The sequence below is a fragment of the Micromonospora sp. ATA51 genome (assembly GCF_016802855.1).
Classification (GTDB): Bacteria; Actinomycetota; Actinomycetes; order Mycobacteriales; family Micromonosporaceae; genus Micromonospora; species Micromonospora sicca.
Map to the genome: position 1 here is coordinate 1 of NZ_JAEVHJ010000014.1, position 46,333 is coordinate 46,333.

Below are 46,333 nucleotides of genomic sequence, written 5' to 3' on the forward strand. Positions count from 1 at the left end.
CCGGGCCGTGGCCGCCGCCCGGGCCGCCTTCCCCGGCTGGGCGGCCACCGCCCCCGCCGAGCGGGCCGCCCACCTGGACCGGCTGCACACCGCCCTGGCCGCGCGCGCCGACGAGATCGCCCGGACCGTCGCCTGGGAGCTGGGCACCCCGCTCAAGCTCGCCGCCCGGGTGCAGACCGGCCTGCCGCTGACCGTGCTGCGCGGCATGGTCGACCTGGCCGCCCGGCCGGCCCCCGAGGAGACCGTCGGGAACTCCCTGGTGGTCCGCGAACCGGTCGGCGTGGTCGGCGCGATCACCCCGTGGAACTACCCGCTGCACCAGGTCGTCGCCAAGGTCGCCCCCGCCCTGGCCGCCGGCTGCACGGTGGTGCTCAAACCCAGCGAGCTGACCCCGCTGACGGCGTACCTGCTCTTCGACGCGGTCACCGAGGCCGGACTCCCGCCCGGGGTGGTCAACCTGGTCCCGGGCACCGGCCCGGTGGCGGGTGAGGCCCTCGCCGCCCACCCGGACGTGGACCTGGTCTCGTTCACCGGCTCCACCGCCACCGGCCGCCGGATCGCCCACCTGGCCGCCGACCGGATCGCCCGGGTCGCCCTGGAGCTCGGCGGCAAGTCGGCCAACCTGATCCTCGCCGACGCCGACCTGGCCACCGCCGTGAAGGTCGGGGTCGGCAACGCCTTCCTCAACTCCGGGCAGACCTGCACCGCCTGGACCCGGATGCTGGTCCACCGCGACCGGTACAACGAGGCGCTCGACCTGATCGCGGCGGCCGCCGGGGCGTACCGGCCGGGGGACCCGTTCGACCCGGCGACCCGGCTGGGCCCGCTGGTCTCCGCCGCCCAGGCCGAGCGGGTCCGCGGGCACGTCGACCGGGCCCTGGCCGACGGGGCGCGGCTGCTCGCCGGCGGCCCGGACGCCCCGCTCCCGCCCCGCGGCCACTTCGTCGCCCCCACCGTCTTCGCCGACGTGCACCCGGACAGCGCGCTCGCCCAGGAGGAGGTCTTCGGCCCGGTCCTCGCCGTCATCCCGTTCGCCGACACCGACGAGGCGGTGGCCATCGCCAACAACTCCCGGTACGGGCTGGCCGGCGCGGTCTGGTCCGCGGACGAGGAGGCGGCCCTCGCGGTCGCCCGGCTGCTGCGGACCGGCCAGGTCGACGTGAACGGCGGCGCGTTCAACCCGCTCGCCCCCTTCGGCGGCTACCAGCAGTCCGGCCTCGGCCGGGAGTTGGGCGCGTACGGCGTCGACGAGTTCCGCGAGATCAAGGCGATCCAGCGATGAGGGCGCTGGTCGCCCGCGGCCCCGGCGCGCCGCTGCGCGTCGAGGAGGTACGCCTCCCCGCGCCCGGCCCCGGCGAGCTGCGCGTCCGGATCCGGGCCGCCGGCATCTGCCACTCCGACCTGTCCATGGTGAACGGCACGCTGGCGCCCGCGTACCCGCTGGTGCTCGGGCACGAGGCGGCCGGCGTGGTCGCCGAGGCCGGCCCCGGCACCCGGCTGCCGGTCGGCACCCCGGTGGTGCTCAACTGGGCGCCCGCCTGCCGGGACTGCTGGTTCTGCCGGCACGGCGAGCCGTGGCTCTGCGCCGCAAACACGGCGCCCGCGACGGCCCGCGGCGAGACCGCGGACGGCGACCGGCTGCACGTCACCCTCGGGCTCGGCGCCTCGCCGAGGAGGTGGTGGTGCCGGAGCACGCCGCCGTCGCAGTCCCCGCCGGGCTTCCGCCCGAGCAGGCCGCGCTGCTCGGCTGCGCGGTGCTCACCGGCACCGGCGCGGTCCGCAACACCGCCCGGGTGGCCGCCGGCGAGTCGGTCGCGGTGATCGGCCTCGGCGGGGTCGGGCTCGCCGCGCTCACCGCCGCCCGGGCCGCGGGCGCGACGCCGATCCTCGCGGTGGACGTCGCCGAGGCCAAGCGCGAGCTGGCCCTGGCCGCCGGCGCCACCGACTTCCTCCGCTCCGACGACCAGCTGTCGAAGGAGGTACGCGCGCGCACCGAGGGCCGGGGCGTCGACCACGCCTTCGAGTGCGTCGGCCGGTCCGCCACCATCCGGGCGGCCTGGCGGATCACCCGGCGCGGGGGAGCGGTAACCGTGGTCGGCATGGGCGCGAAGGACGACCTGGTCAGCCTCGCCGCCCTGGACATCTTCCACTCCGCGCGCACGCTGCGCTCCTCGGTGTACGGCTCCTCCGACCCGGACCGGGAGGTGCCCGAGCTGGCCCGGTCGCTCGGCGACGGCACGCTGGACCTGCGCCCGCTGGTCAGCGGCACCATCGGACTGGACGAGGCGCCGGCCGCGTTCGACCGGCTGGCCCGCGGCGAGGGAGCCCGCTGGATGGTCACCTTCCCGGACTGACGCCGTCCTCGGGCCGACGCTCGATCAGCGTGGCGCAGCCGTCGAGGAGCCGGCGCAGGCCGAACTCGAAGACGGTCTCCAGGTCGAGCTCCACGTCGCCCTCGGCGGTCAGCGCCGCCATGGTCGAGAAGCCGCCGGCGGCGATCATCTGCCGGAGGGTGGCCTCCTGGCGGTCCACCCACTGGTCGTCGGTGAGGCCGGTGTCCTGCTCGGCCTGCGCCCTCATCTCCAGGTTGGTGGCGATGCCTCGGACGTACGCGATCAGGGTGATCGCGACGTGCCAGCGCAGCTGCCGGTCCAGGCCCAGGCCGGAGGTGGCCCGCAACGCCCACTCGGTGTGCGCCATGCCGTGCGGCATCATCTGCGGGCGGGCGATCGAGATGACGTGCGGCAGCCAGCGGTGCCGCCGGTAGGTCGCCCACTGCGCCCGGGCGAGCAGCTCCAGTCGGGCGCGCCACCCGGCCGGCTGCACCGCCGGCAGCGGCGCGTCGGCCAGCGCCACGTCGGCCATCGTGAGGATCAGCTCGTCCCGGCCGCGCACGTGCCGGTACAGGGACATGGTGGCGACGTCCAGGTCGGCGGCGATCTGCCGCATGGAGACCGCCGGCAGGCCGCCCGCATCGGCGAGCGCGATCGCGGAACGGACCACCCGCTCCCGGCTCAGCTCCGGCTCCGCCCGCTCGGCGGCGCGTCGCGTCCCGTGCGTCTCGGTGCGGCCGGGAGCGACGACGGTGCCCGCCCCTGGTCGGGTCAGGACCAGCCCCTCGGCGCGCAGCAGGGCGAGGACCTTGGTGGCGGTGGCGATCGCGACCCCGTGCTCGCGGGTGATCCGCCGGGCGGAGGGCACCGGATCCCCGGGCCGCAGCTCCCCGAGGTCGATCCGGCGGCGGATCTCCGCGGCGATCCGCCGGTACGGCGGCTCCGACCCGGGCGCTGTGCGGGGCATGGCGACACCTCCGCGCGGAACGTACTAGTACGACCGGCGGCGGAACCCGCCTGCCGGGGGCAGCGTACTAGTTCGCGGCGAGCGCGGCACCGCGGCGGAACCTACCGTTCACCGCGCGGAGGCACCCCCTCCGACCGGGTCCGGCGCCGCCGGGCCGACGGTGTACGCACGATCGTTGGGAGCGCCACGGTGGACGACCGGACCGTGCTCATCTCCGGGGCCGGCATCGCCGGCCCCGCCCTCGCCTACTGGCTGCGCCAGTACGGCTTCCACCCGACGGTGGTGGAGCGCTCCGCCGGCCCGCGTCCCGGTGGGCAGGCCGTCGACGTCCGGGGGACCGCCCGCGAGGTGGTCGACCGGATGGGGCTGACCGCGCGGGTCCGCGCCGAGTGCGTCGCGGAGCGCGGAATGGCCTACGTGGACGCCCGCGGCGAGGTGACCTGCCGGATGCCGGTGCACGCCTTCGACGGCGAGGGCATCGTCGCGGAGATCGAGATCGAGCGGGGCGACCTGGCCCGGCTGCTGTACTCCGAGACCCGCGACGGGGTGGAGTACCTCTTCGACGACTCGATCGAGTCGCTGACCGAGACCGGCGACGGGGTGCGGGTCACCTTCGAACGCTCCGCCCCGCGCACCGTCGGCCTGGTGGTGGGGGCCGACGGGGTGCACTCCCGGACCCGGTCGCTGGCCTTCGGGCCGGAGTCGGCGTACGTCCGGCCGCTCGGGGCGTACCTGGCCTACTTCGGCACGCCGTACCCGGACGACGACGGCTGGTTCCTCATGCACAACGCCCCGGGCGGCCGGGTGGTCGGCACCCGCCCGACCCGGCACGGCCGGACCAGCGCGCTGTTCAGCTTCGTCTCCCCGCCGCTGGAGCTGGACCGGCGGGACGTCGCCGCCCAGCAGCGCCTCCTCGCCGAGCGCTTCGCCGACGTCGGCTGGCGTACCCGGGAACTGCTCGCCGTCATGGCCGACGCCCCCGACTTCTACTTCGACCTGTACGGGCAGGTGCGGACGGACCGGTGGAGCCGGGGCCGGGTGGCGCTGCTCGGCGACGCCGCCTGGTGCCCGTCCCCGCTGACCGGGCAGGGCACCAGCCTCTCCCTGGTCGGCGCGTACGTGCTGGCCGGCGAACTGGCCGCCGCCGGTGGCGATCACCCGGTCGCGTACCGGCGGTACGAGGAGGTGCTGCGGGCGCACGTCCAGCGGGGCCAGGAGCTGCCCGGCGGCGGGATCTCCGGTTTCCTGCCGGCCAGCCGGGCGGCCATCCGGCTGCGGGACGCGTCGATGCGGGCGATGACCTCCCGCCCGCTGCGCCGGCTCGCCACCCGGCTCTTCTTCAGCCAGGCCGAGGGTCTGGCCCTGCCGGAGTACGCCGCGACCGGGTGACCCGCGCTCCGGCCCGGGACCTCCGCGACCGGCGCGCAGTCAGGTGGCCGGGCCACATGGGAGCGCTCGCCCGGCCCGCCCACTCGCCACCGTCAATCCGCCGCGACCGGCCGTGGGGTGACGGACATGTCCGCCGACCCCGCCTCGACCGGCGGGAAAGTGTGGGGGACCGACATGGCTGGACTCGGCCGGTGCACCGTAGGTTTCCTCCACGCGACGGCCCTGTGACCACGGTCACCGACCCGGTCGTCGCCGGACACCTGCGGAGGATGTGGCGATGGCCGGGCAAGCGCTCCTGTCGGCCCGCGGGCTGACCCGCGACTTCCGGGGCTTCCGGGCGGTCGACGGCGTCGACCTGGACGTGGCGCCGGAGACCGTGCACGCCCTGGTGGGCCCGAACGGCGCCGGCAAGACCACGCTGTTCAACCTGCTCACCGGGTTCCTGCCGCCGACCGCCGGGCGGATCGAGCTGGCCGGCCGGGACGTCACCGGCCTACCGCCGGAGCGGGTCGCCCGGCTCGGCGTGGCCCGCTCGTTCCAGATCACCAGCCTCTTCCCGCAGCTCGGCGCCCGCGAGCACGTCGAGCTGGCGTTGCAGTCGTCGAGCGGGCTGGGCTGGCGGTTCTGGCGCTCGGCGAAGCTGATGGACCGCTACCGGGAACGCGCCGACGAACTGCTGGCCATGGTCGGCCTCGACGAACTGGCCGAGGCCCCCGCCGAGGCGCTCGCCTACGGGCGCAAGCGCGCCCTGGAGCTGGCCATCGCCCTCGCCCTGGACCCGAAGGTGCTGCTGCTCGACGAGCCCACCGCCGGGATGGGACTGGAGGACGTCGACCGCACCGTCGACCTGATCGCGAAGGTCCGCAAGGGCCGCACCGTGGTGATGGTCGAGCACAACATGAGCGTCGTCGGCCGGCTCGCCGACACCGTCACCGTCCTGCAGGCCGGCAAGGTCCTGGTCGAGGGCCCCTACGAGCAGGTCCGCGCCGACGAGCGGGTCATCACCGCCTACCTGGGAGCCGCTGATGCTGCGCATTGAGAACCTCTCCGCGTTCTACGGCGAGGCGCAGGTGCTGCGGGAGGTGAGCCTGGACGTCGCCGTCGGCGAGGTGGTCACCCTGGTCGGCCGCAACGGCGCCGGCAAGTCCACCCTGCTGCGCTGCGTGATGGGACTGCACCCCGGCCAGCGCGGCACGGTCACCCTGGACGGCCGGGACGTGACGCGGCTGCCGGCGTACAAGCGGGCGCGGCTGGGGCTCGGTTGGGTCCCCGACGACCGCGGCGCGTACGCCACCCTCACGGTCACCGAGAACCTGACGCTGCCGCCCCGGGTCGGCCCCGACCCGTGGCCCCTCGAGCGGGTCTACGAGGCGTTCCCCGCCCTGTACACCCGGCGCGACTCGGCGGCCACCATGCTCTCCGGCGGCGAGCAGCAGATGCTCGCCCTGGCCCGGGTGCTGCGGATGGGCGCCCGGCTGCTGCTCTGCGACGAGCCCACCGAGGGGCTCTCCCCACTGCTCGTGCAGCAGGTCGGCGACCTGCTGCGGGAGGCCAAGCAGCACGGGGTGACCGTGCTGCTGGTCGAACAGAACCTGCACTTCGCCACCGGCGTCGCCGACCGGCACTACCTGCTGGCCGAGGGACGCATCGCGGAGGCGATGGACAACTCCGAGGTCCGCTCGCGGGAGCGCGAGCTGCTGGCGTACCTCGGGATCTGAATCTTGACGGCTGACCCGCGCGGACCGCGCGGTACGAAAGGGATGGACATGCGTAGGAGCGTGGGTGTGGCCGCCGCCTCGGCGGCGGTGGTGCTGGTCGCCGGCTGCGGCGGCGGTGGGCCGGCCTCGGGCGGCGACGAGAAGCTGACCGGTGACAAGATCGTGCTGGGGGTCCTCAACGACCAGTCCGGGGCCTACTCGGAGCTGTCCGGCAAGAACTCGGTCAAGGCCGTGGAGATGGCCATCGCCGACTTCAAGGCCAAGTACGGCGACAAGGCGATCACCAAGGACATCACCGTGGAGACCGCCGACCACCAGAACAAGCCGGACGTGGCCAACAGCAAGGCCGCCGAGATGTACGACCGCAAGGGTGTCGACCTCATCCTCGACGTGCCGACCTCCTCGGCCGCCCTCAAGGTCGCCGACGTGGCGAAGGAGAAGAAGAAGCTCTACTTCAACATCGGCGCGGCGACCACCGACCTGACCGGCAAGAGCTGCAACAAGTACACGTTCCACTACGCGTACGACACGTACATGCTGGCCAACGGCACCGGGAAGACGACCACCGAGCAGGTCGGCAAGAACTGGTACATCCTCTACCCGAACTACGCCTTCGGTCAGGACATGGAGAAGAGCTTCTCCGCGGCGATCGCCCAGGCCGGCGGTCAGGTGGTCGGCAAGGACGGCGCGCCGTTCCCGAACACCACCGGGGACTACTCGTCGTTCCTGCTCAAGGCGCCCACCCTCAACCCGAAGCCGCAGGTGCTCGGCACCATGCAGGCCGGCGCCGAGCTGGTCAACGTGGTCAAGCAGTACAACGAGTTCAAGCTCCGGGACAAGGGCATCGGGCTGGCCGTGGGCCTGATGTTCATCACCGACATCCACTCGCTGACCCCGGCGGCGCTGGCCGGCACCACCTACACCGACGCCTGGTACTGGAACTTCGATCAGCAGAACCGGGCGTTCGCCGACCGGTTCCAGTCCGCGACCGGGACCCGGCCCTCGTTCGCCCACGCGGCCAACTACTCCGCGGCGATGCAGTACCTGGAGGCCGTGCAGGCCGCCGGCACCGACGACGCGGACACCGTGGTCAAGGGGCTGGAGGGCAAGGAGGTCAACGACGTCTTCCTGCGCAACGGCAAGATCCGCGCCGAGGACCACCGGGTCATCCACGACGCGTACCTGGCCCAGGTGAAGCCGCAGGCCGAGGTCACCGAGCCGTGGGACTACGTGAAGGTCCTCAAGACCATCCCGCGCCGAGGCGTTCCGCGCCCCGTCGGCCGACTGCAAGATGTGACGGGACGATGTCCGGTTTTGCGCAGAACACATTCAACGGGCTGGTGAGCGGGGCGTTCTACGCCCTGCTCGCCCTCGGGCTCGCGGTCATCTTCGGCATGCTCCGGGTGGTGAACTTCGCCCACGGCGCCTTCTACATGCTCGGCGCGTTCGGGGCGTACGTCCTGCTCACCGAGGCGGGCGTGCCGTTCTGGGCGGCCCTGGTGATCATGCCGCTGGCGCTCGCCGTGCTGGGCATGGCGCTGGAGCGGGCGGTGATCCACCGGCTGACCCGGCTCGACCCGCTCTACAACTTCCTGCTCACCTTCGGCCTGACGCTGATCCTCCAGGACCTGGTGAAGTCCCGGTACGGCATCCAGTCCAGCCCGTACGCCACGCCGGCCGCGCTGAGCGGCTCGGTGAACTTCGGGCTCTTCGACTTCCCGACGTACCGGGTCTTCATCCTCGGCTTCACCGTGCTGCTCTGCGTCGCGGTGTGGTGGGTGCTGGGGCGGACCCGGATCGGCATGGTGGTCCGGGCGGCCACCGAGCGGCCCGAGCTGACCCGCGCCTTCGGCATCGACGTGGGGCGGTGGGTCACCCCGGTCTTCGGCTTCGGCATCGGCCTGGCCGGGCTGGCCGGCGTGCTCGCCGCCCCGATGCGGGCGGTGAACCCGCTGATGGGCGCCGACCTGATCATCGTGGTCTTCGCGGTGGTGGTGATCGGCGGCCTCGGCTCGATCTTCGGCTCGGTCGCCGCCGGCTTCGGCATCGGCCTGGTCCAGGCCTGGGGCGAGGCGTACCTGTCGGAGTTCCCGATCGTGTCCCAGACCGTCGTCTTCGTGGTGATGGCCGTGGTGCTGCTCTGGCGCCCGGCCGGCCTGTTCGGCCGTGAGGAGGCACCGGCATGACCAGCGCCGTCGACACCCCCGCCGACGCGGCCCGCCCGGCGGCGCCGTCCGGGCTGCTCACCGTCGCCAGAGCCCCCGGCTGGGTCCGCTACGCGCTGCTCGCCGTGGGCCTGGTGGTGGCGCTCTGGCTGCCCAACGGGCTCTACCCGGCGGTGGCGGTGGACATCCTCTGCTGGGCGCTCTTCGCCGTCTCGGTGGACCTGCTGCTCGGCTTCACCGGGCTGATGTCCTTCGGGCACGCCGCGTTCTGGGGCACCTCCGCGTACGTGACCGGGCTGTTGGCGATCCACGCCGGCCTGCCCTTCCCGGCGGCGGTGCTGGCCGGCGCGCTCGCCGCGGCGCTGCTCGCGGTGCCGATCGGCTACCTCGCGGTCAAGCGCACCGGGATCTACTTCGCGATGGTCACCCTGGCCTTCGCGCAACTGGTCTACTACGTGGCCAACGAGTGGCGCTCGGTCACCCGGGGCGAGAACGGCCTCCAGGGCGTGCCCCGGGAGTTCTTCGGGACGGACCTGAGCGACGACTACTACTTCTACTACGCGATCCTGCCGATCGTGCTGCTCGGGCTGGCCGCCGTCTGGCGGATCGTGCACTCGCCGTTCGGCCGGGTGCTGGTCGGCATCCGCGACAACCCGGCGCGCGCCCGGGCGCTCGGCTACCCGGTGCACCGGTACAAGCTGACCGCCTTCGTCCTCTCCGGCTTCATCGCCGGGCTGGGCGGCGGGCTCTTCGCCGTCAGCCACCGCTTCGTCTCCCTCGACGTGCTGCACTGGACCACCTCCGGCAAGGCGGTGATCGTGGTGGTGCTCGGTGGCATCGGCACCCTGTGGGGCGGGGTGCTCGGCGCGGCGGTCGTGGTCCGGCTGGAGGACTGGCTGTCCTTCTCCGGATTCGAGGCCATCGGCCTGGTCACCGGCGGCATCTTCGTCCTCGTCGTGCTGCTGTTCCGGCGCGGCATCTGGGGGACGATCGCCGACCTGGCGCGGCGCTGGGGATCCGCCCGGCGCAGGACTGGGGGCTAAGCGTCCAAGCGGTGGGGCTGGGGGGCGACGTGCCCGGCTCCGGGCGGTCCGGCCTGATCCCTGCGCCGGTCACGGTCGTCCCCAGCCCCGCCGTGGTCACCGTCCGCCGTGCGTCCCGGTCGCCGGGCACCATGGTCACGGGAGTCGGGCAACCCCCTCAGCAACGCGCATGACGATCAGCGATCGGCCAGCTACTGTAAGCTACCAAGCGCCCGGGGGGTCGTTACGTACCGGGACGCCAACCCGGCTAGGATTCGGCCCACTATGGTCACCCAGCACATCCGCCGGTTCGCCGCCGGGGTGGCGGCCGATCATGCCGCTCGCCCGCGGACCGTCGTGCCGAACTGGCTCCTCATCCCCGGACTGGCCGTGCTGGCCGTCTCGCTCGCGGCGTATGTCGCCTTCGTGCGCGACCACCCGTTCCGCGGGACGGATTTCAACATGTACCTCGGGGCCGCCCACGCGTTCCTGGATGGGCAGCCCGTCTATCAGCTCGGGTACACCACGCTGAACCTTCCCTACACCTATCCGCCGGTCACCCTGCCGTTCGTGGTCCCGCTGGCCTGGTTCGACGATCGGGCCGCGCTCAACCTCATGAACGCGGTGGGTGTCGTGGGGATGCTCGCGGCGGTGTGGTTCACCACCAAGATGCTCGGGTACGAGGGCACCCGCGGCCGTCTCGGTCTCGTCGCCGCCGTCGGCGCGGTGCTGTTGTGGACCGAGCCGCTGCAGCGCAACCTCGACCTCGGTCAGATCAACATCTTCGTCATGCTGCTGGTCGTGGCGGACCTCGCGATCCCCGACCGGAGCCGGTTCAAGGGCGTACTCATCGGCGCCGCGACCGCGACCAAGCTGCTGCCCGGCCTCTTCGTGGTCTACCTGTTGCTCACGCGGCGGATCCGGGCCGCCATCGTCGCGGCGGGCACCTTCGTCGGGCTCACGCTGCTGGGCGCGATCATCCAGCCGGGCGGTTCGTACGACTACTGGCTGACCGGGCGGGCGTTCGACTCGCACCGGGTGCTGATGACATCCGGCCCGCGTTACGGCGGCAACCAGTCCCTGCAGGGCTTCACCGCGCGTCTGCTTGAGACGGACCAGCAGAATACGATCTGGTGGATGCTGTCCGTGGTCGTCGTCCTGGTCGCCGGCCTCGCCCTCGCGACCGCGCTTCAGCGGCACGGGGAGGAGGCCATGGCCATGATCGTCGTCGGCTTCACCATGCTTCTCATCTCGCCGGTGAGCTGGTCGCACTACTGGCTCTGGATCGGCCCGATGGCGATCGTGCTCGTCGACGTCGTGCGCCGCTCGCACGGCGCGGCACGCGTGCTCGCCGCCGTCGTCGCGGTCGCGCGATCCTGCCCTTCCTCATGTGGCCGGGTCCCTATCGCGGCGAAATCCTCCCGAGGGGTCTGATCTGGAAGGCCGGCCAGCTGGACGGGTTCGCCCAGCGGTTCGCGGTTGATCCCTACGTGCCGACGGTACTGGTGCTCTTCGCGCTCGCCGCGCTGTGGCTGTACCGGCGTCCCGCGCGGAACAGACGGTCGTGCCGACCGCCGGCATCGCCGGCCCATGATCATTTTCTCCGGCCGCAGCGGCTCGGAACCGCCACGAAGACCAGGAGACGTCGATGACGCAGGCGATGGACGAGCGCGCGGTCGCAGCGCCGACGACCGAGCCGACGCCGCCGAGCCAACGCGCCGGCCTGCCCCGGCAGACCGTCGCGGAGACGCCGGCCGCCGAGAGCGCGCCTGTCGGGCGGCCGCCGCGCCTGCTGGTCCTCGACGGACTGCGCCTCGGCGCGGCACTCATGGTCGTCGGGTACCACCTCGTCGGTGACAAGATCGGCGTCTGGCAGCCCTCCGCTGCGACCGCTTTCGGCCCGCTGCACTCCGTCGCCAAGTACGGCTTCCTCGGCGTGCAGTTGTTCTTCGTGATCAGCGGCTTCGTCATCTGTATGAGCGCCTGGGGCCGCTCCCTCGGTGACTTCTTCGTCTCCCGCGTCGTGCGGCTCTACCCCGCCTACTGGTTCGCGGTCCTGGTGGCGACCGGCGTGCTCGTGGCCGTGCCGAGGGGCGTCGACCTCAAGGTCCGAGATGTGCTGGGCAACCTGACGATGATGCAGGAGTTCCTCGGCATCCGGCACCTCGACCTGTCGTACTGGACGCTCACCGTCGAGATGACCTTCTACATCCTCTTCGCCGTCATCGTGACGCGTGGCCTGACCTACCGCGGCGTGGTCGCCTTCTGCGCCATCTGGACCGTCGCCTCACTGATCGTGCCGAAGTTCGGCAACCAAGGGTTCACCAACGTCGTGGCGGCCGGCTACTCCAGCTACTTCATCGCGGGCATCGCCCTCTACCTCACCTACCGTTTCGGTCCGAACCTGCTGCTGTGGTCGATCGTCGGCCTCTCCTGGCTGATCGCGATCACGCGGCTGCCCAGCCTCGCCCAGGCCCGCGACGTCTCGTTCGTGCCGACGGCCGTCATCGTGACGGGCTTCTTCCTCGTGATGGCGGCGGTCGCCCTCAATCTCTTCTCCTGGGTGAGGTGGCGCTGGGTCGCGACAGCCGGAGCGCTGACCTACCCGCTCTACCTCATCCACCAGACGGTCGGGCTCGCCGTCATCGAGCGGCTCCAGGCCCATCTGTCGCCGTGGCTGCTGATCACCGCTCTGGTCGCGTCCCTGCTCGTCGCCGCGTGGCTGATCCACCGATTCGTCGAGCGGCCCGCTTCCCGCTGGATGAAGCGTCAGCTCAGCGACTCGCTGCGCCAGTTGCGGACGACCCGCTGACGCTGCGGGCGTCCGATCCCTGGGCCGACCGGCCCTGTCGCCTGGCTCGCGGCGACGGCGGACGCCACTCGCGGGCGTCCCTCCAGTCGAGTAGGAGCGCGAGGAAGGGCTGAGCCTTCCCTCCGTCGACGCGCTGCGCCTGGGCCGAGGGGCCTGGCCGCCGTGACCGGCGCCGGAATCAAGCCGGACCGCCGGGAGCCGGGCACGGCTGGCCGCATCTACTGACGGACCGCCGCAACCGGACAAGGGCGGCCATGTGGGACGACGCCGCAGCGCCGGTGGAGCGGCGGGCCGAGGTCCGCCACTCCAAACCGAGCACCGTGAGCTGGCGCACAAACGATACGAACCGGTTCCGTATCGAAACTCTCTCGCCTACGCTCAGGCATCGTTACGAGTCTGCCCCGTATCGTATTTCGACGCGGGTGAGCCGGGGGGAAAACGGACATGGAGCCGCACGAGAACACCGGACATCCGAGGAGGTGGGCGATCCTCGGGGTGCTGGTGATCAGCCTCCTCGTGGTTGTCCTCGACAACACCATCCTCAACGTCGCGCTGCGCACCCTCGCCGACCCGGTGCACGGCCTCGGGGCCAGCCAGGGCGAGCTGGAATGGGCCATCAACTCCTACACGCTGGTCTTCGCCGGCCTGCTCTTCAGCTTCGGGGTGCTCGGCGACCGCGCCGGCCGCCGGCGCTTCCTCATGATCGGCCTGCTTCTCTTCGGCCTCGCCTCGCTGCTCTCGGCGTACGCGCAGAGCCCGGCGCAGCTGATCGGCGCCCGCGCCCTGATGGGGGTCGGCGGTGCGGCCATCATGCCGGTCACCCTCTCGATCATCTCCAACGTCTTCGACCCGCGCGAGCGTGGCCGGGCCATCGGCGTCTGGGCCGGCGCGGTCGGCCTCGCCGTGGCGATCGGCCCGATCCTCGGCGGTGCCCTGCTGGAGCACTACTGGTGGGGCTCGGTCTTCCTGATCAACGTGCCGGTGGTGGCGATCGGCGTGGTGCTGGTCGGCGTCCTGGTGCCCGAGTCGCGCGACCCGAACCCGGGCCGGGTCGACCTGCTCGGCGTGCTGCTCTCGGTGGTCGGCCTGGTCGCGCTCACCTACGGCATCATCGACGGCGGCGAGCACGGCTTCGACCGGCCGCTGGTCTGGGCCTCGATCGTCGGCGGCCTGGCCGTGCTGGGCTGGTTCATCTCCCACGAGCTGCGCAGCGACCACCCCTCGCTGGACGTCCGGCTGTTCCGGGTGCCCCGCTTCGCCGCCCCGGTGGCGCTGGTCGGGCTGGTCTTCTTCGCCGCCATGGGCGTGATGTTCTTCAACGCCTTCTACCTGCAGCTGGTGCGGGGCTACAGCCCGCTCGAGACCGGCCTGCTCTTCCTGCCCTTCGCCGCCGCGCAGCTGTTCTTCGCGCCGCGCAGCGCGGCGATGGTCCGCCGCTTCGGCGGCCGGGCGGTCGCCGTGGTCGGTCTCGTGCTGACCGCGGTGGCGCTCGGCGCGTTCGTCCTCGTCGACGAGGTCACGCCGATCTGGGTGGTCCTGGTGCTGACCTTCGTCCAGGGCACCGGCATGGCGAACATCATGCCGCCGGCGACCGAGTCGATCATGTCGGCGCTGCCCCGGGAGAAGGCCGGCGTCGGCTCGGCGGTCAGCAACACCGTCCGGCAGGTCGCCGGCGCACTGGGGGTCGCGGTGCTCGGCTCGGTGCTCTCCGCGGTCTACCGGGAGGACATCGCCTCGGCGCTCGCCGGCCTGCCGCCCCGGCCCGAGACGCCGCCGACGAGTCCATCTCCGGCGCGTACGCGGCGGCGGCCCAGCTCGGGCGGCGGCGCCCAAGCTGATCGCGGCGGCCAACGACTCGTTCGTCGCGGCGATGCACTGGGCGGCCGGGCTCTCCGCGGTGGTGGCCGCGCTGGGCATCCTGATCGCGGTGCGCTGGATGCCGGCTCGCCCTGCGGCCGGCCCGACCGAGGCTCGACCGGCCGTCGAGCCCGAGTTGGCCGGGACCGCCTAGGTTGGGCGACAATGTCTGACATGACTTCCACCGCCGATGCTCCGCGGTCGCCCGGGCGACCGCGGAGCAGCCGCGCGGACGAAGCCATCATCGAGGCCACCCTCGACCTGCTCGCCGAGGGCAGCAGCATCGAGACACTCTCCATCGAGGCGATCGCCGCCCGCGCCGGGGTCGGCAAGGCCACCATCTACCGGCGCTGGCCCGGCAAGGACGCCCTGCTGCTCGACGCGCTGCGCCGGCTCAAGGGCATCATGCCGAAGCCGGCCGGCGACTCCGTCCGGGACGACCTGGTGGTGCTCGTCGGCGCGGTCGGGCACAACATCGACCCCCGGGCCGCCAAGATCATGCCCTGCCTGATACCCGAGGTGAACCGCAGCCCGGACCACTTCCAGCTCTACCAGAACATCATCCAACCCCGGCGGAAGCTGATGCGCGAGGTGCTCCGGCGCGGCGTCGCCAGCGGCGAACTGCGGGCCGACCTCGACATCGAGCTGACGATGGCGCTGCTCACCGGGCCGATGCTGATCCAGCGGATGCTGCGCTGGCACCCCGAGCTGGACGACCGGATCCTGCCCGAGCGCATCGTGGACAACGTCCTCGACGGCATCCGCACCCGCTGACGGGGTGCGCTCGGTCAATTCCCCTCGCCGGCCCCGGCGATCAGGGGCACGAGCCGGGTGAGCGCGGGGAAGCCCGGGCACCGATCCTCCGGCTCGATCGCGGTGGCGGCGGCGAACGCCCAGGCCAGCGCCGTCTCCCTCGACGTGCCGTCGAGATGCGGCACCAGCTCGGCGAGCAGCGCCGCCCGCGCGCCCGGGTCACGTAGGGTCCCTGCTGTCGCCAGTGCCTCCTGGGCCACCTCCGCCGTCTCGGACGGGGACAGGTACGCGACGAGCCGGGCGAGGCCCCGCGCCCGTGACGCGGGCTCCTGGATCTGCCGGATCTCCTCGTACGCACGCCCCCGCCGGGCGGCGTCCAGGTGCGGCGCCAGCTCGTGCACCGCGTCCACCAGATGCTGGGGCTCGTAGCTCAGCGCCAGCTCCAGGGCCTGCCCCCGGCGGTCCGCGTCCACGAAGGGCGCCAGCGTCGCCAGTGCCTGCTGCGGGTACTCCCGCTCCTCCCGCAGCGCCACCTCCCACAGCCCGGCGAGCTGCTCGGTGGTGAGGTGGGGCGCCAGGACGCGCAGGTGCGACGCCCAGGGGCCCCCTGGGCGCTCGGTCAGCGCCTCGGCCGCAGCCGACACCGCCGATGTACGGACCTCGTCGGGCAGGTAAGGGACCAACGAGGCCAGCGCCGCGGCCCGGGCGCCGTGGTCCGCGATCGCTCTGGCGGCCGCGGCGGCAGTGGGCAGCAAGGTGGACGGCAGCAGCGGGATCAGCAGGCTCAGCGAGTGGGCGCGGCTGTGCCCGTCGCGAACGGCCGCGACGGCGGCCAGTGCGTCGCCGAGTTGGTCCGGCTCGAGCAGCGGAAACAGGTCCTTCCAGGCCAGGTAGGAGTGGCCGTCCCCGGTCGCTTCGCCCGCGGCGGTCAGTGCGGCCGACACGGCCTGACGCCGACGCGCCGCTGGGAGGGAGCGGGCGACACCGGCCAGCGCCCGGGCCCGGAAACCGGGTTCGATGATGCCGGCCGCGGCGTCGGTGGCGACCGCGAGCTGCGCCTCGTCCAGGTGTGGCGCGATCGCGGTGAGCAGCACCGCCCGCGAGTTGCCGTCCGCAACCTGGATGATCTTGTTCAGTGCGGCTGTCCGCTGCTCGGGGAGGTAATGCTCGGCGAGCCAGCAGAGTTCCGGGCCCGAACCGTCGCCGAGCCGGCTGGTGACGATGTCGTAGAGCGTCGCTCGCTGGGCCGCGTCGAGCCACGGCGCCAACTTCATCAGCGATGAGGCGCCCGTCGCCGGGTGCAGCCGGCTCGCCGCGGCCAGGGCGAACCGAGCCGACGCGGACCGTCGCGCTTCCGGCAACCGGGGTAGCAGCGCGACCAGCGTGAGCATCTGCTGGGACGCGCGGTCCATCGTCGGCACCACCGTAAGCGCCCGTTGCGCCTGCACCTCGCTGAGCCGCGGTGCCAGGCGCACGATGAGGTTCGTCTGCCGGTGCCGGTCCGACAGGTTCAGCGCGACCCGGAGCGCCTTCTCGACCTGCTCGTCGTCCAGCCGCCCGGTCAGCTCCTCCAAACCGGGTACCCCGGGCAGGGCGAGTAGCACGGCGAGAACGTCGGCGACCGTGGGCGCGGGCTGTCTGGCCGGCGGCAGCGGGACCGGATCCACCTCGCGCAGCAGCTTGTCCAGCTCCGCCAGGGCGTCGAGGAAGTCCCGCAGCCCGTCGCTGTCGTTGTACTCGTCGAAGACGTCGGGCTCGTCCGCCAGCCGGCACACCCGGCTGGCCGCCGCCACGAGCCGCCGGAAAAGCTCCTGCTCGGGTTCGGTCACGGATGCCGATCATGCCCGATGGCCAGCTGGCGCACCGTCCCTGCGCGGCGGCCGCCAGGTCAGCCGGCGGGCGTACGCAGGCGGTGCAGGCGCAGCGCCAACTGCACCTCGAGGGCCCGCTCCGGCTTCTGCCAGTCCGCGCCGAGCAGCTGCCCGACCCGCTCCAACCGTTGGGTCACCGTGTTGACGTGCACGTGCAGCAGCTCCGCCGCCCGGGCCAGGCTGCCGCCCACCCCGAAGTACGCCTCCAGGGTCTTCACCAGCGCGGTGCCCCGCCGGGCGTCGTAGTCCACCACCGGCCCCACCGTCGTGGTGAGGAACCGGGCCACGTCCCGGTCGCCGGAGTCGCCGACCGCGCCGAGCAACAGCCCGACGAAGCCCAGCTCCGCCGTGCTCGCTCCCTGCCCGGAGCGGCCCAGCGCGCCCAGCGCGGTGAGGCAGCGCTCCGCCTCGGCGAAGGTGGTGGCCAGCGACGTCGGACCGGCCGACGGCCCGCTGGCGCCGGCGGTCACCGGGCGACCGGTCACCCGGGACAGGTCCCGGGCCACCGCCCGGGCGCTGCCCCCGGCGTCCCGCCCGGGCAGCATCAGCACCACCCGGCCGTCCCGCGCCGCCGCCAGCCCACCCCGGGTCGAGGCGTACGTGGTGGCCCAGGAGAGCACCCGCTGCCGGGCGGAGCCGGTCGCGGCGATCGCGTCGTCGCCAACGGCGACCAGCACGTGCGGGGCGTCCAGGTCCACCCCGAGCCGGCGGGCCCGGCTGCGCAGCGCGTCGGCGTCGCGCAGCGGCCGGGCGATCAGGTCGTCGAGCAGCTCACCCCGGACCCGCCCCTCCGCCTCGGCGACGGTCCGGCGGAACAGCAGCAGCAGCGCGGTGACCAGCGCGGCGCGCTCCAGGATCCGCTGGTCCGCGTCGACCAGCTCGCCGTCGGGGCGCAGCACCAGCGCGCCCAGGTTCTCCGCGCCGGCCACCACCGCGGCGTACCAGAGCGGGCCGCGGCGCACGCTGCGCCCCTCGGTACGCGACGCGGCCACCGCCTCCACCATGTCGGCGCGGTCCGGCTCGGCGATCTGCCCGACCCGGGCGAGCTGACGGCCCTCGGCGTCCAGCGCCAGCAGCGCCCCGCCGAGCACGTCGGTCACCGCGGCCGCCACGTCCTCCACCCCGCCGCCCCGCAGCACCAGCGCGGTCATCCGGTCGTGGGCCGCCGCGGCCCGCTCCACCGAGCTGCTGTGCGCCCGGATGGTGCTGTTCGCCGCGGACAGCTCCGCCAACGCCGAGCGGGTCTCCGCGAGCAGCCGGGCGGTGTCGATCGCCACCGCCGCGTGGGCGGCGAGCGACACCAGCAGCGACACCTCCTCGCGGGCGAACGGTCGGGCCGACCGGTTCGCCGCGTACAGCACGCCGATCACACTGGAGCCCAGCCGCAGCGGCACGCCGAGGATGGCCACCAGGCCCTCCTCGCCGACCCCGCCGTCGATCTCCCCGGTGTGCTTGAACCGTTCGTCCTCCTGATAGTTCGAGGTGACGTACGGCGTGCCGGTCTGCGCCACCAGGCCACCCAGCCCGTCGCCCATCTCCAGGCGCAGCCGCTGGAAGCGCGCCGAGATCGACCCGTCGGTGACCCGCATGTACGTGTCGCCGCGCTCGTCGTCGTTGAGCGTCATGTACGCCACGTCGGTGCCGAGCAGGATCCGCGCCCGATGCACGATCGCCCGCAGCACGTCGTCCAGGTCGCGCAGCCCGGCCAGGTCGCTCGCCGTGTCGTACAGGCCGGAGAGCTCGATCTCCCGGCGGCGCCGGCGCTCCAGCAGCGCGCGGACCCGCAGCGCCACCACCTTCGCCTGCTCCAGCTCGGCGAGCCGCTCGGCCGGCAGGCCGGCGCCCGGGCGCCACCAGCGGCCCCTCGAACTCGACCGCGGCGGCCTCCCGGGCCAGTAGCTCAAGGAACTCGACCGGCGACGACATGAGCGACATTGTGCGCGACGCCACTAGTTGGCCGTCCAGCCCCCGTCGAGGGCGATCGAGGCGCCGGTGATGAAGGCCGCCGGCGGGGAGCACAGGTACGCCACCAGCTCCGCCACCTCCTCCGGCTCGATCAGCCGCTTGATCGCCGCCCGGGCCAGCATGATCTTCTCGACCACCTCGTCCTCGTCGATCCCGTGGCTGGCGGCCTGGTCGGCGATCTGGCTCTCCACCAGCGGCGTGCGGACGTACGCCGGGTTGATGCAGTTGGCCGTCACCCCGTGCGCGGCGCCCTCCAGCGCGACCACCTTCGACAACCCCTCCAGTGCGTGCTTGGCGGACACGTACGCCGCCTTGTACGGCGACGCGCGCAGCCCGTGCACCGAGGAGATGTTGACGATGCGGCCCCAGCCGTTGGCGTACATGTGCGGCAGCATCCGCCGGATGAGCAGGAAGGGCGCTTCCACCATCACCCGCTGGATGTACTCGAAGCGCTCGGTGGGAAAGTCCTGCACCGGCGCGACGTGCTGCAGCCCGGCGTTGTTGACCACGATGTCCACGTCGGCGTCGAGCCGGTCCACCGCCGCCGCGTCGGCCAGGTCGATCCCCTCGGCCCGACCCCCCGCCTCGGCGGCCACCGCCTTGGCCGCCTCCACGTTGCGGTCCACCACCAGCACGCTCGCGCCGGCCGCCGCCAGGCGCAGCGCGCAGGCCCGGCCGATGCCGCTGCCACCACCGGTCACCAGGGCGCTACGACCGGAGAGGTCGACGCGTACGACGTGGGGGACCGCCACGGGTTCTGCCGTCATGGCGCAAGAAGTTACGAGCTGTGTGGCCGGTGGCACATGGGGCGGCGGCACATACTCCACCGTCGTTCTGTGTGGGAGTGGGGAAACGCCGCGGGCCCGGACGGGCCGGGGGCGACCCGGCGGGCGGTCGGGAGTGTCCGACCGGCGTGGCACAGTCGGCGGCGGGACGTCACCGCGCCGACCATCCACCCGGTCGGCCCCGACCGGACGGAGCGTGCAGATGTCGACAGTCTCGCTGCCGGGCGGCGGCTCCGCCGAGGGAGCGCCGGTGGCCTTCGAGGCGACGCTGGTCCGCTGGCCGGGTCCCGGCGGCTGGGTCTTCGCCCCGGTGCCCGACGAGTACGCGCCACCCACCGCCGGCCCGTTCGGCCGGGTGCCGGTGACCGCCACGGTGGACGCCCGCACCTGGTCGACCAGCGTCTGGCGGGACCGGAGGGCGGGCTGGCTGCTGGCGGTCCCGGCCCGGATCCGGGCCGGGAAGGACCACGGGGACGTCGTCTCCGCCGCCGTCGAGGTCGACCACGCGCGGATGTAGCGGCGACCGGGTCGTGCCGGCGGTCGACCGGTCGCCGCGCCGGGCCGGCGTGTCCCCACGGGTGCCGGCGCGAGCCGACCAGTAGGGTGTCGAACACACGTACTGCTGGCGGCTGGGGGAGGAGGCGGCGTGCGGGTGCTCGGCGTCGACCCGGGGCTTACCCGGTGCGGGGTCGGCGTGGTCGAGGGGGTGCCGGGCCGGCCCTGCACGCTGGTCGCCTACTACGTCGTCTACACCGACCCGGGCGACGAGCTGCCGCTGCGCCTGCTGCACCTGGACCGGTCGCTGACCGACCTGGTCGCCGAGCACCGGCCGGACGCGGTCGCCGTCGAGCGGGTGTTCAGCCAGCACAACGTCCGCACCGTGATGGGCACCGCGCAGGCCAGCGGGATCGCCGTGCTCGCCGGGGCACGCGCCGGGCTGCCCGTGCAGACGTACACCCCGAGCGAGGTCAAGGCGGCGGTGACCGGTTCCGGTCAGGCCGACAAGGCACAGATGACCGCGATGGTGACCCGGCTGCTGCGGCTGCCCGAGCCGCCGAAGCCGGCCGACGCCGCCGACGCCCTGGCCCTGGCCATCTGCCACGTGTGGCGCGGCGGCACCCGGTCCAAGCTGGCCGCCGCGGCCGAGCGGGCCCGACGAGGAGGAGCGACTAAGTGACGGTCACCCGGATCGCGTACTCCGACCGGCTGAACGCGGGTAAGTACACGGCCCTGGTGGAGCAGGCCAGTCGGTTGGGTCGGGTGCGTAGCTTGGTGTGGCAGCGGTACGGGTCGATCGCCGGTGTCGGGTCCGGGCTGACGGACCGGCAGGTGCGAGACCGCTGGCTGGCCGACGGCACACACGTCCAGTTCGGGGTGCTGGCGAACGCGTGGAAGGAAACCGTCCGCGACGCCATGGCCGACGTCGCAGCGAACCTCGCCTCGGCCAAGGTCGAGGTCCGGCGGGCGATCACCCGACGCACCACCGATCCGGTCGAGCGCAAGCGGATGTTCACCGCGCTGAAGGCCGACCGATGGGCTGTCGACCCCTTTCTGGCTCGACAGATGCGCAAGCACTGGAAGCGTGGCCGCAACCGCACGCACGATCAGATCGTGGTGCGCGCGGACCAGCACAACACCGTCACCGACGCGCGCGGCCGATTGTGGCTGGCGGTCCCTGGCCTGCAACGCCGCAAGATGGTCAAGATCCCGCTGTCGTCGACCGTGGCCCCGACGGGCACGCTGCGGCTGATGCTGCGCGGCGGGCGGGTGGAGGTGCATTACCAGATCGACGCGTCGCAGATGCGGTCGTCGCTGCGGCCGTGCGGTGACCGGACGGTCGGCGTCGACAAGGGCTACACCGAAGCCCTGACCGACTCCGACGGCGGCCGCCACGGCGGCCGCCACGGCGGCCGCCACGGCGGCCGCCTCGGCCAGCTGCTGAGCAGTGAGTCGGACCGGTTGAAGGAGCGTAACCGGCGTCGGGCGAAGCTGCGGTCGATTGCGAACACCGCCGCCGGGCGTGGTGACCATGCGAAAGCGCACCGGATCAGGTCCAACAACCTCGGGACCGTCAAGCGGGAGCGACAGGCCGCCCGCCACCGCGCACGGGTGCGTACCGAGATCTTCACCGCAGTGCACCGGGTCGTCGACAAGGCCGCCACCGTGGTCGCCGAAGACCTCACCAAAAGGATCGCCGGGCGCAAGAGGCTCGGCAAGAACGTCAACCGGCGCCTCGCCGCGTGGACCAAAGGGGTCACCGCCGAGGCGCTGACCAACGTGTCGGAGCGCAGAGGTTCTGCGCTCGTGCACGTCAACGCCGCCTACACCTCACAAGCCTGTCACCGCTGCGGCCGGTTCGGCCGACGCAGCGGGGACCGGTTTCACTGCACTGCGTGCGGGGTGGTGTGGCAGGCCGACATGAACGCCGCGATCAACATCCTGCAGCGAGCAGGCGACCCCGACATCGCCCTGCACACCCCGCACCACAAGGTGAGGCAGATCCTGCGGGACAGGACCGATCGCCACCGGACCAGACTGCCGGTCCAGGACTCCAGCCCGGCCACCGCCGAGCGGAGAGCGAATAATCCGAACCGCTCAGCAATGAGCAACTAGGTAGGAAGCAGGAGCGCGATGATCGCCAGCGTGCGCGGCACGGTGACCGCGACCGGTCCGGACCATGCGGTGGTGGAGGTCGGCGGGATCGGCCTGGCGGTGCAGTGCGCCCCCGGCACCCTCGCCGAGCTGCGGGTCGGCCAGCCGGCGCGGCTCGCCACCAGCCTGGTCGTCCGGGAGGACTCGCTCACCCTGTACGGCTTCGCCGACGACGACGCCAAGCAGCTCTTCGAGCTGCTGCAGACCGCCAGCGGCGTCGGCCCCCGGCTGGCCCAGGCGGTGCTCGCCGTGCACACCCCGGACGCGGTCCGCAAGGCCATCGCCAACGCCGACACCGCCGCGCTGACCCGGGTGCCGGGCATCGGCAAGAAGGGCGCCGAGCGGCTGGTCCTCGAGCTGCGGGACCGGATCGGCCCGGTGCCGGTCGGCGTCGACGGCGCGGCCGGGGTGACCGGCGGCGCCTGGCCCGAGCAGGTCCGCCAGGCGCTCGTCGGGCTCGGCTGGTCCAGCGCCCAGGCCGAGCAGGCGGTGGCCACGGTCGCCGAGACAGTCGACGGGCAGACCCCGCCGGTGCCGATCCTGCTCAAGCAGGCCATCCGCCTCCTGGGCCGGACGCGGTGATGAGCGCGAGGAGTGAGCCGGGTTTGCGAGCCCCGCAGTCGCGAACGAAGGAACCCTCATGACCGGGGAGAACCTGGTCTCGGCGTACGTCAGCGACGCCGAACTCGACGCGGAGGCGAGCGTCCGGCCGAAGCGGCTCGACGAGTTCATCGCCCAGCACCGGGTCCGCGACCAGCTCGACCTGCTGCTCCAGGGCGCGATGCGGCGCGGCTCCCCGCCAGACCACATCCTCCTCTCCGGGCCGCCTGGCCTCGGGAAAACGACGTTGGCCAATATCGTCGCGGCCGAGCTGGGCTCGGGCCTCCGGGTGACCAGCGGCCCGGCGATCGAGCGCTCCGGCGACCTGGCGGCCATCCTGACCAGCCTCGCCGAGGGCGACGTGCTCTTCATCGACGAGATCCACCGGATTGCCAAGCCGGCCGAGGAGCTGCTCTACAGCGCGATGGAGGACTTCCGGGTCGACGTGGTGGTCGGCAAGGGCCCGGGGGCCACCGCCATCCCGCTCGACGTGGAGCCGTTCACCCTGGTCGGCGCGACCACCCGGTCCGGCCTGCTCACGGGGCCGATGCGGGACCGTTTCGGATTCGTCGCCCACCTCGACTTCTACGCCCCGGCCGACCTGGAGGTGCTGCTGCGCCGCTCGGCGCGGATCCTCGGCGTGCCGATCACGGAGGAGGGCGCGGCCGAGATCGCGGGCCGGTCCCGGGGCACCCCGCGGATCGCCAACCGGCTGCTGCGCCGGGTGCGGGACTTCGCCGAGGTCCGGGCCGACGGCGTGGTCAGCCTGGAGACCGCCCGGGCCGCCCTGACCGTGTACGACGTCGACGCGCTGGGCCTGGACCGGCTGGACCGGGCGGTGCTGACCGCGCTGGTCGACTCGTTCCGGGGCGGCCCGTCGGGCTCTCCACCCTCGCGGTGGCGGTGGGGGAGCAGCCGGACACCGTCGAGGAGGTCTGCGAGCCGTTCCTGGTCCGCGCCGGGCTGCTGGCGCGTACGCCGCGGGGCCGGGTGGCGACCGAGGCGGCCTGGCACCATCTGGGGCGTACACCGCCCAATGGTACATTTGGCACGGATGCCCCTACCGTGCCCGATCTCTTCTCCGCACCGCCGGAACAGCCGTGATCCGAACGTGATCTGTGCCGCATTCGGTGTTCTCAGGTGCAGGGATTAGACTTCGCCGCGGTCTGTACAGGACGTGAGATTCCGCCTCCGCTCCGGCACCCCTCGTGCTGGTCGGAGGCCAATGGGAAGGTCGACAACCGTGCTTTACCTTGCAGCGGGTGGTGGAGGAGCCGGCGGTCTGACGCCGATCCTGATGATCGCCCTGCTCTTCGGCGTCATGTACTTCATGATGATCCGCCCCCAGCAGAAGCGGCGCCGCGAGGCCGAGCAGATGCAGTCCCAGCTCGGCCCGGGCGACGAGGTGGTGACCATCGGCGGCCTCTACGGCACGGTCACCGAGGTGGACGACGACATCGTCCTGCTCGAGGTCGCCCCGGGCGTCCAGACCCGGTACGCCCGGCCGGCCATCGCGCGGGTGACCACCCGGGCCGAGCGCCCCGAGGCGACCGAGCCGGTGGCCGAGGAAGCCGACGCCGTCAAGGAGTGACCGACCGCCCCGACGGGGCAGCGGATTCATCCCGACAAGTGGATAGTTGGGTCGGCGCCCGACGCCGACACGCGGAACTCCCCCGACGCCGCCGCGTCGTGACCCGGAGGCGTGTCGACCGGCGGCGTCGACCCGCCAGAGCAGTCGGCCGGACACCCCCGGCCCGACTTTCGTCGCCGCTGCGCAGGCGGCGCGACCGTACAGGGAGACAGGACAGCCGTGGCACCACCTCAGGGACAGATGCGCCCCGGACGGCAGCTCGCCGTTCTCGGGCTCATCTTCGTCGTCCTCTATCTTTTGGTGTTCTTCTCGGGCGGCGCCAGTGGTGGCTGGAAGGACCGGCTGGAGCCGCGGCTCGGCCAGGACCTGATCGGCGGCACCCGGGTGGCGCTCGAGGCCACCAACAGCGTGGACGGCAAGCCTCCGACGGCCGAGAACCTCGAGGAGGCGCGCCAGATCATCGAGAACCGGGTCAACGGCTACGGCGTGGCCGAGGCCGAGGTGGTCACCGAGGGCAACCGGAACATCGTCATCTCCCTGCCCGGTGTGAACCGGGACCTGACCGACGTCGGCAGCGCCGCCGAGCTGCGGTTCCGCAAGGTGCTCAAGGCGACCGACGGCAGCGGCGCGACCGCCGCCCCGGCGCCGCCCCCCACAGCCACCACCGCCCCGTCCGGCAGCGCGACGCCGAAGCCCTCGGGCAGCGCCTCGCCGAAGCCGTCGGCGAGCGCCCCGAAGGTCACCGCCTCGCCGAGTGCCGGCGGGCAGGGCGGCATGGCTCCGACGCCGAGCGCCAGCGCGGCCGCCCCGACGCCGTCGGCCTCGCCGAGCGCCGCCGCGCCGTCGCCGAGCGCCACCGCCGAGCCCGTGCCGCAGAGCGTCGAGCAGCAGCGCAAGGCCGTCGAGCAGAAGGTCGGGCCGGCCGCCTGGGCCGCCGCCACCGGCCTGAAGGCCCCGGCCGACGTCTCCGCCGATCCGTCACTGGCCGAGAAGCTCAAGCCGTTCGGCACGCTCTCCCCGCAGGAGATCGCGGTGCTGCCGGTGGACATGCAGTTCAACGTCCCGACCATCACCTGCGCCCAGCTCGACAAGCGGCCGCCGGCGTCGATCAAGGACGAGAAGCAGCGGGCCGTCGCCTGCGAGTCGGGCGCGAAGTACCTGCTCGACGTGGCGAAGGTGGTCGGCACCGACGTCAAGGACGCCTCCGCCCAGCTCGACCAGACCAGCGCCTGGGTGGTCAGCCTGAACTTCACGGGCAAGGGGCAGGAGCACTGGACCAACCTGACCCGCGAGGCGTTCAACAACGAGGGCCAGGCCTGCGACCAGACCGCACTCGGTCAGGACGGCAAGTGCCGGGTGGCGGTGGTCCTGGACAACCAGATCGTCTCCTCCCCCGAGATCCAGGGCGTGCTGACCGGTGACTCGCAGATCACCGGCAGCTTCGACAACAAGACGGCCAACGCGCTGGCCAGCCAGTTGCGCTACGGCGCCCTGCCGGTGACCTTCGTGCAGCAGGAGAAGCAGAACGTGACGGCCACACTGGGCGAGAGCCAGCTGCGGGCCGGTCTGCTCGCCGCCGGCATCGGCATGCTGCTGGTCATCATCTACTCGTTCTTCTACTACCGGCTGCTCGGCTCGGTGATCTTCCTGAGCCTGGTGCTCTCCGCGCTGCTGGTCTTCGGCGCCCTGGTGGTGCTCGGCCGGTCGATCGGCTTCACCCTCACCCTCGCCGGCATCGCCGGCATGATCGTCTCGCTCGGCGTGGCGGCGGACTCGTTCGTCATCTACTTCGAGCGCCTCAAGGACGAGATCCGCGAGGGACGCAGCCCGCGCAGCGCGGTGCCACGCGCCTGGATCCGGGCCCGCCGGACGATCATCTCGGCGAACTCCATCACCCTGATGTCCGCCGTGGTGCTCTACATCGTCTCGGTCGGCACGGTGAAGGGCTTCGCCTTCGCCCTCGGCCTGGCGACCGTGCTCGACCTGGTGGTCGTCTTCCTCTTCCGTCACCCGATCATGACGATGTTCGCCCGGAGCCGGGCGTTCCTGTCCCCGCGGGTCAGCGGCCTCGGCCGGGCCCTGCCGGCCCGGTCGACCGAGCAGGGCACCGCCCGTAACCCGCGCGTCAAGGAGGCCTGAGATGGCTAAGAGTGGTCTGGCGTCCCGGCTCTACCGGGGCGAGGCCGATCTCAACATCGTCGGCCGGCGCAAGCTGTGGTTCGGCGTCGCCGCCGCGCTGGTGCTGCTCGCGGTGCTCAGCTTCGCCGTGCGCGGCTTCAGCCTCGGCATCGAGTTCGCCGGCGGCACCTCGCTCCAGGTGCCGGCCAGCGTCGCCACCCTGGACGAGGCCGAGCAGCAGGTGAACGACGTGCTGCGGACCAAGGGTGGCGGCGCCGAGGTGGCCACCGCGCAGAAGGTCGGCGGCACCAGCGGCGACACGTACGAGATGCGCACCTCCGAGCTGACGCCTACGCAGTCGAACGAGGTGAAGACCGAGATCGCCCAGAAGTTCGGGCTCAAGTTCGAGCAGGTCGGCGCGAACCAGGTCAGCGCGTCGTTCGGTGGCCAGGTGACCGAACGTGCGTTGCTCGGCCTGCTCATCTTCCTCGCGGTGGTGGCGATCTACCTGGTCCTGCGCTTCGAGTGGCGGATGGCCGTCGCCGCGATCAGCTCGCTGTTCATGAACCTGATCCTCACCGCCGGCATCTACTCGCTGGTCGGCTTCGAGGTGACGCCGTCGACGATCATCGGCTTCCTCACCATCCTGGGCTTCGCGCTCTACGACGTGGTGGTGGTCTTCGACAAGGTCCAGGAGAACACCCGGGGCATCACCGCGAACAACAACCTGACCTACGGCGAGGCCTCCAACCTCGCTCTGAACCAGAGCCTGATGCGGTCGCTGAACACCTCGGTGGTCGCCCTGCTCCCGGTCGGCGGCCTGCTCTTCATCGGGGCCGGCCTGCTGGGCGCGGGCACGCTGAAGGACCTCGGTCTGGTGCTCTTCGTCGGTATGGCGGTGGCGTTCCTGACCTCGATCCTGCTGGCCACCCCGCTGCTGGTGCTCCTGAAGAACCAGGACCCGCGGATCAGCGCGCACAACAAGCGGGTGCTGGCCCGCCGGGGCGCCATCGCCCGGGGCGAGGTGACCCCGAAGGGCGCGCCGCGGTCCGCCGAGGCCGGCGAGCCGGCCATCGACCAGGAGGCGGCGGCGCTGGCCGGCTCGGCGCCGAAGGTGGGCGCCCGACCGGCCGCCAAGCGTCCGACCGGTGCCCGGGGCGGTCGTCCCGGCGGCGGGGGCAACCGTCCGGGCGGCGCCAAGCGCCGCTGACCGGTCCACCGGACCCGGTAGCGATCGACCTGACGGCGTCCGCCATGCTGTGCGAGCAGCATGGCGGACGCCATCGTCGTCGGAAGGGAAGCGGGACAACCGTGACGGAGACCCACAGCACCGGGGTACGGGGAGACAGCGGCCCGGAGGTCGCCCGGCTGGTGGCCAGCCGGGTACTGGACGTGCCGGACTTCCCGAAGCCCGGCGTCATGTTCAAGGACCTGATGCCCCTCTTCGCCGACGGTGACGTGTTCCGCGAGGTGATCGACGGGATCGTCGCGTACCACGGGCGTGACTCGTTCGACGCGGTGGTCGGCATCGAGGCGCGCGGCTTCGTCATCGCCGCCGCCATCGCGTACGCGACCGGGGTGGGTGTGGTGCCGGTCCGCAAGGCCGGCAAGCTGCCCCGTCCGGCGTACTCGGCCTCCTACGACCTGGAATACGGCGAGGCGACCCTGGAGGTGCACCAGGACGCCTTCACCGCCGGCCACCGGGTGCTGGTCGTCGACGATGTGCTCGCCACCGGCGGCACCGCCGAGGCCACCCTCGACCTGGTGGAGCGGGCCGGCGGCACGGTCGCCGGTTTCACCGTGCTGCTGGAGCTGGCCTTCCTCAAGGGCCGGGAGCGGCTGGCCCCGCGCCCGGTCCATGCCCTGCTGACCGTTTGATGCCACGCCCGTCGGGCGGAGCCCGCGGGGACCGTCCGGCGGAGCGGCGGGGCACCCTGCGTGCGGGTAGCATTGCCCTTTGCTGACCGGGCGGGCGACCGTCTGGTGGCGGAAGGACCGCCGGCCGCGGCCGGCGCGGAACAACACCGGCCCCACAGCCGGTTGATACGAACGTCGGCCGTACGGCCGGCGCACCCCGGCGAGCGGTGAGGAGGCCGGTGTCCCACGATGTCGTCCCTCCGGTGGAGGGCACGGTGCACCCGACAGGCGACGCGGACGGCTCGGTGACCGAGCGGAGCGGCAACCCGCCGGCCCGGGTGACGGGCTCTGGCAACGGCGTCGCCCCCGACGCCGGCACGGCCGACGGCACGTCGCCCGGCGGCGCCGTCGTGGTGCCGTTCCCGACCGATGGCTCGACCGATCCCGCGCCGACCGGTGGCTTCGCGCTGTCCAACGCGCCGACCGGCCGGCGGGTTCGCGCCCGGCTGGCCCGGTTCAACGCGCCCTGGCAGACCTCGCAGGTCAGCGAGGTGCTCGAACCGCTGATCTCCACCCACCGGGAGAACCACCCCAAGGCCGACGCCCGGCTGCTCCAGCGGGCGTTCGACACGGCGGCGCGCTGGCACTCCGGTCAGTACCGCAAGTCCGGTGACCCGTACATCACGCACCCCTTGGCCGTGGCGACCATCCTGGCCAACCTGGGCATGGACACCACCACCCTGGTCGCCGCGCTGCTGCACGACACCATCGAGGACACCGAGTACACCCTCGACCAGATGCGGGCGGACTTCGGCCCGGAGGTGACCCTCCTGGTCGACGGCGTGACGAAGCTGGACAAGGTCAAGCTGGGTGACGCCGCCAAGGCGGAGACGATCCGCAAGATGGTCGTGGCGATGGCCAAGGACCCGCGGGTGTTGGTGATCAAGCTCGCCGACCGGCTGCACAACATGCGTACCCTCACCTTCCTGCCCCGCCCCAAGCAGGAGCAGAAGGCGAAGGAGACGCTGGAGATCCTCGCTCCCCTGGCCCACCGCCTGGGTATGAACACCATCAAGTGGGAGCTGGAGGACCTCGCCTTCGGCACCCTGTTCCCGAAGCGGTACGAGGAGATCAACCGCCTGATCGGGGAGCACCAGCCGCAGCGGGAGGCGCTGCTGCGCCAGGTGACCCAGAAGGTGTCGACCGACCTCAAGGCCGCCAAGATCAAGGCGGAGACCACCGGCCGGCCGAAGCACCTCTACTCGATCTACCAGAAGATGATCGTGCGGGGTCGCGACTTCAACGACATCTACGACCTGGTCGGGGTGCGGATCCTGGTCGACACGGTGCGGGACTGCTACGCGGCGCTGGGCGTCATCCACGCCAACTGGCAGCCGGTGCCGGGCCGGTTCAAGGACTACATCGCGATGCCCAAGTTCAACATGTACCAGTCGTTGCACACGACGGTCATCGGGCCCACCGGCAAGCCGGTGGAGATGCAGATCCGCACGTACGCCATGCACCGCACCGCCGAGTTCGGCATCGCCGCGCACTGGAAGTACAAGGAGCACAAGGGCACCCAGATCGTCGGCCCGCCGGCGCACATCGACGAGATGACCTGGCTGCGTCAGCTGCTGGACTGGCAGCGGGAGGCGGCGACCCGAGCGAGTTCCTCGACGCGCTCCGCTTCGACCTGTCCAGCCAGGAGGTGTACGTCTTCACCCCGAAGGGTGACGTCATCCCGCTGCCGACCGGGTCGACGCCGGTGGACTTCGCGTACGCGGTGCACACCGAGGTCGGGCACAAGTGCATCGGCGCCCGGGTCAACGGGAAGCTGGTGCCGCTGGAGTCGACGCTCTCCAACGGCGACGTGATCGAGATCTTCACCTCGAAGTCCGACACGGCCGGCCCGACGCAGGACTGGCTCGGCTTCGTCAAGAGCCCACGCGCCCGCACCAAGATCCGCCAGTACTTCAACAAGGAGCGGCGCGAGGAGGCGATCGAGGCCGGCAAGGACTCGATCGTCAAGGCGATGCGCAAGCAGGGCATGCCGTTGCAGCGGATGCTCACCTCCGACGCGCTGATGGCGATCGCCCGGGACCTGCACCTGGCCGACGTGGCCTCGCTCTACGCGGCGGTCGGCGACAGCCAGGTCTCCGCCCAGTCGGTCGTGCAGAAGCTGATGGCCACCTACGGCGGCGAGGAGGGCGCGGCGGAGGACATCGCCGAGACCGCCGTCGCGACCCGGCCGCCGCGCAGCCGGCAGAGCAGCAGCGACCCGGGCGTCGTGGTCCGGGGCGTCAGCGACGTCTGGATCAAGCTGGCCCGCTGCTGCACCCCGGTGCCGCCGGACGCGGTCTTCGGCTTCGTCACCCGCTCCGGTGGGGTGAGCGTGCACCGGGACGACTGCGCCAACGCCGAGGACCTGCGGGCGCAGAGCGAACGGGTGGTCGAGGTCAGCTGGAAGCTCACCTCCGCCTCCACCTTCCTCGTCGCCATCCAGGTCGAGGCGCTGGACCGGCACAAGCTGCTGGCCGACGTCACCCGGGTGCTGTCGGAGGAGCGGGTGAACATTCTCTCCGCCACCGTCACCACCACCCGGGACCGGGTGGCGGTGAGCCGGTTCAGCTTCGAGATGGCCGACCCGAAGCACCTGGGCCACCTGCTGGCCGCGGTGCGGAAGGTCGACGGCGTCTTCGACGCGTACCGGGTCACCTCGGGCGCCTGAGGCACGGACGCGGAAGCGCCCGCCGGCTGCGGCCGGCGGGCGCTTCGTCGTCGTACGGGGCGGTCAGCCCTGGATGCCGCTCATCGCCAGCTTGTTGATGACGATCTCCTTCTTGGGGTGGCCGCCGCCGGCCTGCTGCGCGAAGGCCTTGTCGTCACCGGCCGCCGCGACCTGCTTGACCACGTCCATGCCGCCGGTGATGGTGCCCAGCACCGTGTAGTTCGGGTCGAGCTGCGAGTCGCCGTACACGATGAAGAACTGGCTGCCGGTGCTGCCCGGCTGGCCGGAGTTGGCCATCGCGATGACGCCCTCCGGGTACGGCGGGCGCTTGTCGGTCGGCAGGTTCTCCTCGGCCAGGTTGTAGCTCGGGCCGCCGGTGCCGTCGGTCTCCCGCCAGCCCTTGCCGGTGGCGCTCGGGTCGCCGCACTGCAGCACCTTGATGCCCTCGGTGACCAGGCGGTGGCACTTGGTGTTGTCGAAGAAGCCCTTGCTGGCCAGGTGGGTGAAGCTGCCCGCGGTGCACGGCACGGCCGCCCGGTCGATCTTCGCGGTGATCGGCCCCAGGTTGGTGTCGATCGTCATGGTCTGGGTGCCGCTGTTCTGCTGCTGGGCACCGGGCAGGCCGACGTCCTTGATCTGCTTGGTGCGCCCCTCCTTGGGGACCTCGGTGTAGGCGCACTGGGCGGCACCCGCCGACGTGGGGGTCTGCTTCTTGTCGTCGTCGCCACCGAGGGTGGTGGCCAGCCAGACGGCGCCGGCGACCACGAGCAGCAGGACCGCACCGGCCCCGACGATCGCCTGCGTCTGCCGGCGCTTGCGGGCGCGGGCCGCGCGCTCGGCCATCTCCCGCTCGAGTCGGGCCCGCGCCGCCGCGCGCTGCCGCTCTCTCGTGGACGTCACGGTCACTCCTTCGAAACTTCTCGGGCGGACGAAGCCGCTGCGGTGGGTGGGCGGCCGGGTCAGCCGGCGCTGGGGCTGGCCGTGGGCGCGCCGGTGGCGGCCGGTGCCGTGGTCGGCTCGCCGACCGTCAGGCTCTGGATCACCACGTCGGTCTTCGGCTTGACCTTGGCCCCGCTCCCATTGTCCACGGTCGGCAGGGCGCCGATCTTCTCCACCACGTCGAGGCCGGCGGTGACCTTGCCGATGACCGGGTAGACCGGCTTGGCCGGGTTGAAGTCCTTGAAGAAGACGAGGAACTGGCTGCCGTTGCTGCCCGGCGGGTTCGCGATCATGGCGACCGTGCCCTTCGGGTACGCCGGGGGCTGCCCGGCGGCGGGCTTGCCGGACGCGCTCGGCGCCGGGGTGGGCACGTTCTCGTCGTAGAACGAGTACGCCGGGCCGCCGATGCCGCTGCCGCTCGGGTCGCCGCAGCGCAGCGCGCCCTCGGTGGTGATCTCGTGGCACTTGGTGTTGTCGTAGAACGACTTGCCGGCCAGGTGGGCGATGCTCGCCCCGGCGCACGGCGCGGACGCCAGGTCGAGCTCGGCGGTGATCGGGCCGCCCTGGTTCGTGGTGATCGTCATCGCCCGGGTGCCGGAGGTCGGCAGGCCGGTGGTGGCCGGGGTGCCGACGTCCTTGAGGTTCGTGTTGGCGCCGGCGTCCTGCGGGGTCCACACGCAGACGTCCTCGGCGGCCTTCTTCTCCGGCTCGGAGTCGAACGCGCCCAGCGCCCAGGCCGAGCGACCACGATCAGCGCGAGCACCACGGCGGCGCCCACGCCGGCCAGGATCTGCCGGCGGCGCCTCGCGGCCGCGGCCCGCCGGGCGAGTTGCCGGTCGAGCTTGGCCCGCGCCAGTTTGCGCTGCCGGTCCCTGCTGGAAGCCACCCGTGCTCCCCTTCCTCTGCCCTGGTCGTCGCCGGCGCCCGGGCGTCGTCCGCCCGTCCGGCGGCAGTGCGCCACGCCACACGCCCGCCAGAGTGTACGGGTAGCCGCTGGGAAAGTGGTGTACGAGGTCCGGCCACGGTTTATCGGAAGATGTCACTGTGCCCACCGGGACGGGTGGGACCGCTGGGTCGGAACAATGCGCTCGCCCGGCCGACTAGGCTGCTGGACGGAGACGACGACTCGACGGAAGGGGAGCGGACGTGCTCGTGGCCGGCTTTCCCGCGGACGCCTTCGGCACCAACTGCTATGTGGTGGCGACCGCGCCGGGGGAGCAGTGCGTGGTGGTCGACCCCGGCATCGGGGTGCTCGACCGGCTCGACGCCCTGCTCGCCGAGCACCGCCTGCACCCGGTCGCCGTGCTGCTCACCCACGGCCACCTCGATCACACCTTCTCGGTGGCGCCGGTCTGCGGCGCGCGCGGCATCCCCGCGTACGTCCACCCGGACGACCGCGAGCTGCTGGCCGACCCGTCGAAGGCGCTGTCGACGGACCTCACCCAGCTCTTCGGTGGCCGGCTGCCGTACGCCGAACCGGACGACGTGGCCGAGCTGACCGACGGCGCGACCCTGGCCCTCGCCGGGTTGGAGATCACCGTCGACCACGCCCCCGGCCATACCGGCGGGTCGGTGCTGTTCCGGATGCCCGGCGCCGGCTCGCCCTGGGAGGCCGAACAGATCTGCCTCTCCGGTGACGTGCTCTTCGCCGGCTCGATCGGCCGCACCGACCTGCCGGGCGGCAGCACGCCCCGGATGCTGTCCAGCCTGCGGGAGAAGGTCCTCCCGCTGGCCGACGACACGGTCGTCCTGCCCGGCCACGGCCCCGCGACCACCATCGGCCGCGAGCGCGCGAGCAACCCGTACCTCCTCGAGGTGGCGGGCACCGGCGGCGCGCGCCCGGCCGCGCCCACCCGCGGTCTCTGACTCACCGCACCCACGACCTCCCCGCGCGCCCGCGCGGGACGCAAGGAGTACGCCATGAGCAAGCCCACGCCCATCTCCGGCTTCCCGGAGTGGACGCCCGCGCAGCGGATGATCGAACAGTTCGTCCTCGACCGGATCCGCGCCACCTTCGAGCTGTACGGCTTCGCCCCCCTGGAGACCCGCTCGGTCGAGCCCCTCGACCAGCTCCTGCGCAAGGGGGAGACCTCGAAGGAGGTCTACGTGCTGCGCCGGCTCCAGGCCGACACCGACGGCCCGGCCGGCGACGACTCGCTCGGCCTGCACTTCGACCTGACCGTGCCGTTCGCCCGCTACGTGCTGGAGAACGCCGGCAAGCTCCAGTTCCCGTTCCGGCGCTACCAGATCCAGAAGGTGTGGCGGGGCGAGCGCCCGCAGGAGGGGCGCTACCGCGAGTTCCTCCAGGCCGACATCGACATCGTCGACCGGGACACCCTGCCGGCCCACTACGAGGCGGAGATGCCGCTGGTGATCGGCGACGCGCTGCGCTCGCTGCCGATCCCGCCGGTGCGGATCCAGGTCAACAACCGCAAGATCTGCGAGGGCTTCTACCGGGGCATCGGGCTCACCGACCCGGAGGCGGCGCTGCGCGCGGTGGACAAGCTCGACAAGATCGGCCCGGCGGGGGTCGCGGAGCTGTTGGCGGAGACCGCCGGGGCGAGCGAGGCGCAGGCCAAGGCGTGCCTGGCCCTGGCCGAGATCTCCGCGCCGGACGCCTCCTTCGGCGACGCGGTGCGCGCCCTCGGCGTGAGCGACCCGCTGCTCGACGAGGGCATCGCCGAGCTGACCGCCGTGGTGGAGACCGCCGCCGCGCACTCGCCCGGCCTCTGCGTGGCCGACCTCCGGATCGCCCGTGGCCTGGACTACTACACCGGCACCGTCTACGAGACGCAGATGCTGGGCTACGAGCGGTTCGGCTCGGTCTGCTCCGGCGGCCGGTACGACAACCTGGCCAGCTCCGGCAACGTCCGCTTCCCGGGAGTGGGCATCTCCATCGGGGTGACCCGGCTGCTGGGCCTGCTCTTCGGCGCCGAGGCGCTGACGGTCTCCCGCAGCGTGCCGACGTGTGTCCTGGTCGCCGTCAGCACCGAGGAGGACCGCCCGGCGAGCAACAAGGTGGCGGAGGCGCTGCGCTCCCGGGGCATCCCGACCGAGGTGTCGCCGAGCGCGGCCAAGTTCGGCAAGCAGATCCGCTACGCCGAGCGGCGGGGCATCCCGTACGTCTGGTTCCCCGGCGCCGAGGGCGACGAGGTGAAGGACATCCGCTCCGGCGAGCAGGTAGCCGCGGCGGCGGGGGAGTGGACGCCGCCGCGCGCGGACCTGAAGCCACTGGTCAGCTGAGTTCGTACTGGCGCGTACGGGGTAGAGGACCTACGTGCGTAAGTTACGCCACCGTAGGGAGACCCGTATGACCACCCCGATGAGCCAGACCGCCCTGCTCCTCGAACTCGAAGCCGTGGTGGAGAAGAACCTCGACCGGCACCTGTCGATGGCCAAGGAGTGGTTCCCCCACGAGTACGTCCCGTGGAGCGAGGGCCGCACCTTCGACGGCCCGCTCGGCGGCGAGGCGTGGGCGGAGTCCGACTCCACCATCCCCGACGTGGCCCGGACGGCGCTGATCGTCAACCTGCTCACCGAGGACAACCTGCCCTCGTACCACCACGAGATCGCCACCCTGTTCGGCCGAGACGGCGCGTGGGGGAACTGGGTGCACCGGTGGACCGCCGAGGAGGGGCGGCACGGCACCGCGATCCGCGACTACCTGACGGTGACCCGGGCGGTCGACCCGGTGGCCCTGGAGCGCGCCCGGATGACCCACATGTCGGCGGGCTACACCAACGCGCACGGCGACGAGGTGCTGCACTCGCTGGCGTACGTGTCGTTCCAGGAGTTGGCGACCCGGATCTCGCACCGCAACACCGGACGGGTCACCGGCGACCCAGCCTGCGAGGCGCTGCTGGCCCGGGTGGCCGCCGACGAGAACCTGCACATGGTCTTCTACCGCAACCTGCTCGCCGCGGCCTTCGAGCTGGCCCCGAGCCAGGCCATGCGGGCCGTGGCCGACGTGCTGGCCGACTTCCAGATGCCCGGTGTCGGCATCGACGGCTTCGCCCGCAAGTCCGTGGCGATCGCCCTGGCCGGCATCTACGACCTGCGCCAGCACCGCGACGACGTGGTCGTCCCCGTGCTGCGCCAGTGGGACGTCTTCTCGGTGACCGGCCTGAACGGCGACGGCGAGGCCGCGCGCGACCAGATCGCCCGCCACCTCGACGACCTGGAGCAGGCCGCCGCCCGCTTCGAGGAGAAGCGCGCCGCCCGCGCCGCCCGCCTCGCCACCCTCCGTTAACCCGCCCCATCCCTCCCCAGCGCCGCCCTCGCCCCGGCGATCTTGCACTTGGGGCCCCTAGTTTGCCCGCTTCTGCCCGCTTTGCCGGGGCACAAAGTGCAAGATCGCGGTGGCGGGTGGGCGGCGGCGGGCGCGGAGGGCTGGAGAGGGCCGGAGGTGGGGGGTCAGATGGTGCAGTTGATGAGGACGGGTTCGGGGTGGAGGGTGACGCCGAAGCGGTCGTGGACGGCGTCGCGGATCTCTCTTGCCAGGGCCACCAGGGCGGCGGTGCTGGCGGTGCCGCCGCGATTGGTGAGGGCGAGGGTGTGCTTGCTGGAGATGGCCACGCCCGCCGGGCCGGGGTGGCCCTTGACGAAGCCGGCCTTGTCGATCAGCCAGGCGGCGCTGACCTTGACCACGTCCCCGGCCCCGGGCCAGGCGGGCGGCTCGCCGAGGTCGGCGGCGCGCTCCCGGAGCAGCTCGTACGCCTCGAGTTCGAGAACCGGGTTGGTGAAGAACGAGCCGACCGACCAGGTGTCCGGGTCGGCGGCGTCGAGCACCATGCCCTTGCCGGCGCGCAGCCGCAGCACGGTCGCGCGAGCGTCGGCCAGCGGCACCTGGTCGCCCACCTCGACGCCGAGCGCCCGGGCCAGCTCGGCGTAACGCACCGGGCCGGAGAGCGGCGAGCGGGCCAGCCGGAAGTCGACCGAGAGCACCACCCAGCGGTCGCTGTACTTGAAGATGCTGCCCCGGTACACGAACCCGCAGTCCGCCGCGTCGATCCGGCCGACGCTGCCGTCGGTGCGGTCGTACACCTGGACGCCGGTGATGGTCTCCGCGACCTCCTGGCCGTACGCCCCGACGTTCTGGATCGGGGTCGCGCCGGCCGAGCCGGGAATGCCGGAGAGGCATTCCAGCCCCGACCAGCCGTTGGCCACGGTGGCGGCGACGAGGTCGTCCCAGGGCTCGCCGGCCTCGACCCGTACGGTGACCGTGTCTGCGTCCTCGCCGACCACCCGGAGGCCCCGGGAGCGGACCAGCACCACCGTGCCGGGGAAGCCCCGGTCGCCGATGACCACGTTGCTGCCGCCCGCGAGGATCAGGACCGGATCCTCCCGCCGTTCCGCCTCCTGCACCCTATGTACGATTTCATCGGCGCTGGTGGCGGTTTCCAACCGTCCGGCGGCGCGCCGAGGCGGAGGGTGGTGTATCTGGCCAGGGTCGCCGGGTCGGTCGGGTCGGCTCCGGTCGTCGATTCGGCGTAGACGTCTGACACGTCTTTCACCCTAGGCTGAGGGGTAGCCGCGGCACCCACTGGTGGCCCGGTCACCCCCGGGAGGATTGCGATGAGCAGACTGCACGGCACCAAGGACTTCTGGATCGGCGCGCTGCGGACCGAGGGACCCGCCTTCGCCGCCGCCGTCGCCGAGGCGCCCCCGGAGACACCGGTGCTCTCCTGTCCTGGCTGGACGGTCTCCGGCCTGACCCGCCACCTGGGCGGCGTCTACCAGTGGGTGCGCTCCTTCGTCACCTCCGGCTCGACGAACCTGCCGGCCCGGCCGGCCGCCGAGCTGCCCGCCGGGATGACTCCGCTCCAGTTCTGGCAGCAGGAGTACGACCAGCTGATGGCCCTCTTCGAGGGCCTGGACCCGGAGTCGCCGGCGTGGAACTGGGCGCCGCAGCCGAAGAAGGCGGGCTTCTGGCCGCGCCGGTTGGCGCACGAGACGGCGGTGCACCGGTGGGACGCCCAGCTCGCCATCGCCGCGGGCGGCCCGATCGAGGCGAAGCTCGCGGCCGACGGGGTGAGCGAGGTGCTGGACACCTGGCTGCCGGCGGGCCGGCGGCGGACGCCCGGCCAGTGGCACGGGGTGGTCCAGCTGACCGCCACGGACGCCGCCCAGGACTGGTACCTGCGGCTGCGCGGTGAGGGTGTGGCCCTGTTGGACACCGCCACCGTCTTCGGCCACGAGGAGCACCATGCCCGCGCGCAGGTGACCGCGAGCGCCAGCGACCTGATGCTCGCCCTCTGGGGCCGGATCAGCTTCGACACCCTCGGGGTGACCGGCGACCGCAGCCTGCTCGACGGCCTGCGGGTCGGGTGAGCCGACCGCCCCGGCGCCCACCGGGGCTCGCACGACGCCACGCGGAGAGTGGTCTTCCCTCGCCGGAAGGCCACTCTTCGCCGTTCAGGGCTGCCCGCGGGACCGCCGACCCCTCTTGACAACGGCCTGAGAGCGCTCTCTTGACAGGAATCGGGGCAGGCAGCACCCTTTCGTGAGAGCGCTCTCTGAATCAGCGGAACCACCTCCACCACCCGTACGACCTAGAGGGGTCAGATAAGAGATGGCTACCTTCACGCGCCGCCACCTGGCGGCGGTGGCCCTCGTCGCCACCACCGCACTGCTCGGCACCGCCGCCTGCGGCGGCGGGGACGACAAGTCCGCCGACGACGGGCCGGTCACGCTCACCGTCGACGTCTTCGGCCAGTTCGGCTACGACGAGCTGTACAAGGAGTACATGGCCAGCCACCCCGACGTGAAGATCGTGGAGCGGGGCACCGGCAGCAACCTCGACGAGTACTCGCCGAAGCTCACCCAGTGGCTGGCCGCGGGGAAGGGCGCCGGCGACATCGTCGCCATCGAGGAGGGCCTGCTGGTCGAGTACAAGGCCAACCCGCAGAACTTCGTCAACCTGCTGGACCACGGCGCCGCCGACCTCAAGGGCAACTTCCTCGAGTGGAAGTGGAACCAGGGCCTGACCGCCGACGGCAAGCAGTTGATCGGCCTCGGCACCGACGTCGGCGGCATGGCGATGTGCTACCGCAAGGACCTCTTCGCCAAGGCCGGCCTGCCCACCGACCGGGACGCCGTGTCCAAGCTCTGGCCGACCTGGCAGGACTACATCAAGGTCGGTGAGCAGTTCAGGGCGAAGAACACCGGCGCGGCGTTCCTGGACGCGGCGACCAACACCTTCAACACCATCCTGCTCCAGTCCGCCGGCAACGCGCAGGGCTACAGCTACTACGACACCGGCAACAACCTGGTGGTCGACAGCAACCCGGCCGTCAAGCAGGCGTACGACACCACCATGGACATCATCGACTCCGGCCTCTCCGGCAAGTACGGCTCCTGGTCCGAGGAGTGGGTGTCGGCGTTCAAGCAGTCGAAGTTCGCCACCATCGCCTGCCCGGCCTGGATGACCGGGGTCATCGAGGGCAACGCCGGCCCCGGCGCCAAGGGCAAGTGGGACATCGCGCAGGTGCCCGGCAACGGCGGCAACTGGGGCGGCTCCTTCCTCGCCGTGCCGAAGCAGAGCAGGCACCAGGCCGAGGCGATCGAGCTGGCCAAGTTCCTGACCAGCGCCAAGGGCCAGATCGGCGCCTTCAAGGCCAAGGGCCCGCTGCCGTCCTCGCCGCAGGCGCTGGAGGACCCGGCGATCGTCGACTCCGAGAACGCGTACTTCTCGGACGCGCCGGTCGGCAAGATCTTCGCCACCGGGGCCAAGAGCCTGAAGCCGGTCTACATGGGCCCGAAGAACCAGGCCGTCCGGACCGAGGTGGAGAACGCCGTCCGCACCGTGGAGCTGGGGCAGCGCAGCCCCGAGCAGGGCTGGACCGACGCGGTGAACAACGCCGAGAAGGCCGCCGCCAAGTAGCCCGAGCAGCCAGCCGCGCGGGCGGGCCCCGGTGACGGGGTGCCGCCCGCACGGCGGAAAGGAGTCACGGGCCATGGCCGTCCAGCTCGACGCCCGGCCGCCGGTCGCACCGGCGCACCGCACCCCCCGCACCGCCCGGGCCGCCCGGCTCAGCCGGTTCGACACCCGGTACTCGCCGTACCTCTACATCGCCCCGTTCTTCCTGCTCTTCGGGGTGTTCGGGATCTACCCGCTGATGTACACCTTCTGGGTCTCGCTGCACGACTGGGACCTGCTCGGCGCCGAGCACCCGTTCATCGGGCTCGACAACTACACCCAGCTGCTGGCCGACCCGGACTTCTGGCACGCGGTGGTCAACACCCTGGGCATCTTCGTCATCTCCACCGTCCCGCAGCTGCTCCTCGCGCTCTGGCTGGCCAACCTGCTCAACCGCCGGCTCCGGCCGGACCACCTGGCGGATGGCGGTGCTGATCCCGAACGTCACCTCGACCGCCGCCGTGGCGATCGTCTTCGCCGTGCTGTTCGGCCGCGACTTCGGCATGATCAACTGGCTGCTCGACCTCGTCGGCGTGGACGCGATCGACTGGAAGGCGAACCGGTTCGCCGCGTGGACCGCGATCTCGGCGATGGTCGACTGGCGGTGGACCGGCTACAACGCGCTGATCTTCCTGGCCGCCATGCAGGCCATCCCGCGCGACCTGTACGAGTCGGCCTCGATCGACGGCGCCGGCCGGTCCCGGCAGTTCTGGTCGATCACCGTGCCGCTGCTCAAGCCGACGATCGTCTTCGCGGTCATCATCTCCACCATCGGCGGGCTCCAGCTCTTCACCGAGCCCCGGCTCTTCAACTCCGGCACCAACGCGATCCGGGGCGGCCCGCTGCGCGAGTCGCAGACGGTGACCATGTACATGTTCGAGAACGCCTTCGCACCGCACTACAACTTCGGCTACGGCTCGGCCATCGCCTGGCTGCTCTTCGCGCTGATCGCGGTGGTCGCGGCCGGCAACGTACTGCTCCTCCGCCGGCTCGGCGGCGGCGTCCGGAAGGAGGGCGACTGATGTCCCGGATCTGGTCGGCCGGCCGGCTCACCTACCTGGCGTTGACCCTCACGGCATTCCTGTCGATCTTCCCGATCTACTGGATGTTCGTGGTGGCCAGCCGGACCAGCGACGCGATGGGACAGGTGCCCCCGCCGGTCACCCCGGGCGGCAACCTCGGCGCCAACATCGCCCGGCTGTTCGCCAACACCGACGCGTACTTCGTCACCGGTCTGATCAACTCGGCGATCGTGGCCGGCACGGTCACCGTCTCGGTGGTCTTCTTCTCCACGCTCGCCGGGTTCGCCTTCGCGAAGCTGCGCTTCCGGGGACGCAACGCGCTGCTGCTGCTCGTCGTCGCCACCATGATGGTGCCGACCCAGCTCGGCGTCATCCCGCTGTACCTGCTGATGACCAGGCTGAACTGGAACGACCGGCTGCCGGCGGTGATCGTGCCGGCCCTGGTCACCGGGTTCGGGGTGTTCATGATGCGCCAGTACGCGGGCCAGGCGGTCAGCACCGAGCTGATCGAGGCCGCCCGAATGGACGGCTGCAACACCGCGCGGATCTACTTCCACGTGGTGCTGCCCGCGCTGCGCCCCGCCGCCGCCGTGCTCGGCCTGCTCACCTTCATGACCACCTGGAACGACTTCCTCTGGCCGTACGCCGTCCTCAACGACCCGGAGAACCCCACCGTGCAGCTCTCCCTGCGGGCGCTGTCCGACGGCTACTACCAGGACATGTCGCAGGTGTTCACCGGGACGGCGATCGCGACCCTTCCGCTGTTGCTGGTCTTCGTCGTGTTCGGCCGCCAGATCATCGGCGGCATCATGGAAGGTGCGGTCAAGGCGTGAGCGCGAGGAGCGAGCTCCGGTTCCCCGAGACCTTCGTCTGGGGGGCGGCCACCGCCGCGTACCAGATCGAGGGCGCGGCCCGGGAGGACGGTCGCGGTCCGTCCATCTGGGACACCTTCAGCCGTACGCCGGGGAAGGTGTTCCAGGGGCACACCGGCGACGTCGCCTGCGACCACTACCACCGGTACGCCGACGACGTGGCCTTGATGGCGGAGCTGGGGCTCCGGACGTACCGCTTCTCGATCGCCTGGCCCCGGATCCAGCCGGACGGCACCGGCCCGGTCAACCCGCGCGGCCTGGACTTCTACGACCGGCTGGTGGACGCGCTGCTGAGCCGGGGCATCGACCCGTTCGTCACGCTCTACCACTGGGACCTGCCGCAGGCGCTCCAGGACCGGGGCGGCTGGACCAACCGGGAGACCGCCGAGCACTTCGCCGACTACGCGGTCGCCGTGCACGGCCGGCTCGGCGACCGGGTCCGCACCTGGACCACGCTGAACGAACCGTGGTGCTCGGCCTACCTGGGGTACGGCAACGGGGTGCACGCCCCCGGCGAGCAGGACGCCGGGTCGGCCTTCCGCGCCGTACACCACCTGCTGCTCGGCCACGGCCTGGCGACCCGGGCGTTGCGCGCGGCCGGCGTGGCGACCCTCGGGATCACCCTCAACCCGGCGGACGTGCAGCCCGCCGACGCCGGCAGCGAGGCGGACGCCGCCGCGGTACGCCTGGTCGACGGCCTGCAGAACCGGATCTTCCTGGACCCGCTGACCGGCGCCGGCTACCCGGACGACGTGCTGGCGCAGGTCGCCCGGCACGTCGAGCCGACCTTCGTCCGGGGCGGAGACGAGAAGATCATCGCGGCCCCGATCGACCTGCTCGGCGTCAACTACTACTCGCCCACCTACGTCGCCGGGCGCGTGGGCGGGGCGGGCGGCAGCGCGTACCCGGGGACGGCGGGCGTGGTGGAGTTCCTGCCCCCGGTCGGGCCGCTCACCGAGATGGGCTGGTCGATCGAACCGGCCGGGCTGACCCGGTTGCTGGAGCGGATCGGCGCCGACTACCCGGGGCTGCCCCTGATGATCACCGAGAACGGTGGGGCGTTCCCGGACAAGACCGGCGCCGAGGACCCGGACGCGACCGGTCGGGTGGCCGACACCGACCGGGTGGCGTACCTCGACGGACACCTGCGCGCCGTGCACCGGGCGATCGCCCGAGGCGTGGACGTGCGCGGCTATCTCGTATGGTCGTTGCTGGACAACTTCGAATGGGCCGAGGGCTACCGGAAGCGGTTCGGGATCGTCCACGTCGACTACCTGACCCAGCGGCGCACACCGAAGGAGAGTGCCCGGTGGTACCAGGAGGTGATCTCCCGGAACGGGCTGTGACGAGGTGGTGGTGACGGGGATGACGACGGCACAACGACCGACCCTGGAGGCGGTGGCCCGACGGGCCGGGGTGTCCCGGGCAACGGTCTCCCGGGTGGTCAACGGCTCCACCACGGTCGCGGAGTCGATCCGGGACGCGGTCCGCCGGGCGGTCGAGGAGCTGGGGTACGTGCCGAACCTGGCCGCCCGCAGCCTGGTCACCCAGCGGACCGACTCGGTCGCCCTGGTCATGCCCGAGGAGGCCACCCGGGTCTTCTCCGACGACCAGGTGTTCCCGGGCATCATCCGGGGGGTCAGCCAGGAGCTGGAGGCGGCCGACAAGCAGCTCGTGCTGATGCTGGCCGGGTCGCCGGCCGGGCACCAGCGGGTCGAGCGCTACACCACCGGTCGGCACGTCGACGGCGTGCTGTTCGCCTCGCTGCACGGCGAGGACCCGCTGCCGGGCACGCTGGCCCGGCTCGGCATCCCGGTGGTGTGCAGCGGCCGCCCCCTGGGCGGCGCCCAACTGCCGTACGTGGACGTGGACCACGTCGGCGGAGTGAGCCGGGCGGTGCGGTACCTGATCGAGGGCGGCCGGCGGCGGATCGCCACCATCGCCGGGCCGCAGGACATGGTGGCCGGGATCGAGCGGCTCGTCGGATACCGGGAGACGGTGGCCGACGCCGGGCTGCCGGAGCTGGTCGCGTTCGGCGACTTCACCCGGGAGTCCGGCGGGGCCGCCATGCGCCAGCTGCTCGCCGAGCACCCGGATCTGGACGCGGTCTTCGCCGCCTCCGACCTGATGGCGCACGCCGCCCTGCGTACCCTGCGGGAATCCGGGCGGCGGGTACCGGCCGACGTGGCGGTGATCGGTTTCGACGACATCGAGACCGCGGCGTACACCGAGCCGCCGCTGACCACGGTCCGGCAGCCGATAGTGGAACTGGGTCGGGCGATGACCCGGCAGCTGCTGCGGATCGCGGCGGGTGAGGACGTCGAGCAGGCGTTCATCCTGCCCACCGAGTTGATCGTCCGCGACTCCGCCTGACCGGGCGGTCCCGCCGATAACCCGTCGCGGTGCGCTGCGGTGGGCAGCTACGGTCGCCCGGTGACCGGCACCGTGCACCTGATCCACGCCCCCGAACTCTCCGACGTCGCCGAGTACGCCTACGCGGCTCGGGTCACCCCGCCGGCCCGGCTGGTCTTCACCGCCGGGGCCTGCCCGCTGGACGCCGCGGGCCGCGCCGTCGCCCCCGGTGAGCCGGCCACCCAGGCACGGCAGGTGATGGCCAACCTGGCGGCCGCGCTGGCCGCCGCCGGGGCGCGCCTCCCCGACGTCGTCAAGACCACCGTGTACGTCGCCACCACCGACCGGGCCGACCTGGTGGCCGTCTGGGAGGTGGTCCGGGACGCCTTCGGCGACCACGACCCGCCGAGCACGCTGCTGGGCGTGACCGTGCTGGGCTACCCGGACCAGCTCGTCGAGGTCGAGGCGGTCGCCGCCGTCCGCGAGGTGGGCTGATGCTGATCCGTACCGCCCACCCGGACGACGCGCCCGCCGTCGTGGCGCTGCGCGCGCTGGTCTACCCGTACCTGGTGCGCGGGGTCGAGTCGACCCGCCAGATGATCGCCGAACCGCCGCCGGGCGAGGAGTGGACCGCGTTCGCGGCCGAGGTCGACGGCCGGGTGGCCGGCTGGGTGTCGGCCTACCGCAACGGCGGCACGTCGGAGGCGGACTTCGGCGAGGTCTCCCTGCTGCACGTCCACCCCGAGCAACGCGGCCGGGGCGTCGGCGGGGCGCTGCTGGCCGAGGCGCTCGGTCACCTTCGTCCGCTGGGCATCCGCCGGGTGCGGACCTGGGCGCTGACCGATTCGCTGCCGTTCGCCCGCCGGCACGGCTTCACGCCGAGCCGGGAGCTGCGCTACTCCGCGCTGGACCTGCGGGCGGCGCCGCCGCTGCCGGACGCCCGGGACGGGGTACGGCTGCTGCCGCTGGCCGGGCTCGACCCGCGCCGGACGCACGCCGTCCACGTCGCGGCCGCCGCCGACGAGCCGGGCGACGCGCCCGCCGACGCGATCGGCTACGCGAGCTGGCGCTACGAGGTCTGGGACAACCTCGGGCTGGACCGGGAGGCCAGCACGGCCGTCGAGGTCGACGGGGAGCTGGTCGCCTTCAGCCTGGTCAAGCGGGACGGCGACCGGATGTGGTCGGACATGACGGCCACCGTGCCGGCGTTCCGTGGCCGGGGGCTGGCCCGGCTGGCCAAGCTCGCCGCGCTGCACCACGCCCGCGCCCGCGGGGTCACCGTCGCCTACACCTCGAACGACGAGTCCAACGCCCCGATGCTCGCGATCAACGAGCGACTCGGCTATCGGCCGGTGGCCGCCCAGTGGTCCTGCCTCGCCGAGCTGAACTGAGCTGACGGGCCGACCGCCCCCGTCGGGGTTGGTGTCACCCGCCGGAGCCGAACCGCCGGCTCAGCCGGTGGCGGCGACCCGCTCGGCGGTGGCGTACGTGTCGGTGTCGAAGAGGACCGGCCGGGCCTCGGTGACCCGCGCCGGGGTCGCCGCGCGGAGCACGGTGAGCGCCTGGCGTACCGCGTCGTCGACCGGCCAGCCGTAGACGCCGGCGGAGACCAGCGGGAAGGCCACCGTCGCGGCGCCCAGCTCGTCGGCGACGACCGCCAGGCTGTTGGCTTGACGTTCTCGCCGCCCTAAGGGGCGGAGATTCCCTCCCCGTTGCGTGTGGAACACGCGGTGTGCGGGTGGATTCCTGCTTCTCGGCGTGGTGCCGGCACGGGTGCCGGTCTTACCTGCGCTCCACAGGCGTTTAGGCTCTCCCAGCGTCCCTGGGCGAGGATGTTGAGCGCCGCGTTGACGTCCCGGTCGTGGACCGCCCCGCAGGGGCAGGTCCACGATCGGACGGGCAGCGGTTTGGGTCCGTCGAGCCGCCCGCACGTCGAGCATGTCTGCGATGTGGGCGCGAACCGGCCGATCCGGCGGAAGCTGCGCCCGTACCGTGCGGCCTTGTACTCCAACATGTGCACGAACTGTGTCCAGCCGGCGTCGTGCAC

At 72.4% G+C, this 46,333-nt stretch carries 33 protein-coding genes and 9 pseudogenes; 33 read left to right on the forward strand and 9 right to left on the reverse strand.

Going from position 1 to position 46,333, the window contains the following annotated elements; all coding sequences use genetic code 11:
• Both JNW87_RS04640 and JNW87_RS04645 read left to right on the forward strand, forming a co-directional pair.
• On the forward strand, nucleotides 1-1,282 hold a 1,282-nt coding region (locus JNW87_RS04640), incomplete at its 5' end, for an aldehyde dehydrogenase family protein (RefSeq protein WP_238453170.1).
• Nucleotides 1,279-2,354 (forward strand): annotated as a pseudogene (locus tag JNW87_RS04645) (zinc-binding dehydrogenase). The gene JNW87_RS04640 and the pseudogene JNW87_RS04645, both read left to right, overlap by 4 nt.
• Here JNW87_RS04645 and JNW87_RS04650 read toward each other — a convergent pair.
• A complete protein-coding gene (locus JNW87_RS04650; protein WP_109803153.1) occupies nucleotides 2,338-3,300 on the reverse strand; it encodes a TetR/AcrR family transcriptional regulator C-terminal domain-containing protein in 963 nt (320 codons plus the stop codon). The pseudogene JNW87_RS04645 and the gene JNW87_RS04650 sit on opposite strands and share 17 nt — an antisense overlap.
• Nucleotides 3,301-3,489: 189 nt before the next feature.
• Between JNW87_RS04650 and JNW87_RS04655 the strand changes: the two genes are divergently transcribed.
• The 10 genes and pseudogenes from JNW87_RS04655 to JNW87_RS04700 all read left to right on the forward strand — a co-directional run bounded on the left by JNW87_RS04655 (nucleotide 3,490) and on the right by JNW87_RS04700 (nucleotide 15,037).
• Nucleotides 3,490-4,689 (forward strand): FAD-dependent monooxygenase, encoded by a 1,200-nt coding sequence (locus JNW87_RS04655; RefSeq protein ID WP_238453171.1) that lies wholly within the window; start codon nucleotides 3,490-3,492, stop codon nucleotides 4,687-4,689.
• Between the two features lie 277 nt (nucleotides 4,690-4,966).
• Nucleotides 4,967-5,728 (forward strand): ABC transporter ATP-binding protein, encoded by a 762-nt coding sequence (locus tag JNW87_RS04660; protein ID WP_109803155.1) that lies wholly within the window; start codon nucleotides 4,967-4,969, stop codon nucleotides 5,726-5,728.
• Nucleotides 5,715-6,407: an ABC transporter ATP-binding protein gene (locus JNW87_RS04665; protein WP_238453172.1), complete on the forward strand. Its 693-nt coding sequence runs from the start codon at nucleotides 5,715-5,717 to the stop codon at nucleotides 6,405-6,407. Before JNW87_RS04660 ends, JNW87_RS04665 begins: the two co-directional genes overlap by 14 nt.
• Nucleotides 6,408-6,449: 42 nt before the next feature.
• Nucleotides 6,450-7,704 (forward strand): annotated as a pseudogene (locus JNW87_RS04670) (ABC transporter substrate-binding protein).
• A gap of 7 nt (nucleotides 7,705-7,711) precedes the next feature.
• A complete protein-coding gene (locus JNW87_RS04675) occupies nucleotides 7,712-8,593 on the forward strand; it encodes a branched-chain amino acid ABC transporter permease (RefSeq protein ID WP_109803158.1) in 882 nt (293 codons plus the stop codon).
• Nucleotides 8,590-9,615 carry a branched-chain amino acid ABC transporter permease gene (locus JNW87_RS04680; protein WP_109803159.1) on the forward strand — a complete coding sequence of 342 codons (1,026 nt, stop codon included), beginning with the start codon at nucleotides 8,590-8,592 and terminating at the stop codon, nucleotides 9,613-9,615. Before JNW87_RS04675 ends, JNW87_RS04680 begins: the two co-directional genes overlap by 4 nt.
• A gap of 264 nt (nucleotides 9,616-9,879) precedes the next feature.
• Complete coding sequence (locus JNW87_RS04685) at nucleotides 9,880-11,028, forward strand: glycosyltransferase 87 family protein (RefSeq protein ID WP_238453173.1); 1,149 nt, start codon at nucleotides 9,880-9,882, stop codon at nucleotides 11,026-11,028.
• A 214-nt stretch (nucleotides 11,029-11,242) separates the two neighbouring features.
• Nucleotides 11,243-12,406, forward strand: a complete 1,164-nt coding sequence (locus tag JNW87_RS04690; protein WP_236648119.1) for an acyltransferase — start codon at nucleotides 11,243-11,245, stop codon at nucleotides 12,404-12,406.
• A 444-nt stretch (nucleotides 12,407-12,850) separates the two neighbouring features.
• A pseudogene (locus JNW87_RS04695) lies at nucleotides 12,851-14,417 on the forward strand (MFS transporter).
• A 20-nt stretch (nucleotides 14,418-14,437) separates the two neighbouring features.
• On the forward strand, nucleotides 14,438-15,037 hold the full coding sequence (locus JNW87_RS04700) for a TetR/AcrR family transcriptional regulator (protein WP_238453174.1): 600 nt from the start codon (nucleotides 14,438-14,440) through the stop codon (nucleotides 15,035-15,037).
• A 14-nt stretch (nucleotides 15,038-15,051) separates the two neighbouring features.
• Here JNW87_RS04700 and JNW87_RS04705 read toward each other — a convergent pair whose 3' ends face one another.
• The 3 genes and pseudogenes from JNW87_RS04705 to JNW87_RS04715 all read right to left on the reverse strand — a co-directional run bounded on the left by JNW87_RS04705 (nucleotide 15,052) and on the right by JNW87_RS04715 (nucleotide 19,619).
• Entirely contained in the window at nucleotides 15,052-16,845 is a 1,794-nt protein-coding gene (locus JNW87_RS04705) for a hypothetical protein (RefSeq protein ID WP_238453175.1), read from the reverse strand.
• Between the two features lie 59 nt (nucleotides 16,846-16,904).
• A pseudogene (locus JNW87_RS04710) lies at nucleotides 16,905-18,837 on the reverse strand (helix-turn-helix domain-containing protein).
• The gene (locus JNW87_RS04715) at nucleotides 18,837-19,619 is read right to left on the reverse strand and encodes a 3-hydroxybutyrate dehydrogenase (RefSeq protein WP_109803166.1); all 783 of its coding nucleotides are present in this window, start codon (nucleotides 19,617-19,619) and stop codon (nucleotides 18,837-18,839) included. The pseudogene JNW87_RS04710 and the gene JNW87_RS04715 overlap by 1 nt, the downstream one beginning before the upstream one ends.
• Before the next feature lie 220 nt (nucleotides 19,620-19,839).
• On the opposite strand from JNW87_RS04715, the gene JNW87_RS04720 reads away from it, so the two are divergent.
• From JNW87_RS04720 to JNW87_RS04765, 10 genes and pseudogenes are all read left to right on the forward strand, one after another.
• Entirely contained in the window at nucleotides 19,840-20,154 is a 315-nt protein-coding gene (locus JNW87_RS04720) for a DUF1905 domain-containing protein (protein WP_161557909.1), read from the forward strand.
• A 129-nt stretch (nucleotides 20,155-20,283) separates the two neighbouring features.
• On the forward strand, nucleotides 20,284-20,814 hold the full coding sequence (ruvC, locus tag JNW87_RS04725) for a crossover junction endodeoxyribonuclease RuvC (RefSeq protein ID WP_109803167.1): 531 nt from the start codon (nucleotides 20,284-20,286) through the stop codon (nucleotides 20,812-20,814).
• Nucleotides 20,811-22,250 carry a transposase gene (locus JNW87_RS04730; protein ID WP_238453176.1) on the forward strand — a complete coding sequence of 480 codons (1,440 nt, stop codon included), beginning with the start codon at nucleotides 20,811-20,813 and terminating at the stop codon, nucleotides 22,248-22,250. The genes ruvC and JNW87_RS04730 overlap by 4 nt, the downstream gene beginning before the upstream one ends.
• 18 nt (nucleotides 22,251-22,268) lie before the next feature.
• Nucleotides 22,269-22,871 carry a Holliday junction branch migration protein RuvA gene (ruvA, locus tag JNW87_RS04735; RefSeq protein ID WP_109803169.1) on the forward strand — a complete coding sequence of 201 codons (603 nt, stop codon included), beginning with the start codon at nucleotides 22,269-22,271 and terminating at the stop codon, nucleotides 22,869-22,871.
• 58 nt (nucleotides 22,872-22,929) lie between these two features.
• Nucleotides 22,930-23,993 (forward strand): annotated as a pseudogene (gene ruvB, locus JNW87_RS04740) (Holliday junction branch migration DNA helicase RuvB).
• 121 nt (nucleotides 23,994-24,114) lie between these two features.
• On the forward strand, nucleotides 24,115-24,480 hold the full coding sequence (gene yajC, locus JNW87_RS04745; RefSeq protein ID WP_109803171.1) for a preprotein translocase subunit YajC: 366 nt from the start codon (nucleotides 24,115-24,117) through the stop codon (nucleotides 24,478-24,480).
• A gap of 219 nt (nucleotides 24,481-24,699) precedes the next feature.
• A complete protein-coding gene (gene secD, locus JNW87_RS04750) occupies nucleotides 24,700-26,619 on the forward strand; it encodes a protein translocase subunit SecD (RefSeq protein ID WP_238453177.1) in 1,920 nt (639 codons plus the stop codon).
• Nucleotide 26,620: 1 nt separating this feature from the next.
• Complete coding sequence (gene secF / locus JNW87_RS04755; protein ID WP_109804314.1) at nucleotides 26,621-27,808, forward strand: protein translocase subunit SecF; 1,188 nt, start codon at nucleotides 26,621-26,623, stop codon at nucleotides 27,806-27,808.
• A 101-nt stretch (nucleotides 27,809-27,909) separates the two neighbouring features.
• Nucleotides 27,910-28,476, forward strand: coding sequence for an adenine phosphoribosyltransferase (locus tag JNW87_RS04760; RefSeq protein ID WP_109804313.1), 567 nt, complete (start codon nucleotides 27,910-27,912; stop codon nucleotides 28,474-28,476).
• Between the two features lie 218 nt (nucleotides 28,477-28,694).
• Nucleotides 28,695-31,183: pseudogene (locus JNW87_RS04765) on the forward strand (RelA/SpoT family protein).
• Between the two features lie 63 nt (nucleotides 31,184-31,246).
• Here the strand turns inward: JNW87_RS04765 and JNW87_RS04770 are convergent.
• Together JNW87_RS04770 and JNW87_RS04775 are read right to left on the reverse strand one after the other, a co-directional pair.
• Nucleotides 31,247-32,083, reverse strand: a complete 837-nt coding sequence (locus JNW87_RS04770; RefSeq protein WP_238453178.1) for a peptidylprolyl isomerase — start codon at nucleotides 32,081-32,083, stop codon at nucleotides 31,247-31,249.
• A gap of 59 nt (nucleotides 32,084-32,142) precedes the next feature.
• Nucleotides 32,143-33,008: pseudogene (locus tag JNW87_RS04775) on the reverse strand (peptidylprolyl isomerase).
• Between the two features lie 260 nt (nucleotides 33,009-33,268).
• Between JNW87_RS04775 and JNW87_RS04780 the strand changes: the two are divergent.
• The 3 genes from JNW87_RS04780 to JNW87_RS04790 all read left to right on the forward strand — a co-directional run bounded on the left by JNW87_RS04780 (nucleotide 33,269) and on the right by JNW87_RS04790 (nucleotide 36,371).
• Nucleotides 33,269-33,988, forward strand: a complete 720-nt coding sequence (locus tag JNW87_RS04780; RefSeq protein ID WP_109804310.1) for an MBL fold metallo-hydrolase — start codon at nucleotides 33,269-33,271, stop codon at nucleotides 33,986-33,988.
• A 54-nt stretch (nucleotides 33,989-34,042) separates the two neighbouring features.
• Complete coding sequence (hisS, locus tag JNW87_RS04785) at nucleotides 34,043-35,365, forward strand: histidine--tRNA ligase (RefSeq protein ID WP_238453179.1); 1,323 nt, start codon at nucleotides 34,043-34,045, stop codon at nucleotides 35,363-35,365.
• Between the two features lie 67 nt (nucleotides 35,366-35,432).
• Nucleotides 35,433-36,371, forward strand: a complete 939-nt coding sequence (locus tag JNW87_RS04790) for an acyl-ACP desaturase (RefSeq protein WP_238453180.1) — start codon at nucleotides 35,433-35,435, stop codon at nucleotides 36,369-36,371.
• Nucleotides 36,372-36,535: 164 nt separating this feature from the next.
• On the opposite strand, the pseudogene JNW87_RS04795 reads toward JNW87_RS04790, so the two are convergent.
• Nucleotides 36,536-37,626 (reverse strand): annotated as a pseudogene (locus tag JNW87_RS04795) (UDP-N-acetylmuramate dehydrogenase).
• 70 nt (nucleotides 37,627-37,696) lie between these two features.
• On the opposite strand from JNW87_RS04795, the gene JNW87_RS04800 reads away from it, so the two are divergent.
• The 8 genes and pseudogenes from JNW87_RS04800 to JNW87_RS04835 all read left to right on the forward strand — a co-directional run bounded on the left by JNW87_RS04800 (nucleotide 37,697) and on the right by JNW87_RS04835 (nucleotide 45,677).
• Complete coding sequence (locus JNW87_RS04800; protein WP_238453181.1) at nucleotides 37,697-38,452, forward strand: maleylpyruvate isomerase family mycothiol-dependent enzyme; 756 nt, start codon at nucleotides 37,697-37,699, stop codon at nucleotides 38,450-38,452.
• Between the two features lie 241 nt (nucleotides 38,453-38,693).
• Nucleotides 38,694-40,004: an ABC transporter substrate-binding protein gene (locus JNW87_RS04805; RefSeq protein WP_238453182.1), complete on the forward strand. Its 1,311-nt coding sequence runs from the start codon at nucleotides 38,694-38,696 to the stop codon at nucleotides 40,002-40,004.
• A 73-nt stretch (nucleotides 40,005-40,077) separates the two neighbouring features.
• Nucleotides 40,078-41,062, forward strand: a pseudogene (locus JNW87_RS04810) (carbohydrate ABC transporter permease).
• On the forward strand, nucleotides 41,062-41,895 hold the full coding sequence (locus JNW87_RS04815) for a carbohydrate ABC transporter permease (protein ID WP_238453183.1): 834 nt from the start codon (nucleotides 41,062-41,064) through the stop codon (nucleotides 41,893-41,895). The pseudogene JNW87_RS04810 and the gene JNW87_RS04815 overlap by 1 nt, the downstream one beginning before the upstream one ends.
• On the forward strand, nucleotides 41,892-43,280 hold the full coding sequence (locus tag JNW87_RS04820) for a GH1 family beta-glucosidase (RefSeq protein WP_238453184.1): 1,389 nt from the start codon (nucleotides 41,892-41,894) through the stop codon (nucleotides 43,278-43,280). The genes JNW87_RS04815 and JNW87_RS04820 overlap by 4 nt, the downstream gene beginning before the upstream one ends.
• A gap of 19 nt (nucleotides 43,281-43,299) precedes the next feature.
• On the forward strand, nucleotides 43,300-44,307 hold the full coding sequence (locus tag JNW87_RS04825; RefSeq protein WP_238453185.1) for a LacI family DNA-binding transcriptional regulator: 1,008 nt from the start codon (nucleotides 43,300-43,302) through the stop codon (nucleotides 44,305-44,307).
• 60 nt (nucleotides 44,308-44,367) lie between these two features.
• Nucleotides 44,368-44,781 carry a RidA family protein gene (locus JNW87_RS04830; protein ID WP_238453186.1) on the forward strand — a complete coding sequence of 138 codons (414 nt, stop codon included), beginning with the start codon at nucleotides 44,368-44,370 and terminating at the stop codon, nucleotides 44,779-44,781.
• A complete protein-coding gene (locus JNW87_RS04835; protein WP_238453187.1) occupies nucleotides 44,781-45,677 on the forward strand; it encodes a GNAT family N-acetyltransferase in 897 nt (298 codons plus the stop codon). The genes JNW87_RS04830 and JNW87_RS04835 overlap by 1 nt, the downstream gene beginning before the upstream one ends.
• A 60-nt stretch (nucleotides 45,678-45,737) precedes the next feature.
• Here the strand turns inward: JNW87_RS04835 and JNW87_RS39260 are convergent, their stop codons facing one another.
• The gene (locus tag JNW87_RS39260) at nucleotides 45,738-46,013 is read right to left on the reverse strand and encodes a macro domain-containing protein (RefSeq protein WP_309233905.1); all 276 of its coding nucleotides are present in this window, start codon (nucleotides 46,011-46,013) and stop codon (nucleotides 45,738-45,740) included.
• Nucleotides 45,974-46,333: transposase (locus tag JNW87_RS04845; RefSeq protein ID WP_238453189.1), on the reverse strand; the 360-nt coding region annotated here is incomplete at its 5' end. The genes JNW87_RS04845 and JNW87_RS39260, both read right to left, overlap by 40 nt.

Bases quoted from the DNA above. Each gene is read 5' to 3' on its own strand.
- JNW87_RS04650 (WP_109803153.1), bottom strand. From the start codon at position 3,300: ATGCCCCGCACAGCGCCCGGGTCGGAGCCGCCGTACCGGCGGATCGCC.
- JNW87_RS04660 (WP_109803155.1), top strand. From the start codon at position 4,967: ATGGCCGGGCAAGCGCTCCTGTCGGCCCGCGGGCTGACCCGCGACTTC.
- JNW87_RS04665 (WP_238453172.1), top strand. From the start codon at position 5,715: ATGCTGCGCATTGAGAACCTCTCCGCGTTCTACGGCGAGGCGCAGGTG.
- JNW87_RS04675 (WP_109803158.1), top strand. From the start codon at position 7,712: ATGTCCGGTTTTGCGCAGAACACATTCAACGGGCTGGTGAGCGGGGCG.
- JNW87_RS04680 (WP_109803159.1), top strand. From the start codon at position 8,590: ATGACCAGCGCCGTCGACACCCCCGCCGACGCGGCCCGCCCGGCGGCG.
- JNW87_RS04685 (WP_238453173.1), top strand. From the start codon at position 9,880: ATGGTCACCCAGCACATCCGCCGGTTCGCCGCCGGGGTGGCGGCCGAT.
- JNW87_RS04690 (WP_236648119.1), top strand. From the start codon at position 11,243: ATGACGCAGGCGATGGACGAGCGCGCGGTCGCAGCGCCGACGACCGAG.
- JNW87_RS04700 (WP_238453174.1), top strand. From the start codon at position 14,438: ATGACTTCCACCGCCGATGCTCCGCGGTCGCCCGGGCGACCGCGGAGC.
- JNW87_RS04715 (WP_109803166.1), bottom strand. From the start codon at position 19,619: ATGACGGCAGAACCCGTGGCGGTCCCCCACGTCGTACGCGTCGACCTC.
- JNW87_RS04720 (WP_161557909.1), top strand. From the start codon at position 19,840: ATGTCGACAGTCTCGCTGCCGGGCGGCGGCTCCGCCGAGGGAGCGCCG.
- ruvA (WP_109803169.1), top strand. From the start codon at position 22,269: ATGATCGCCAGCGTGCGCGGCACGGTGACCGCGACCGGTCCGGACCAT.
- yajC (WP_109803171.1), top strand. From the start codon at position 24,115: ATGGGAAGGTCGACAACCGTGCTTTACCTTGCAGCGGGTGGTGGAGGA.
- secF (WP_109804314.1), top strand. From the start codon at position 26,621: ATGGCTAAGAGTGGTCTGGCGTCCCGGCTCTACCGGGGCGAGGCCGAT.
- hisS (WP_238453179.1), top strand. From the start codon at position 34,043: ATGAGCAAGCCCACGCCCATCTCCGGCTTCCCGGAGTGGACGCCCGCG.
- JNW87_RS04790 (WP_238453180.1), top strand. From the start codon at position 35,433: ATGACCACCCCGATGAGCCAGACCGCCCTGCTCCTCGAACTCGAAGCC.
- JNW87_RS04800 (WP_238453181.1), top strand. From the start codon at position 37,697: ATGAGCAGACTGCACGGCACCAAGGACTTCTGGATCGGCGCGCTGCGG.
- JNW87_RS04805 (WP_238453182.1), top strand. From the start codon at position 38,694: ATGGCTACCTTCACGCGCCGCCACCTGGCGGCGGTGGCCCTCGTCGCC.
- JNW87_RS04815 (WP_238453183.1), top strand. From the start codon at position 41,062: ATGTCCCGGATCTGGTCGGCCGGCCGGCTCACCTACCTGGCGTTGACC.
- JNW87_RS04825 (WP_238453185.1), top strand. From the start codon at position 43,300: ATGACGACGGCACAACGACCGACCCTGGAGGCGGTGGCCCGACGGGCC.
- JNW87_RS04835 (WP_238453187.1), top strand. From the start codon at position 44,781: ATGCTGATCCGTACCGCCCACCCGGACGACGCGCCCGCCGTCGTGGCG.